General features: G+C 67.4%; 43 protein-coding genes. 24 read left to right on the forward strand and 19 right to left on the reverse strand.

The genetic code is table 11. The features are described 5' to 3' along the window. The first annotated feature begins 84 nt into the window (after positions 1-84). Complete coding sequence (locus tag SP5_RS07920) at positions 85-1521, forward strand: glycosyltransferase family protein (RefSeq protein WP_042486645.1); 1437 nt, start codon at positions 85-87, stop codon at positions 1519-1521. Beyond that, positions 1518-2255 carry a polysaccharide deacetylase family protein gene (locus tag SP5_RS07925; protein WP_042486648.1) on the forward strand — a complete coding sequence of 246 codons (738 nt, stop codon included), beginning with the start codon at positions 1518-1520 and terminating at the stop codon, positions 2253-2255. Before SP5_RS07920 ends, SP5_RS07925 begins: the two co-directional genes overlap by 4 nt. Before the next feature lies 1 nt (position 2256). Here the strand turns inward: SP5_RS07925 and SP5_RS07930 are convergent, their stop codons facing one another. The 5 genes from SP5_RS07930 to SP5_RS07950 form a co-directional block, all read right to left on the reverse strand. Beyond that, on the reverse strand, positions 2257-2715 hold the full coding sequence (locus SP5_RS07930) for a hypothetical protein (RefSeq protein WP_042486651.1): 459 nt from the start codon (positions 2713-2715) through the stop codon (positions 2257-2259). Then, positions 2712-3182 (reverse strand): hypothetical protein, encoded by a 471-nt coding sequence (locus SP5_RS07935; protein WP_076710809.1) that lies wholly within the window; start codon positions 3180-3182, stop codon positions 2712-2714. The genes SP5_RS07930 and SP5_RS07935 overlap by 4 nt, the downstream gene beginning before the upstream one ends. 68 nt (positions 3183-3250) lie before the next feature. After that, on the reverse strand, positions 3251-4435 hold the full coding sequence (locus tag SP5_RS07940) for a glycosyltransferase (RefSeq protein ID WP_042486655.1): 1185 nt from the start codon (positions 4433-4435) through the stop codon (positions 3251-3253). Between the two features lie 11 nt (positions 4436-4446). Further along, complete coding sequence (locus SP5_RS07945) at positions 4447-4974, reverse strand: DUF2141 domain-containing protein (RefSeq protein WP_042486657.1); 528 nt, start codon at positions 4972-4974, stop codon at positions 4447-4449. Next, on the reverse strand, positions 4971-5927 hold the full coding sequence (locus SP5_RS07950; RefSeq protein ID WP_042486660.1) for a hypothetical protein: 957 nt from the start codon (positions 5925-5927) through the stop codon (positions 4971-4973). Before SP5_RS07950 ends, SP5_RS07945 begins: the two co-directional genes overlap by 4 nt. Before the next feature lie 213 nt (positions 5928-6140). On the opposite strand from SP5_RS07950, the gene SP5_RS07955 reads away from it, so the two are divergent. Continuing rightward, the gene (locus SP5_RS07955; RefSeq protein ID WP_042486664.1) at positions 6141-7262 is read left to right on the forward strand and encodes a glycosyltransferase; all 1122 of its coding nucleotides are present in this window, start codon (positions 6141-6143) and stop codon (positions 7260-7262) included. A gap of 181 nt (positions 7263-7443) precedes the next feature. Here the strand turns inward: SP5_RS07955 and SP5_RS07960 are convergent, their stop codons facing one another. The 5 genes from SP5_RS07960 to pyrE all read right to left on the reverse strand — a co-directional run bounded on the left by SP5_RS07960 (position 7444) and on the right by pyrE (position 11362). Next, positions 7444-8526 (reverse strand): AI-2E family transporter, encoded by a 1083-nt coding sequence (locus tag SP5_RS07960; RefSeq protein ID WP_042486667.1) that lies wholly within the window; start codon positions 8524-8526, stop codon positions 7444-7446. After that, entirely contained in the window at positions 8523-9512 is a 990-nt protein-coding gene (lepB, locus tag SP5_RS07965; protein ID WP_084220611.1) for a signal peptidase I, read from the reverse strand. The genes SP5_RS07960 and lepB overlap by 4 nt, the downstream gene beginning before the upstream one ends. Continuing rightward, a complete protein-coding gene (acpS, locus tag SP5_RS07970; RefSeq protein WP_042486670.1) occupies positions 9509-9919 on the reverse strand; it encodes a holo-ACP synthase in 411 nt (136 codons plus the stop codon). The genes lepB and acpS overlap by 4 nt, the downstream gene beginning before the upstream one ends. Before the next feature lie 133 nt (positions 9920-10052). Beyond that, positions 10053-10781, reverse strand: a complete 729-nt coding sequence (locus tag SP5_RS07975; RefSeq protein WP_042486673.1) for a pyridoxine 5'-phosphate synthase — start codon at positions 10779-10781, stop codon at positions 10053-10055. Continuing rightward, entirely contained in the window at positions 10778-11362 is a 585-nt protein-coding gene (pyrE, locus tag SP5_RS07980) for an orotate phosphoribosyltransferase (protein WP_042486676.1), read from the reverse strand. Before pyrE ends, SP5_RS07975 begins: the two co-directional genes overlap by 4 nt. 239 nt (positions 11363-11601) lie before the next feature. Here pyrE and coxB point away from each other — a divergent pair, with 239 nt between their 5' ends. The 13 genes from coxB to SP5_RS08040 all read left to right on the forward strand — a co-directional run bounded on the left by coxB (position 11602) and on the right by SP5_RS08040 (position 25114). Continuing rightward, positions 11602-12786, forward strand: coding sequence for a cytochrome c oxidase subunit II (coxB, locus tag SP5_RS07985; protein ID WP_439645606.1), 1185 nt, complete (start codon positions 11602-11604; stop codon positions 12784-12786). A 3-nt stretch (positions 12787-12789) separates the two neighbouring features. Further along, on the forward strand, positions 12790-14463 hold the full coding sequence (gene ctaD / locus SP5_RS07990) for a cytochrome c oxidase subunit I (protein ID WP_042486682.1): 1674 nt from the start codon (positions 12790-12792) through the stop codon (positions 14461-14463). Positions 14464-14666: 203 nt separating this feature from the next. Then, a complete protein-coding gene (locus SP5_RS07995) occupies positions 14667-16406 on the forward strand; it encodes a DUF1800 domain-containing protein (RefSeq protein ID WP_052811461.1) in 1740 nt (579 codons plus the stop codon). Positions 16407-16411: 5 nt separating this feature from the next. Continuing rightward, positions 16412-17809: a DUF1501 domain-containing protein gene (locus SP5_RS08000; RefSeq protein WP_084220613.1), complete on the forward strand. Its 1398-nt coding sequence runs from the start codon at positions 16412-16414 to the stop codon at positions 17807-17809. A gap of 161 nt (positions 17810-17970) precedes the next feature. Beyond that, positions 17971-19035: an NAD(P)-dependent alcohol dehydrogenase gene (locus SP5_RS08005; protein WP_042486685.1), complete on the forward strand. Its 1065-nt coding sequence runs from the start codon at positions 17971-17973 to the stop codon at positions 19033-19035. 262 nt (positions 19036-19297) lie between these two features. Next, on the forward strand, positions 19298-20197 hold the full coding sequence (locus tag SP5_RS08010) for a heme o synthase (protein ID WP_042486688.1): 900 nt from the start codon (positions 19298-19300) through the stop codon (positions 20195-20197). Continuing rightward, positions 20194-20328, forward strand: coding sequence for a cytochrome c oxidase system small membrane protein (locus tag SP5_RS19875; RefSeq protein WP_257575300.1), 135 nt, complete (start codon positions 20194-20196; stop codon positions 20326-20328). Before SP5_RS08010 ends, SP5_RS19875 begins: the two co-directional genes overlap by 4 nt. Further along, positions 20328-20867 carry a cytochrome c oxidase assembly protein gene (locus SP5_RS08015; protein ID WP_042486690.1) on the forward strand — a complete coding sequence of 180 codons (540 nt, stop codon included), beginning with the start codon at positions 20328-20330 and terminating at the stop codon, positions 20865-20867. Before SP5_RS19875 ends, SP5_RS08015 begins: the two co-directional genes overlap by 1 nt. Positions 20868-20904: 37 nt before the next feature. Then, the gene (locus tag SP5_RS08020; RefSeq protein WP_042486693.1) at positions 20905-21816 is read left to right on the forward strand and encodes a cytochrome c oxidase subunit 3; all 912 of its coding nucleotides are present in this window, start codon (positions 20905-20907) and stop codon (positions 21814-21816) included. Beyond that, positions 21776-22216 (forward strand): DUF983 domain-containing protein, encoded by a 441-nt coding sequence (locus SP5_RS08025; protein WP_157013637.1) that lies wholly within the window; start codon positions 21776-21778, stop codon positions 22214-22216. The genes SP5_RS08020 and SP5_RS08025 overlap by 41 nt, the downstream gene beginning before the upstream one ends. Continuing rightward, a complete protein-coding gene (locus SP5_RS08030) occupies positions 22213-22833 on the forward strand; it encodes an SURF1 family cytochrome oxidase biogenesis protein (protein WP_042486695.1) in 621 nt (206 codons plus the stop codon). The genes SP5_RS08025 and SP5_RS08030 overlap by 4 nt, the downstream gene beginning before the upstream one ends. Before the next feature lie 13 nt (positions 22834-22846). Further along, positions 22847-24235, forward strand: coding sequence for a threonine synthase (thrC, locus tag SP5_RS08035; RefSeq protein ID WP_042486697.1), 1389 nt, complete (start codon positions 22847-22849; stop codon positions 24233-24235). A 9-nt stretch (positions 24236-24244) separates the two neighbouring features. Next, positions 24245-25114, forward strand: coding sequence for a class I SAM-dependent methyltransferase (locus tag SP5_RS08040; protein ID WP_042486700.1), 870 nt, complete (start codon positions 24245-24247; stop codon positions 25112-25114). A 79-nt stretch (positions 25115-25193) separates the two neighbouring features. On the opposite strand, the gene SP5_RS08045 is transcribed toward SP5_RS08040, so the two are convergent. Genes SP5_RS08045 through SP5_RS08060 form a run of 4 tightly spaced genes read right to left on the reverse strand, consistent with a single transcriptional unit; the run spans position 25194 to position 27589 of the window. Then, the gene (locus SP5_RS08045; RefSeq protein ID WP_042486702.1) at positions 25194-25931 is read right to left on the reverse strand and encodes a methyltransferase; all 738 of its coding nucleotides are present in this window, start codon (positions 25929-25931) and stop codon (positions 25194-25196) included. 4 nt (positions 25932-25935) lie between these two features. Next, the gene (locus tag SP5_RS08050) at positions 25936-26586 is read right to left on the reverse strand and encodes a heme exporter protein CcmB (RefSeq protein ID WP_042486705.1); all 651 of its coding nucleotides are present in this window, start codon (positions 26584-26586) and stop codon (positions 25936-25938) included. Then, on the reverse strand, positions 26583-27173 hold the full coding sequence (gene ccmA / locus SP5_RS08055) for a heme ABC exporter ATP-binding protein CcmA (protein ID WP_042486708.1): 591 nt from the start codon (positions 27171-27173) through the stop codon (positions 26583-26585). The genes SP5_RS08050 and ccmA overlap by 4 nt, the downstream gene beginning before the upstream one ends. Continuing rightward, positions 27170-27589, reverse strand: coding sequence for a metallopeptidase family protein (locus SP5_RS08060; protein ID WP_042486711.1), 420 nt, complete (start codon positions 27587-27589; stop codon positions 27170-27172). The genes ccmA and SP5_RS08060 overlap by 4 nt, the downstream gene beginning before the upstream one ends. On the opposite strand from SP5_RS08060, the gene SP5_RS19880 reads away from it, so the two are divergent. Next, positions 27488-27937 (forward strand): 4a-hydroxytetrahydrobiopterin dehydratase, encoded by a 450-nt coding sequence (locus SP5_RS19880; protein ID WP_281177313.1) that lies wholly within the window; start codon positions 27488-27490, stop codon positions 27935-27937. The two genes, SP5_RS08060 and SP5_RS19880, sit on opposite strands and share 102 nt — an antisense overlap. A gap of 142 nt (positions 27938-28079) precedes the next feature. Here SP5_RS19880 and SP5_RS08070 read toward each other — a convergent pair whose 3' ends face one another. Next, the gene (locus tag SP5_RS08070) at positions 28080-29081 is read right to left on the reverse strand and encodes a fumarylacetoacetate hydrolase family protein (RefSeq protein ID WP_042486716.1); all 1002 of its coding nucleotides are present in this window, start codon (positions 29079-29081) and stop codon (positions 28080-28082) included. Positions 29082-29354: 273 nt separating this feature from the next. Between SP5_RS08070 and SP5_RS08075 the strand changes: the two genes are divergently transcribed. Both SP5_RS08075 and SP5_RS08080 read left to right on the forward strand, forming a co-directional pair. Further along, positions 29355-30749: a DEAD/DEAH box helicase gene (locus tag SP5_RS08075; protein ID WP_042486753.1), complete on the forward strand. Its 1395-nt coding sequence runs from the start codon at positions 29355-29357 to the stop codon at positions 30747-30749. 255 nt (positions 30750-31004) lie between these two features. Then, entirely contained in the window at positions 31005-31271 is a 267-nt protein-coding gene (locus SP5_RS08080) for a hypothetical protein (protein ID WP_042486719.1), read from the forward strand. 132 nt (positions 31272-31403) lie between these two features. On the opposite strand, the gene SP5_RS08085 is transcribed toward SP5_RS08080, so the two are convergent. Continuing rightward, positions 31404-33356 carry a potassium transporter Kup gene (locus tag SP5_RS08085; protein ID WP_042486721.1) on the reverse strand — a complete coding sequence of 651 codons (1953 nt, stop codon included), beginning with the start codon at positions 33354-33356 and terminating at the stop codon, positions 31404-31406. A 159-nt stretch (positions 33357-33515) separates the two neighbouring features. Here SP5_RS08085 and pdeM point away from each other — a divergent pair, with 159 nt between their 5' ends. Further along, positions 33516-34178: a ligase-associated DNA damage response endonuclease PdeM gene (gene pdeM / locus SP5_RS08090; RefSeq protein WP_042486724.1), complete on the forward strand. Its 663-nt coding sequence runs from the start codon at positions 33516-33518 to the stop codon at positions 34176-34178. Between the two features lie 166 nt (positions 34179-34344). Here pdeM and SP5_RS08095 read toward each other — a convergent pair whose 3' ends face one another. Next, entirely contained in the window at positions 34345-35094 is a 750-nt protein-coding gene (locus SP5_RS08095; protein WP_042486726.1) for an energy transducer TonB, read from the reverse strand. Between the two features lie 118 nt (positions 35095-35212). Between SP5_RS08095 and nadB the strand changes: the two genes are divergently transcribed. Together nadB and SP5_RS08105 are read left to right on the forward strand one after the other, a co-directional pair. Further along, positions 35213-36790, forward strand: coding sequence for an L-aspartate oxidase (nadB, locus tag SP5_RS08100; protein WP_042486728.1), 1578 nt, complete (start codon positions 35213-35215; stop codon positions 36788-36790). 292 nt (positions 36791-37082) lie between these two features. Beyond that, entirely contained in the window at positions 37083-38072 is a 990-nt protein-coding gene (locus SP5_RS08105; RefSeq protein ID WP_369386077.1) for a serine hydrolase, read from the forward strand. A gap of 82 nt (positions 38073-38154) precedes the next feature. Here SP5_RS08105 and SP5_RS19090 read toward each other — a convergent pair whose 3' ends face one another. Then, a complete protein-coding gene (locus tag SP5_RS19090; RefSeq protein WP_139330357.1) occupies positions 38155-38523 on the reverse strand; it encodes a hypothetical protein in 369 nt (122 codons plus the stop codon). 157 nt (positions 38524-38680) lie between these two features. Here SP5_RS19090 and polA point away from each other — a divergent pair, with 157 nt between their 5' ends. Then, positions 38681-41455, forward strand: a complete 2775-nt coding sequence (gene polA, locus SP5_RS08110; RefSeq protein WP_042486733.1) for a DNA polymerase I — start codon at positions 38681-38683, stop codon at positions 41453-41455. Between the two features lie 208 nt (positions 41456-41663). Beyond that, the gene (locus SP5_RS08115; protein WP_042486735.1) at positions 41664-43178 is read left to right on the forward strand and encodes a lipopolysaccharide biosynthesis protein; all 1515 of its coding nucleotides are present in this window, start codon (positions 41664-41666) and stop codon (positions 43176-43178) included. A 136-nt stretch (positions 43179-43314) separates the two neighbouring features. Here SP5_RS08115 and purH read toward each other — a convergent pair whose 3' ends face one another. After that, a complete protein-coding gene (gene purH, locus SP5_RS08120; protein WP_042486737.1) occupies positions 43315-44934 on the reverse strand; it encodes a bifunctional phosphoribosylaminoimidazolecarboxamide formyltransferase/IMP cyclohydrolase in 1620 nt (539 codons plus the stop codon). Between the last annotated feature and the right edge of the window lie 148 nt (positions 44935-45082).

A 45082-nucleotide genomic window follows, 5' to 3' on the forward strand; every position in this document is an offset into this window, starting at 1 on the left:
GCGCCTTCCGCAAGCGCACGGCCAATGGCGACGCCCCACCCCAACCCCTCCCCTGAAGGGGAGGGGCTTTCGTGGATTAATGCCATGTCGATCACACCGCCCCCCTCGAATCACTCCAGCTTCCGCCGCCTCCTGATCCTGCTCGCCGTCGCGGTCCTTGCCCGTGCGCTGACCTTCGGGAACCCGGTGGTGCATGTGGACGAGGAGTTCTATTTCTTCACCGGCCACGCGATGGGACACGGTGCATGGCCGTTCGTTGATGTGTGGGACCGCAAGCCGATCGGGCTATTCCTGCTCTACGCGGTGCCCGCAGCCCTCGGTTTTCCGGCAGGTATCTGGGCCTATCAGGCGATGGCGCTGGCGAGTGTCGTCGCAACGGCCTGGCTGATCGCGCGGATGGCGGAGCGGCTCGGATGCGGTGCAGGCGCGGCGGCGGCGGGGATCGCCTATGTCCTGTGGCTCGACCTGCTGGGCGGTCAGGGCGGACAGGCGCCGGTCTTCTACAATCTGCTGATGATGGGTGCCGCCTGGGCGATCCTCGAATCGGATCGGCGGGGGGTGCGCAGCCTGGGACTGGTCGCGATGGCGCTGGTCGGCATCGTGCTCCAGATCAAATATTCGGCGGTGTTCGAGGGGGTGGTGTTCGGCCTCTGGCTGCTCGCCAGCGAATGGCGACGGCGCCGGTCACCGGCTGCATTGGTCCTCTACGGCACGTCACTGGTTGCCGTATCGCTCGCGCCGACTGCGCTGGCGGCGGGCGTCTATGCCGCGATCGGGCAGTGGGACGCCTTTCTCTACGCCAATTTCCTCTCGATCTTTCATCGCAATCCCGATCCGATCGGCGAGCTGGCGGGCAATCTGGGGCAGATGGTCCTGATCCTGTCGCCGATCGTCACGCTGGCGGTGCTGGGGCTGAAGCGGACGGAGCGCGACAGCGAGCGGACGTTCCTCGCCGTCTGGCTGGGCGCGGGCGTGGTCGGCGTGCTGCTGTTCCGGCCGTGGTTCGACCATTATGGCCTGCCGATCCTGCTTCCGGCCTGCACAGCCGCCGCCGCGATGCTGGGGCGGGAGGACTGGCGGCGGCGTCATACCCCGGCCCTGCTGCTGACCGTCGCGCTGGCAGGCCAGATCGTGCTACTGTCCCTGCGCCATGAACGCGGCGACGCGGCGGAGTTCGCCGCCTTGTCACAGGCGGTCGGCAAGGGGCCGGGGTGCCTCTACGTCTATTCGGGCAGCACCATGCTCTATGTCGCGACCCAGCGTTGCACCCTGTCGCACTGGATTGTCCCTGCGCATCTCAGCCGCGCGCGCGAGGCCGGGGCCACGGGCGTTGATCAGGATGCCGAGATCACCCGCATCCTCTCGCAACACCCCGCCGTCGTCGTGATGCGCCCGCCCTATAATGGCGAGCGGCCCGAGGCCCATGCGCGGGTGCTGGCGGCGATGGCGAGAGGCTATCGGCTGGCCGCGCAACTGCCGATGGGCAACGAGACGATCAGCGTCTATAAATCCACGCGATGAAACGCCTTCTCGCCTCGATCCATGACGTGTCCCCCCGGTTCGAGGGGGCGATCGACGCGCTGTTCGACCGGCTGTCGGGGCATCTGGGCGGTCCGCGCCTGGCCATGCTGGTCATCCCCGACCATTGGAACAGCGCGCCGATCGCACCCGGCACCCCCTTCGCCACGCGCCTGCGCGACTGGGCGGACATGGGGATCGAGATGTTCGTCCATGGCTGGTCACACAAGGACGACATGGTCCACACCGACTCGAAAACCGCGCTGAAGGCCAGGCACATGACCGCGGGCGAAGGCGAATTCGTCGGCTTGCCCCGCGCCGAAGCCCTGCGCCGGATGCAGCGCGGCACCGCGCTGATCGAGGATATCATCGGCCGCCGCGCGACCGGCTTCATCGCGCCTGCGTGGCTCTATTCGGACGAGGCGCGTCTGGCCTTGGGCGATGCAGGCTTCGGGCTGGCGGAGGATCATTTCCGCGTCTGGACGCCCGCCGACGGCAAGATCATCGCACGCGGCCCCGTCGTCACCTGGGCCAGCCGTTCGCGCGGGCGGCAGCTGAGCTCGCTCGCCGCCGCCGCCGTGCTGCGCCACGGCCTGCGCCCGACCCCGGTCGCGCGCGTGGCGGTGCATCCGGGCGACAATGGCGTACCCGCTTTGCTCGACAGCATCGACAAGACCTATGCGCGCCTCGCCCGTACGCATCGGCCGTCACGCTACGCGGACCTTCTCGCCGCCTGAATCAGCGCGCGGCCAGCGTATGGAGGTAGCGATGCCGCGCCTCCGACCCGCGCGGATATTGGCGGAGGGCCTTTTCCTCGCTCGTGGTCAGCATGAACTTGCGATAGCCCTTGCCCGTCAGGCACTGTTCGACATCGCCGACCTGGATCGCCTGAAGCATTTGCTTTTGCCGATCCGGTTGCGTGCGGCGAACAGAGAACATCCAGTCATCGCCAGCGTCGGCGGGGCTGGGAAAATTCATCAGGCGATCCGCCGTCTCGAACCCCCGGATGAAGCGCTTGGCCGGTTCGTCCTGCGCTACGTCGCGGAAGTAACCGATCTTGGCGCATTCCACCGAATCGGCACGATACTGGTCATAGTGGATGCCTGGCTTGCCCCAGCTTGCCACCCGATCGCGCGAGGCCGCCGACGCCGTGGCGGAACAGGCCAGCAGGGCCAGCGCAACCACCGCCCGCGTCACGACGCAGCCTCCGTACGCGCCGCCAGTTGATGCAGATACCGATGCCGCGCCTCTGACCCGGCCGGATAACGCTTCAACGTCCTCACTTCACCGCGCGAGAGCTGGAAGCGGGAATAGCCCTTGTCCGCCAGGCAACGCTCGACATCACCGACTTGGATCGCATGAAGTCGGCGTTTCTGCCGGTCGGGCTGGGTCCGCAGAATCGAATTGATCCAGTCGCTGGCACCGCCGCCGCCGTTCAGGTTGTTGTCTGCCGCCGTGAAGCCCGTGATGAACCGCTTCGCCGGATCGTCCTGCGAGACGTCACGGAAATAGCCGATCTTCGCGCACTCGACCGAATCGGTGCGATACTGGTCGAAGGTGACGCCGGGCTTACCCCAGCTTTCAATCGGGGGACGGTCGGCCGCCCGTGCCGCGCCCGAGGACGCCAGCATGATGCCCATCACGACTGCGAAGCCACGACTCATCGACCGTCTCCCATGACATTTTTGTCATGATGACAGACTCGCGAGGGCTGCGAAAGCTCCGTTCCGGCTTAGGCGACGGCCTGCAACTGAGTGCCCTGGTCGAGCAATTGCTGATAGCGCGCGATCAGCGCCTCGGCATGGTCGCGGTCGCTGAACACCTTGCCCGCCGCCACGCGCGCGGCGTTGCGCAGCACGCGCTGGTCGCGCGACAGCAGCCGCTCGATCGCCTCGGCACAGGCCGCCCCGTCGCGCGCGCGGAAGGTCTCGGCGAACAGCGGGTTCGCGACTTCGGCACAGCCGCCATAATCCGGAACCACCAAGGGCAGGCCTGAGGCCAGCGCTTCGGACGCCACCAGTCCGAACGTCTCGGTCTCGCACCCATGGACCAGCGCGTCGCAGCTCGCCATGATCCGGGCGAGGCGCGGGCGGTCATAGACCGGGCGGAACAGGCGGATGTGCGGGCTGCCCGCGATCCGCTTCTCCAGCGTCCGGCTGGCGACGCCGCCGCCGATCAGGATCAGGCCGACCGGCCGGGTCGAGGCCACCCGCTCGACCGCGTCGATGACCATCGGCCAGCGCTTTTCGGGATGATGCCGCCCCAGCCCCAGCAGCAGATGCGCGCCCTCCGGCAGCGCGCACTGCGCCAGCAGCGCGGTGCGCAACCGTTCGTCGCGGTGGTCGGGCGAGAAGAAATGCCGCTCGATACCCAGCGGAATCCCCTCGTCCACCCGCACGCCGCGCTTGCCCAGGCGCTTCACCAGCGCCGGGCCGTTGGACAGCACCAGGTCGTAATGGTCGAGGAAACGGTTCATGTAGCGGCTGTACCAGCTGAACCAGTCCTCCACCCGCTCCTGCGCGACCAACCCGTCCAGCCAGCGGACCGGATAGGTGCCGACATTGTCGTTGTGCATGAAGAAGACCTTCTTCGCGCGCCCCTGCCACCCGGCGACGAACCAGGCGGGCTTGGCGGGCGAGGAAACCTCGACGATGTCGGGGTCCAGCTCGTCGAGCAGGCGGCAGACCGGCGCACCGTCCCAGAACATGCCGTAATTGGTGTCCAGGATCAGGCGCGGTGCCTTGATATAGATGATCTTGCCGCCGCCGGGACGTTCCTCGACCCGGTCCTCGGTGCCCGGCGCGAGCACGATCAGCTCATGGCCCATCTCGGCCAGGATCGACATCTTGCGGTCGATATAGGTCCGCACGCCCCCGCCGGTGGGGGAGTAGAATTCGTTGACGTCGACGATGCGCATCGTCCGTTCCCTCAATCCACCGGGCCGAAACCGCCCAGCCCCCGCAGATATTGGGCTCGGATGGTCGTCATTGCCACCCCATTGGGCACATCGATCAGCGCGGAGGCGAGCGGCGGCTTGCGGCGGCCGAGCTTGGTATTGGCCGGGAAGCCCGCGCCGTCGCTCCAGAAATTGAACTTGTTCTTGCCGTCGCGGTCATGGGTGAAGAGCAGCGCATAGCGGCCGGGATGCGGCACGCGGATGCACATCGCGATCGGCCCGCCGCCCGCCGGAGTCGGCACCTGGACACGGCGGAAGGTCTTGCCCGCGCGAACCAGCACGCCGTCGTCCTGCAGGAAATCCTCCTCGTTCGCCGGATACAGTTCCAGCTTGAGGTTGCCCTTGCGATCCTTCAGCCCCTCGATCCGCGCCAGGATGGCGGGACCGCCGCCATTGGTGCAGGCCGCCGCATCGCTGCCCAGCACCTGCGCACCCGCCACCTGCGGCACGGCCGCCACGGTCACCACAGCGACCACCATCATCTTCATCACGCGAATCATGCGCGCACCTTCCGAACCAATGCCGTCAGACCGAACCCTGCGATCAGCACGACATGGACCAGCAGGGTCAGTGCCGCGGTGAACGCGATCAGCTCACTCAATTCCTGATCCTGCCCGATCAACAGGATCGCAAAATTGGCAAAAAGAAGGTCCTTGTTGGGCACCAGCGGCAGGCGCGAGACGAGCAGCCGCGCCGCCGACAGGAACAGCCACATGCCCAGCGACACGCTGGGCATCCCGTAATGCCACGCCAGCGCGACGAGCAGCGAGTTGGCGATCAGGCGGATGCAGTGGACCATGAAGACCCACCAGAGGGTCTTGCGATCGAGCGAGAAGACCCGCCGCGAAAAGATCAGGAAAGGCAGCGAGGTCGCCATGACGATCGCGATCGATCCCCAGACCAGCCGCAGCTGTTCCGGCGTCAGCAACTCGCGACCGACCGGCAGGGCCAGCCCGATCATCAACAGCGTGATGGCATTGCCCGCAATGGCCGACAGGATGCCGACGTCCTTGACCGCGCCGAAGGGGGCGGCGACCATCTTCGCATTGGCGCGCGCCCAGGCGTAGAAATAGGCCTCACCCGAATAGCTGAACGCCACTTCGTTCGCGATCCGCTTGCGGATCAGCGCGGCCATGCCGCTGATCGGGATGCCCCACAGCCGCCGGAAGATGATATAGTCGCCGATCGGCAGCGCCATGTAGAGGCCGACAAAGACGATGTAGAAGAGCGGATTGGTCGGCACCGAATGGCTGAGGCCGACCAGACCGCGCCCGAGCAGCTCATGCCCCAACCCGACGATCATGGCGAGCGTCAGCACGCCGCCGATAATGGCGGGCCAGCGGTTCTTGACCGTCTTCAACGGCTCCAGCGCGGCCATGTCGCGCGCCACCGGGCCGCTCTCGCCGCCCGCTCCGGGGGCCAGGCCGCCAGGCAGGGCCTGTTGCGGGGTCATGGGATCATCTCGTTCATTCTGCACGTTATGGAGATTCCTCGGCGGCGTTCGCCGGTGGCGCCCGCTAACCTCAACACTGCTTTCTCGCACCTGAATAAGAATTCATCCTCTGTCGCGCGATTGTGTCCACCTTAGGGCTGAAACTGACATAATTCAGCGACAACCGGCGATTAGCGCTCCGATTATCGACCCGCCCCATGTCCCCCGGAGCCTATGCCCGCCGATCATATCCTGACCTATGCCCTGGCGATGCGCGGCGGCGTGGAAGCGGCACTGGGCCGGATGCTGCCCGGCTGGCTGAACCGGGGGCGGCGCGTCACGCTGATCCTGGGCGACGAGGCCGGCCAGTTCCAGGGCGGCGTGCCGATGGGCGTCGAGACGGTGACGCTGGGGCACCAACGCTATGGCGGGCTGTGCCGTGCATTGCCTTCGGCGATCGAGCGGGTGCGGCCCGATATCGTCTTCTGTCCGGGCAATCACTATACCGCCATGGCCGCCTGGACACGCGCGCGGCTGGCCGGGGCCTGTCCGCCGATCGTCGCGAAAATGTCCAATGCGGTCGATCGCGGCGACCAGCCATTGCCGATCGCCTGGGGCCAGCGGCAATGGCTGGCGGGACACCGGCTGTTCCTGGACGCGCTGGTCGCGATGACCCCGGCGACCGCGCGGGAAGCGCAGGGCGCCACCGGGCTGTCGGTCGCGGTCATCCCCAATCCGCCGACGCTGCTCGACCCCAAGGCCGCTCCACACGTCACGGCGCCGGGCCGTCGCATCCTGGGCGTCGGGCGGCTGGAGCCGCAGAAGCGCTGGGACCGGCTGATCACCGCGATGACCCATCTGCCCGAGGATGTCGGCCTGACGATATTGGGCGAGGGCAGCCTGCGCCCGGCTCTCACCGCGCAAATCGAGATACTGGGCCTGTCGCACCGGGTATCGCTGCCCGGCCACAGCGCCCATGCGCCCGCCGCGATGGCGGCGGCGCAGGTGGTGGCGCTGCCCTCCGACTATGAAGGCGTGCCCGGCGTGCTGCGCGAGGCGCTGGCGGTCGGGACACCGGTGGTCGCGACCGATTCGAGTCCGGCGGTGCATGAGATCGTCTCCCATCGCTCGCTGGGCACGATCGTCCCGCGCGAGGATTTGGGGGCGCTGGTCGCGGCGCTTCGCCACTGGCTCGACCCGGTGGTGCCGCGCCCCGAACCCGTGCCGCAACCGGGGCAGGATTCGGCCGAGCGTTATCTGGCGCTGTTCGATTCGATCGTCGCGGCACGAGGCCGCCGGGCACCCCGTGAGACAGGGGCCGAGACGGGGCCGCTCGAACCCGCGCTGGTCGGGTAGAGTGGCGCGGGCTTACCAGGCCGATCGTCATTCATTCCATTCCTCCCCTGCAAGGGGAGGTGGCAGGCCGCAGGCCTGACGGAGGGGTGTCCCGCTGCAAGAGGCTGGTCAACGATCGCCACCGGTGACACCCATCCAACATCCCAAGGCGCGGGCGATCCGGTCTGAATGTCGATGGGTCTTAAATATCGGCCCCGGCGCGGGCGGTCTCGCCGTCCTGTTCGGCCTCGCGTTCCGACCGGCGCTGGAGCGCGGACTTGGCCATGGCGGTCATCGGATCGGCCAGCGCCAGCCCGAGGATACCGAACAGCGCGCTCGCTATGATCTGGGTCGACAGGGTCAGCGCGGGCGGCAGGTCGACGGTGCGCTTGGCGACCATCGGCACCACGACATAACCGTCGAAGGTCTGCACGATCAGATAGGTGCCGATCGCCCAGAAACCCGTGTCCTGCCCCGCCGAAAAGCCGACCGCGATCATCAGCGCGCCGGTGATGATCGCCCCGATATTGGGGATGAAGGCCAGGATGCCCGCGATGATCCCCAGCAGCAGCGCCATCGGCACGCCGCCGATCATCAGCGCGATGCCGGTCAGCACCCCCTCCACCGCCATGCCCAGCAGGCGTCCGGCGAGCAGGCGGCGCAGCGTGGACATGACGCGCCCTTGCGTGATCGCGAATTCGGCGCGGACGGCACGCGGCACGAACCATTGCAGGCCGCGTGCATAGCCTTCGGGGTCCATCGCCAGGAACAGGCCGATGATCAGGATCATGAACATCGTCGTGACCGCGCCCACCGCCGTCCCGACCCAGGAGGTCAGCTTGCCGATCGACCCCACCGACTGCTTGAGCAGGCCGTTGATGTCCGACGTCTTGGGCATCATGCCCTGCTCGGCCAACCAGCCGGTCACGCGGCCCGCCTGCGTCTCCAGCGTGGAGCGAAGCTGCGTCACCTGCTGCGTCACCTCGACGCCGGTCAGGAAGAAGGTGCCGAGCAGGAATATGGTCACCGCCAGCACGACGATCAGCAGCCGCCAGCCGCGCCCGATGGGCAGCACCCGGCCGAGCAGCCGCACCCCGCCATCCAGCAGCGTGGCGAAGACCAGCCCGGCAAAGATCACCAGCAGCGGCTGGACCAGCAGCACCGTCACCGCCATCGCGGCGATCAGCCCCAGCCAGATCGCCGCGCGCGTCAGCTCCCGCCGGACAAAGCCCTCCCGGAACTCGATCGGGGCCGGGCGGTCGGTCAGCGGGGCCTGGTCGCTCATTGCGGGGCGCCGTCGCCGGTCTTCACGGTGGTCGGGTGCAGCGACAGGCCCGCCCGGCCCGACCGCAGCGAGGTCCACCAGGTGACCGGGTTGAGCGTCGTATCGCCGTCCAGGCTGAAGGTCACGAACTCGGCGCGACCGCCGATATTCTCATACGGCACCGGCCCGCCCAGCCCCAGCTCGGCCAGCGAGAAGCGGCTGTCGGCCGAACGATCGCGATTGTCGCCCATCAGGAAGACGTGATCGGCCGGGATGGTGATCGCCGGGTAATTGTCGCCCGGGCTCCACCCCATTTCGACGGTGTCGTAACGGCGGCCATTGGGCAGCGTCTCGGTCACGATCGGCAGGTGGCAGACCCATTGGCCGTTCGCGGTACGGACACGCGCCTGGTCGCCATAGTCGGTACACGGGCTGTTCGTGTCGATGGGGATGTCGATATAGTGGAGCGGACCGCGCTGCACCGGCTTGCCGTTCAGGATCACCGTGCCGTCGCGCACCGCCAGCGTATCGCCGGGCAGGCCGATCACCCGCTTGATATAGTCGTTATGCGTGCCCGGCGGCGTCACGATCACGACGTCACCGCGCTTGGGCAGCGAGCCGAAGACCCGGCCATGGATGAAGGGCAGCTGATAGCTCCAGCTCGCCTCGGGCTGGCGCAGCACCACCGACTTGAAGATCGCGACCGGGTTGGGGATGGTCGGCGAGATATAGGACCAGCCATAGGCGAACTTGCTGACGACCAGCCGGTCACCGACGCGCAGGCCCGGCAGCATCGATTCGGACGGGATGTAGAAGGGCTTGGCGATGAAGCTGTGGAAGCCCAGCACGATCAGCAGCAGCCAGAACAGCCCCTTGACCTCGGCCCACCAGTCGGTGCCCTTTTTCTTGGCCGGCACCTGGGGCGGTGGTGGTGCGCCCACCGTCGGGTCGCCCCCCGGCTGATGGGTCGGCGAGCCTGGGTTCGTGTCCAACACCGCGTCCTTCATGCGGAAACTTCCGGTCGTGCCTCGATCACGACAAAGGCCTGCGCCCAGGGGTGATCGTCGGTCATGGTCAAGTGGATATGGGCGACGTGGCCCGCCGGGGTCATCGCGTCAAGCCGTTCGCGCGCGCCGCCGGTCAAAGACAGGGTCGGCGCGCCGCCGGGCAGATTGACGACACCGATGTCGCGCATGAACACGCCCCGCGAGAAACCCGTGCCGACCGCCTTGGAAAAGGCCTCCTTGGCGGCGAAGCGCTTGGCGTACGTGCCCGCACGGGTGAAGGGGCGTTTGGCGGCCTTGGCCTGCTCCACCTCGGTGAAGCAGCGCGCCTCGAACCGGCCGCCATGCCGGTCCAGCGCGGCCTTAATCCGCTCGATATTGCAGAGGTCGGAGCCGAGACCGATGATCACGCCATCCTCCCCGGCACGGGGAGGGGGACCATCGCGGAGCGATGGTGGAGGGGGTTCTCCACCACGCGAGTCGTTTGGGGCACCCCCCCTCCACCAGCCTGCGGCTGGTCCCCCTCCCCGTGCCGGGGAGGATTCACCGAGCGATATCCATCGCGGCGCGCATCTTGCGGACGACTTCGGGCAGGCCGACGAACACCGCATCCGCGATCAGGAAATGGCCGATGTTCAGCTCGCGCACCTGCGGGATGGCCGCAATCGGTGCGACATTGTCGTAGGTCAGGCCGTGGCCCGCATGAACCTCGATCCCGTTCTTGGCCGCCAGCGCCGCCGCGTCCGACAGACGACGCAGTTCCTCGGTGCGTTCGGGGCCGTCCAGCTCGGCATAGCGGCCGGTGTGAAGCTCGACGACAGGGACACCCAGATGCAGCGCCGCCTCGATCTGGCGGGGATCGGGTTCGATGAACAGCGAGACGCGGATGCCCGCCTCGCCCAGCTTCGCGACCATGGGGCCGAGCCATTCGCGCTGGCCGGCGGCGTCCAGCCCGCCCTCGGTCGTCCGCTCCTCGCGCTTTTCCGGCACGATGCACGCGGCGTGCGGGCGATGCTTCAGCGCGATCGCGAGCATCTCCTCGGTCGCGGCCATCTCCAGGTTGAGCGGCACGGTCAGTTCCGCCGACAGCCGCGCGATGTCTTCGTCGGTGATGTGGCGCCGGTCCTCGCGCAGATGCGCGGTGATGCCGTCCGCGCCTGCCTCTGCCGCGACCAGCGCCGCCTTCACCGGATCGGGATAGCCCGCCCCGCGCGCATTCCGCACGGTCGCGACATGGTCGATATTGACGCCCAGGCGCAGGTGATCGGTCATGCCGCCGCGCGGCTCCCCGGCTTGATCGCAGGGATGGCCGCCAGTTCGGACGGCAGAGCGTCGGGGCTGTAGCTCGGCACGTCGAGCCGGATCAGCGGGAAGAAGGGCACGCCCAGATCGGCCGCGCCGTTGGAGCGATCGACCAGCGAGGCCGCCGCGATCGTCTCGCCCCCCTCGCGCGCGATGGCGGCGATCGCCTCGCGGCTGGACAGGCCGGTCGTGACCACGTCTTCCATCATCAGCACCTTCTGCCCCTGCTCCAGCCGGAAGCCGCGACGCAGGTGGAAGGTTCCCTCGGGCCGTTCCAGGAACATGCCCGGCACGCCCAGCGCGCGCGCCATTTCATGGCCGACGATGACGCCGCCCATGGCGGGGGCGACGACGGCGCTGATCTGCGCCCTGATGTCCGCCGGAATCTTCGCGGCCACCGCCTCGCACAGCCGGGCGGCGCGGGCGGGGTCCATCAAGACGCGCGCGCATTGCAGGTAGCGCGGGCTGCGCAGCCCCGAGGAGAGGATGAAATGTCCTTCGAGCAGCGCCTCGGCGGCACGGAACTCGGCAAGGACGTCTTCATCGGTCATGGGGCAACTCCGGCATCGGTCAGATGACCCGGCCTCATAGGATCGCCCCGCCCCCCGCGCAATCTGGCATGTGACGCTGTAGGGTTGAGGGGGCGAAGTCCCGTGCTATAGTCCCCCTAACAAAAACGACATGAGGCCCCGTCAAAGCTCGTCGGACGACCGATGGACAGGCGAGGGAGATGGGAGACGAGAGCGGGATGAGCGAGGTCAAGCGCATGTCCGGACCCCGGAGGATGAGGATGCCCAAACGCATGAAGGCGATCGCGATCGCCGCCGGGATGGGATGCGCCGCGCTGTCGGGCGCAGCCTTCGCGACTCCGGCCGCTCCACCCGCCGCGAAAGCCGCCCCCGCGCCGCAGGCCGCCGCCGAGGGTGCGGGCGTCTCCAACACCGCACCGACCAGCGCCGCCGCCCCCGCCACCGCCGCGCCGACCAGCCCGCTGCTGGCCCAGGACGGCGCGCCCGCGACGACGATCGATCCCAATGTCGGCCTGCCGATCGACGGCCGCTTCGGGCTTCAGCCGCAGGTGACGAAGAACGGCGAGTTCGCGCACTGGATGCACAATGACGTACTGGTGCCGGTCATCACCGTGATCTGCGTGCTCGTCCTGCTGCTGCTCGCCTGGGTCGTGTTCCGCTATCGCCGCGCCGCCAATCCGGTGCCGTCCAAGACCAGCCACAACACGCTGGTCGAGGTGTTGTGGACGCTGGGGCCGGTCGTGATCCTTGTCCTGATCGCCATCCCCTCGATCGGACTGCTCCAGGCGCAGTTCAAGCCCGCCCCCGCAGGCGCCGTCACGCTGAAGGCGATCGGCAACCAGTGGTACTGGACCTATCAGTATCCGGACCATGGCGGGATCGAGATCACCGCCAACATGCTGAAGGAAAAGGACCAGGTGGCCCCCGGTGAGCGCGCGCGCACCGATGCCGACGGTCCCCGCCTGCTGGCGGTGGACAATCGCATCGTCCTGCCCGTCGGCGTGCCGATCCGCCTGATCACCACGTCCAACGACGTCATCCACAGCTGGGCGATCCCGGCCTTCTGGATGAAGCTGGACGCGGTACCGGGCCGGTTGAACGAGACGAGCTTCACCATCGAGAAGCCAGGCCTCTACTTCGGGCAATGTTCGGAGCTGTGCGGTGCGCGCCACGCCTTCATGCCGATCGCGGTGCAGGCGGTGCCCCCGGCGCAGTTCGCCGCCTGGGTCGCGGCGAAGGGCGGCCAGATGCCGGGGTCCAAGGCCCCCTCCTCCTCGGTCATTCCGCAGCCGGGAGCCGAGGGTTCGGCCTCCAAAGCCGCGCAGGTCAATGCGGCCGAGGCGGTCACGGGTCCGGTGGACAATGCCGCAACGCCCGCCCAGTCCCCCACCTCCGCGCAGGGCGCCACCGGGAATCCGGCCGGCCCCGGCAACGCTGGACAATAAGCCATGACCGACACCGCACTTCACCCCGGATCGGCATTTGTCGGTCATGAGGATCACCACCACGCGCATCATGACGCCGATCATAAGCCCGGCTTCTTCGCGCGTTGGTTCCTGTCGACCAACCACAAGGATATCGGCACCCTCTATCTGATCTTCGCGATCGTGGCGGGGATCATCGGCGGCGCGATCTCCGGCCTGATGCGCGCCGAGCTGCGCGAACCGGGCATCCAGTATCTGGGGATCTGGGCCGGGATGCTCCACGGCGGGGCGCAGAGCCTCGACCAGTCGCTGCACCTGTGGAACGTGCTCATCACCGCGCACGGCCTGATCATGGTGTTCTTCATGGTGATGCCCGCGATGATCGGCGGGTTCGGCAACTGGTTCGTGCCGATCATGATCGGCGCGCCCGACATGGCGTTCCCGCGCATGAACAACGTGTCCTTCTGGCTGCTGATCCCGGCCTTCACCCTGCTGCTCGCCTCGCCCTTCTTCGGGGCGGGCGCGGGCGTCGGCTGGACCGCCTATGCCCCGCTATCGACCTTCGGCGAGCCGGGTCCGTCGGTCGACATGGCGATCCTGGCGCTCCATCTGGCGGGTGCCTCGTCGATTCTGGGCGCGATCAACTTCATCACCACCATCTTCAACATGCGTGCGCCGGGCATGACCCTGCACAAGATGCCGCTGTTCGTCTGGTCGGTGCTGGTCACCGCCTTCCTGCTGCTGCTGTCGCTGCCGGTGCTGGCCGCCGCGATCACCATGTTGCTGACCGATCGCAACTTCGGCACGACCTTCTTCGATCCCGCCGGGGGCGGCGACCCGATCCTGTACCAGCATCTGTTCTGGTTCTTCGGCCATCCCGAAGTCTACATCATGATCCTGCCGGGCTTCGGCATCGTCAGCCAGATCATCGCGACGTTCAGCCGCAAGCCGGTCTTCGGCTATCTCGGCATGGCATACGCCATGGTCGCGATCGGCGTGGTCGGCTTCGTCGTCTGGGCGCACCACATGTTCGCCACCGGCCTGTCCGTGAACACCAAGATGTATTTCACCGCCGCGACGATGATCATCGCGGTGCCGACCGGCATCAAGATCTTCTCGTGGATCGCGACCATGTGGGGCGGATCGCTGACCTTCAAGACGCCGATGGTCTGGGCGATCGGCTTCATCTTCATGTTCACCGTCGGTGGCGTGACCGGCGTCGTGCTCGCGAACGGCGGCATCGACGACTATATGCACGACACCTATTATGTCGTCGCGCACTTCCACTACGTCCTGTCGCTGGGCGCGGTGTTCGCGCTGTTCGCGGGCTTCTACTACTGGTTCCCGAAGATGTCGGGGAAGATGTATAACGAGTTCCTCGGCCAGCTGCATTTCTGGGTGTTCTTCATCGGCGTGAACCTGCTGTTCTTCCCGATGCACTTCCTGGGGCTGCAGGGGATGCCGCGTCGCTATCCCGATTATCCGGATGCCTTCGCGCTGTGGAACAAGGTCGCGACGCATGGCTATGAGATCATGGCCGCAGGGATGGCGATCTTCTTCATCAACCTGATCTGGTCGCTGATCGCGGGCAAGCCCGCGGGCGACAATCCCTGGGGCGAAGGTGCGACGACGCTGGAATGGACGCTGTCCAGCCCGCCGCCCTATCACCAGTTCGAGACGCTGCCGCGCATCGACTGATCGCCCCCCATTCGCTCAATCTGAACGAGGCCCCGAAACAGGATTTCGGGGCCTTTTTCATTACACTTGCGTCACGATAGGGCCGGATCGGTCGAATAGCCCCGCCGATGCGACGAGCGGCGGAACCTTTCATATTTTTTTACCCACATTGGCACCAAATTGCCCCGGTCGCCCAGCGGGGGCGGTTAGCGGGTACATATCCAATGATGGGGCGGGATACAGGTGCTGAGCCGGTGACGGCGGCCGCGCGCGAGGGTGCGGATGCGCCCGGCATCGACGCGGACGCGGGCCGTTCGCCAGTGACGACCGGCGGCGCGATGCTGCCCCTGCTGGCACTGGCGGCCTGTGGCGGCGGGGGCGGCTCCAGCAGCAGCGTTTCCGGCGGCTCGGCGAGCCCCGCCGGTTCGACCACGCCCGTCGTCGTGGTCAGCGCCTCGCCCACCACGACCGAGGCCAGCCGCTTCCTCGCCCAGTCGACGATGGGCGCGACCCGGACCATGATCGATACGGTCGTCTCGCGCGGCTATGACGGCTGGCTGACCGACCAGTTCGCCCTGCCCCGCGCGACCAGCCATTGGGACTGGATGATCGCGGGCGGCTATGACGCCGCCGCCAACCGCAATTCGCTGGCCGGGCTGGACCCGACGCTCTGGCGGCAGATGATCGTCGAGCCGGATCAGCTGCGCCAAAGGATCGGCATGGCGCTGCTCGACATAGTGGTGGTGGGCGTCGACGGCGTGACCGATGCCTGGCGCGCGTTCAGCATGGCGGCCTATGTCGACGTGCTGCTCGACAACGCATTCGGCAATTACCGCGACCTGCTGGGCGCAATCACGACCAATTTCGCGATGGCCAGCTTCCTGACCTTCCTCAACAATCGAAAGGGCAATCCGGCGACCGGCGCGCAGCCCGACGAGAATTACGCGCGCGAGTTGATGCAGCTGTTCACGCTGGGCCTCTACCAGCTCAACATGGACGGCTCGGTCAAGACCAATGGCGGCCAGCCGATCGAAACCTATAATCAGGCCGATGTGTCGGGGCTGGCCCGTGTCTTCACCGGCCTGGCTCCGGCGACCAGCGACAGCAGCACGCCCGCGCGCTACCGGATGCCGCTGGTGATGAATGCCGGGATCAACGAGACCGGCCCGGCGAGCTTCCTGGGCACGACGGTCAGCGGCGGCGGCATGGCGGCGGTCAAGAGCGCGCTCGACACGATCTTCGCCCACCCCAATCTGCCGCCCTTCGTCTCGCGCCAGCTGATCCAGCGGCTCGTGACCAGCAACCCTTCGCCCGCCTATATCAACCGCGTCGCCAGCGCCTTCGCCGACAATGGCCAGGGCGTGCGCGGCGACATGAAGGCGGTGATCCGCGCCATCCTGCTCGACAGCGAAGCACGGACCCTGCCCAGCGCCGCCAATGCGGGCAAGCTGCGCGAGCCGGTGCTGCGACTGACCGGCTGGGCGCGCGCTTTCGGGGCGAGTTCCCCCTCCAACGCCTGGGCGATCGGCGACACCTCCAACGCGACCAGCCGGTTGGGGCAGAGCAAGGGCCGCAGCCCGTCGGTCTTCAACTTCTACCGCCCCGGCTACACCCCGCCCGGCACCAGCCTGGCGAGCGGCGGCCTGGTCGCGCCCGAGTTCCAGATCACCAACGAACAGAGCGTCGTCGGCTATGTGAACTTCATGTACGGCTTGATCGCCAACGGCATCGGCGATGTGAAGGCCGATTACACCGCGATCCAGACATTGGCGGCGGACAGCAAGGCGCTGGTCGACGAGGTCAATCTGGTCCTCGCCGCTGGGCAATTGTCGACCTCGACCGTGACGACGATCCGCGGCGCGGTCGACAGCGTGGCGGCAACCGCCGCGAACGGCCCGATCAACCGGATCGGCATCGCCATCCTGCTGGCCATGGCCTCCCCCGAATATCTGAACCCGCGGTGACGAGCATGATGCACGATCAATCGCCCCATGATCAGTCTAGGCGCGCCTTCCTGAAGCGCAGCGCGCTGCTCGGCCTGGCCGGAACCGCCACCCCCTTCGTCTCCAGCCTGGCCGCGATCGGCGAGGCGGCGGCGGCCACCGCGTCGGATTACAAGGCGCTGGTCTGCGTGTTCCTGTACGGCGGCAACGACTATGCCAACACGCTGGTCCCCTATGACGAGACGAGCTTTGCCGCCTATCGCGCGGCGCGCCCCAATATCGGCTATCAGCGCGATGCGCTGGCCGCCAGCGTCCTGAACCCCGCCGTCGCGCTGGCCGGTGGGCGCAGCTATGCGCTGTCACCCGCCATGCCCGGAATGGGCCAGCTGTTCGCGGCGGGCAGGATGGCGGTGGCGCTGAACGTCGGCACGCTGGTCGAGCCGACGACCAAGACGCAGTATAACAACCGCACCGTCCGGCTGCCACCCAAGCTGTTCAGCCACAACGACCAGCAGAGCTTCTTCCAGGCGTCCAGCCCCGAAGGCGCGACCAGCGGCTGGGGCGGACGGATCGGCGACGTGTTCCAGAATGGCAACGGCGCGGCCGCGCTGACCTGCATCAACACCAGCGGCAATGCGGTCTATCTGACCGGGCGGACCGCGATTCAATATGCGGTGGGCACCGGCGGCCCGGTCGCGCTGCTCAACAACAGCCGCACGCTTTACGGCTCGTCCTCGGCGCTCGACACGCTGCGCAGCCTGATGACCACCGAATCAAGCTTTGCGATGGCGAGCGAACATGCCCGAATCTCCAAGCGCGCCTTCGACGTGCAGGCGCAGCTCAGCAGCGCACTGGCGGGCGCTCCGGCGACCAATTTCCCGCTCTTCCCCTCGAACAACAACCTGGCCGACCAGCTGAAGATGGTCGCGCGGATGATTGCAGTCAGCCAGACGCTGGGGCTGAAGCGCCAGGTCTTCTTCGTGTCGATGGGCGGGTTCGACCTGCACGATAATCTGGTCGCGCAGCATCCCGGCCTGTTGTCCAAGGTGTCGGCGGCGATGAAGGCCTTTTACGACACCACCCGTGCGCTGGGCGTCGCCAATCAGGTGACCAGCTTCACCGCATCGGACTTCGGCCGCACGCTCCAGTCGAACGATGACGGGTCGGATCATGGCTGGGGCGGGATGCACTTCATCCTCGGCGGCGCGGTGCGCGGGCAGCGTTTCTATGGCAAGGCCCCGATCGTCGGCACCAACACCAATGACGATGTCGGCCAGGGGCGCCTGATTCCCACCATGTCGGTCGACCAATATGCCGCGACGCTCGCCAGCTGGTTCGGGATCGACTCCGGCGGCCTGCGTACCGTGCTGCCCAATATCGGCAACTATGATCCCTCGACCTGGAACCAGGGGTTCATGGGCTGAATCCAAGTCGCGTGACAATATAACATGTTGATTTCAGGTAATTCGCCGATCATCTCCAATCGGAAAACTTACGCGTCAGTTTGGCTGGAATGGCTGCCGCCGGGACCCATATGGGCGCCGCGACCAGTTGGTCGCGTCATAAATTTCCCGAAGGAGCTTCCATGCCCACTCCCGCCAAGGGCTATGCCGCCCAGTCGGCCGAAACGCCGCTCGCCCCCTTCTCGTTCGAGCGTCGCGATCCGCAGGGTGACGATGTCGCGATCGACATCCTCTATTGCGGCGTCTGCCATTCCGACCTGCACACCGCGCGCGGCGAATGGGCAGGCACCCAATATCCGTGCGTGCCGGGGCATGAGATCGTCGGCCGCGTGACCGCTGTCGGCGGCGACGTCACGAAGTACCGGGTCGGCGACCTGGTCGGCGTCGGCTGCATGGTCGACAGCTGCGGCCACTGCCCGTCCTGCCATGACGGCGAGGAGCAATATTGCGAGACGACCGGTTTCGTCGGCACCTATAACGGTCCCGACCCCGTGCTGGGCGGCCATACCTTCGGCGGCTATTCCGACCATATCGTGGTCAAGGAAGGCTTCGTCCTGAAGATCAATCATGACGAGGGCGATCTGGCCGCCGTCGCGCCGCTGCTCTGCGCGGGCATCACCACCTATTCGCCGTTGCGCCACTGGAAGGTCGGGCCGGGCCAGAAGGTCGGCATCGTCGGCCTGGGCGGGCTTGGCCATATGGGCGTCAAGATCGCCGCCGCGATGGGCGCCGAAGTTTACGTCTTCTCGACCTCGCCCAACAAGGCCGAGGATGCCAAGCGACTGGGCGCCAAGGGCCTGATCGTGTCGAAGGACGAGGCGCAGATGGCGGAACATGCCAACAGCTTCGACTTCATCCTGAACACGGTCGCCGCGCCGCACAATCTCGACGCGTTCCTGATGCTGCTCAAGCGCGACGGCACGATGACGCTGGTGGGCGTCCCTGATTCGCCGCACCCCTCGCCCTCGGTCGGTGCGCTCGTCTTCCGCCGCCGTTCGCTGGCGGGCTCGCTGATCGGCGGCATCGCCGAGACGCAGGAGATGCTGGACTTCTGTCACCAGCACGGCCTGACCGCCGATATCGAGATGATCGCGATGGACGAGGTCAACACCGCCTATGACCGGATGCAGAAGAGCGATGTGAAGTATCGCTTCGTCATCGATATGACGACGTTGAAGCAGGACTGACCTTCATGAGTCTCACGCCCCTCCCGCAGGCGGGAGGGGATGGGGGAGGGAAAGCCACGGGCGTCGGTCTCGGTGAGACATCCCGCCCTCCCCCCGGCCCCCTCCCGCCTGCGGGAGGGGGTGCGCTTTGGGTAGGCGAGTCCCCCCTTCTTCTCCCCTCCCGCTTGCGGGAGGGGCAGCGCCTTGGGCGAGCGGCAGTATCCTTCCAAGACAACCGCTTCGATTGCCCCCCCTTCCCACACCGCCTATATGCAGGACCTTCATGTCCAGCATTCCCTCCTCCGTCTTCGTTCCCGCCGACTGGCGCGACTTTCTGGCGCTCACCAAGCCGCGGGTGATGACGCTGGTGGTGTTCACCGGGCTGTGCGGGATGCTGGCGGCTCCGGTCGGCATCGATCCGGTGATCGGCTTCACCGCGATCCTGTGCATCGCGCTGGGCGCGGGCGCGGCGGGGGCGCTGAACCAATGGTATGAGGCCGACCTCGACGCGCTGATGAAGCGCACCGCCAAGCGGCCGCTGCCCGCCGGGCGCATGACGCGCGAGTCGGCATTGCATTTCGGCGTCGGGCTGGCCTGTTTCTCGGTCCTGCTGATGGGGCTGGCGGTCAATTATGTCGCCGCGGGCATTCTGACGGTCTCGATCCTGTTCTACGTGCTGGTCTACACCGTCTGGCTGAAGCGCCGGACGCCACAGAATATCGTCATCGGCGGCGCGGCGGGCGCGTTTCCGCCGTTGATCGGCTGGGCCGCCGCGACGGGTGAGGTCGCGCTGCTGCCCTTCCTGCTGTTCAGCCTCGTCTTCCTGTGGACGCCGCCGCATTTCTGGGCGCTCGCGCTGTTCGTGAAGACCGATTACGCCAATGCGGGCGTGCCGATGCTGCCTGTGGTCGCAGGCGAGCGGGTGACGCGCGCGCAGATCGGGCTGTACACCATCCCGATGGCCATCGCCGCCGTCGCGCCCTGGCCGCTGGGGCTGACGGGGTCGATCTACGGTGTGATCGCGACCGCAGGCACCGCGCTGTTCGCCGCCTATGCCGCCATCGTCGCGTTTCGACATACCCAGCCCGAAGACATGATGAAGCCCGAAAAGCGATTGTTCAAATATTCGATTCTCTATCTTTTCCTTCTCTTTGGCGCGCTGGTGGTGGATCGTTGGGCATGACGCCTGACGATTCGAATCGGATTCGCGCCAAGCAGCGTGCCCGCGCCACCGCGATGGCGCTGCTGCTCGGCTTTCTGGTGGTGCTGATCTTCTTCATCACCCTGTCGAAGATCCGGTCGGGCATGCACTGATGCGCCTGACGCGGCAGACCCGGACGGCGGTGTTCGCCGTCTTCGGCGTGGTGTTCATGACCGGCCTCGCCTTTGCCAGCGTGCCGCTCTACCGCATGTTCTGCCAGGTGACGGGTTATCAGGGCACGACCCAGCGCGGCAACCAGGCCCCCGGCAGCGTCCATCGCCAGATCACGGTCAATTTCGACGCCAACGTCTCCTCGCGCCTCGCCTGGACCTTCAAGCCCGAAAATCCGCACGAAACCGTCGATATTGGCGCGCGCGACATGGTGTTCTTCACCGCGACCAACAACGCGAAAGTCCCCGTCACCGGCACCGCGACCTTCAACGTCACCCCCGATCAGGCGGGCCGCTACTTCACCAAGATCCAGTGTTTCTGCTTCACCCAGCAGACGCTCAAACCCGGCGAGACGGCGCGGATGCCGGTGATCTTCTTCATCGACCCGAAGATCCTGAACGACCCCGACGCGCGCGACATCGAGACCATCACCCTGTCCTACACATTTTACCCGGTGGATTCGGCGAAGAAAGCGGGTTAGCCTGCCCCCAAAATAGCAAAAACATAGGGACGGGATCATGGCTGGCGCGAAGAACCACGACTATCATATCCTGCCGCCGAGCCCCTGGCCGCTGGCCAGTTCGATGTCGGCGCTGCTGATGGCCTCGGGCGCGATCATGTGGATGCACAGCGTGCAGGGCGGCGGCTGGGCGTTCCTGGCGGGCCTGGCGGCGGTGCTGTTCTGCATGGGCAGCTGGTGGGCGGACGTGGTGCGCGAGGCGCATCATGGCGACCATACCCCGGTCGTGCAGCTGCATTTCCGCTATGGCATGATCCTGTTCATCGCATCCGAAGTGATGTTCTTCGTCGGCTGGTTCTGGGCCTTTTTCGACTTCTCGCTGTTCCCGACCGCGATGAGCATCGTCGACGGGCAGGTCGAGCGCGCGGCCGAGGGTGCCGCCGCCGTCGCCGCGACCTGGCCGCCCAAGGGGCTGGAGGTCATCGACGCCTTCAAGCTGCCTTTGCTCAACACGCTGATCCTGCTGACCAGCGGCACCACCGTCACCTGGGCACACCATGCGCTGATCCACAACCAGCGCGGCGGCGAGAAGAAGGGGCTATGGGGTGCGCTGGGCGTCGGCGACCGCGACGGCGTGCTGAAGGGGCTGTGGCTGACCGTGATCCTGGGCCTGATCTTCAGCGCGATCCAGGCCTATGAATACATGCACGCGCCCTTTCCCTTCAAGGGCATCAACTATGGCGCTGCCTTCTTCATGGCGACCGGCTTTCACGGTTTCCACGTCATCGTCGGCACCATCTTCCTGATCGTCTGCCTGATCCGCGCCTATCGCGGCGACTTCACGCCCCGCCAGCATTTCGGGTTCGAGGCGGCGGCCTGGTACTGGCATTTCGTCGACGTGGTGTGGCTGTTCCTGTTCGTCACCGTCTATGTCTGGGGTGGCTGGGGCGCGCCGGTTCATAGTGGCTGAGTTTACCCCGCCTACCATCGCGCAGGCTGCGTTTCAGGGGCTGTGTCCGCGTTGCGGCCAGCCCCATTTGTTTGCCGGGCCGCTCTTCTCGACGCAGGTCGTGACCTTTGCCGACCGCTGCGCCGCGTGCGGGCTGGACTTTACCCGATTCAATGTCGGGGACGGCCCGGCCGCCTTCCTGACCCTGATCCTGGGCACCATCATCACCATCGCGGCGATCACCGTCGAGCTGACGCTGCATCCGCCGCTCTGGCTGCAAATGGCGATCTGGCTGCCGCTGACCGCGATCGGCGTGGTCTATAGCTTGCGCATCGCCAAGGGCGCGCTGATGGCGGCCGAGTATCGCAACGAGGCGCGTGAGGGCGCCGTCGTCCGCCCCGACGAAGACCCGGACGCATGAAGCGCCTGCCCATCGTCCCCACGCTGATCGTCGGTCTGGCGGTTGCGGCGATGATCGCGCTGGGCCTGTGGCAGCTGCTCGACCGACTGCCCAAAAAGGAAGCCTATCTGGCGCAGCTCGCCGCCAATCCGGCGCGCCCCGTCATCGCCTTTCCACTGTTCCCGGATGACAGCCTGCTCTTTCGCCGCACGGTTGCCGATTGCCACCCGCCCGTCGCCATCCGTCGCGCGGGTGCCGGGGCGGCGGGATTCCGCCTGATCGCCACCTGTTCGGTGCCGCAAGGGTCGATGCAGGTCCAGCTCGGCACGACGCATGATCCCCGCGCGGTGAGCGATTGGCCGGGCGGTCGGGTGACCGGCTATGTATCGCATGCGCCCGACAGCCGCTCGCTGCTCCAGTCGGCCTTCGACCATCGACCGCAGGACATGTTGCTGGTCACCGATTCCCCTATCCCCGGCCTCGACGCGAACCCCCGCCCCGGTATCAGCGGAATACCCAACAACCACCTGGCATACGCAGTGCAATGGTTCCTGTTCGCCGCCATCGCCGCAATTATCTATGCTTTGGCGGTCATCCGGCGCAATCGAATGGTTGTGGTCAGCAACACACCCCGTTAAGCCGCAGCGCATCATGCGCTATCTCAGTACCCGCGGCTCCGCCCCCGTCCTCGATTTCCGGGGCGCGACCCTGGCCGGTCTCGCCAGCGATGGCGGGCTTTACGTGCCCGAGACCTGGCCGACCCTGACCCCGGAGGAGATCGAGGGACTGGCAGGCCTGTCCTATGCGCAGACCGCCGCGAAGATCATGGCGCCGTTCGTCGGCGACAGCCTGACTCGCCAAGAACTCCAAGACCTGTGCGACACCGCCTATGGCCGCTTCTCGCACGCCGCCGTCACGCCGCTGGTCCAGCTCGACCATGACCAGTGGCTGCTCGAGCTGTTCCACGGCCCCACACTGGCCTTCAAGGACGTCGCGCTCCAGATGCTGGGCCTGTTGTTCGAGCGGTTTTTGCGCGGCACCGACACCCGCCTGACCATCGTCGGCGCGACCAGCGGCGATACCGGATCGGCGGCGATCGACGCGGTGGCGGGGCGCGCCAATATCGACATCTTCATGCTCCACCCGGCGGGCCGCGTGACCGAGATCCAGCGCCGCCAGATGACAACGGTGCTCGCCCCCAACGTCCACAACATCGCGATCGAGGGTAATTTCGACGACGCGCAAGCCTTGGTGAAGGCGATGTTCAACGATCGCGCCTTTGCCGATCGCCATACGCTGTCGGCGGTCAACTCGATCAACTGGGCGCGGTTGATGGCGCAGGTCGTCTATTATTTCTACGCCGCCGTGCGGCTGGGCGCACCGGGCAAGCGCATCGCCTTCTCGGTGCCGACGGGCAATTTCGGCGACGTGTTCGCTGGCTATGTCGCGGCGCGCATGGGCCTGCCGGTCGAGCGGCTGATCGTCGCGACCAACGTCAATGACATCCTCCACCGCGCGCTGTCGTCGGGCGATTACTCCAAGGGACAGGTCCAGGCGACCGCCACCCCCTCGATGGACATTCAGGTCAGCTCGAATTTCGAGCGGCTGCTTTTCGACGCCAATGGCCGCGACGGCGCGGCGCTGGCGGCGCAGATGAAGGGGTTCGAGGGCTCGGGCGCGATGCGGCTGACCAATGCACAGAGCCAGGCGATCGCCCCGCTTTTCACCAGCGCGCGCGTGGACGCCGACGACATGAGCCGTGCGATGCGCTGGGCCGCGGACGAGGCCGGGCAGATCCTCGACCCGCATACCGGCATCGCCCTGTCCGCCGCACGCAAGAGCGGGCTGGACGTGCCGGTGGTGACATTGGCCACCGCGCACCCGGCCAAGTTCACCGATGCGGTCGAGCGTGCGACCGGCAGCCGCCCCGCGCTGCCCCGCCGTGTCGGCGACCTGTTCGAGCGCGAGGAACGCTATACCACGCTACCCGCCACCTTCGATGCGGTGACGGCCTTTATCGACGGGCATGGTTTGCGCTAACGCGTTCCCATGAAACTCGAAACGATGATCGGCGAGCCCTGGGCGGATTACGGGCTGGTCGACTCCGGCCATGGCCGCAAGCTTGAACGCTATGGCCGGTTCCGCTTCATCCGCCCCGAACCGCAGGCCATGTGGGCGCCCGCCACCGAGGACTGGCGCGCGGCGGCCGAGTTCGTCCCCGGCTCGGACGAGGATGGCGGCGGCCGCTGGAACTTCAACGAGCCGGTGCCGCGCGACGGCTGGCCGCTGAAGTGGAACGAGGTGCGCTTCACCGCGCAGAACACGCCGTTCCGCCATCTGGGCTTCTTCCCCGACATGGCCCCCGTCTGGAGCTGGATGCGCGAACAGGTCGACGGCCTGGCCGAGCCCGAGTGCATGAACCTGTTCGGCTATACCGGCGTCGGCACGCTGGCGATGGCGTCGGCGGGCGCGAAGATGGTCCATGTCGACGCGTCCAAGAAATCGGTCGAGGCGGCACGCAGCAACGCGATGCTGTCGGGCCTGGGCGATGCGCCGGTGCGCTGGATCATCGACGACGCCGCCAAGTTCGTCGCGCGCGAGGTGCGGCGCGGGCGGCGCTATGACGGCATCCTGCTCGACCCGCCAAAGTACGGACGCGGGCCGGAGGGCGAAGTCTGGCGGCTGGAGGAAGACCTGCCCGGCCTGATCGCCAATTGCCGCCAATTGCTGGACGGTGATTCGCGCTTCCTGTTCCTGACCGTGTACGCCGTGCGCATGTCGGCGATAGCGATCGGCGAGATGATGCGCCAGGTGATGGCCGACCTGCCCGGCAAGGTGGAGTGCGGCGAACTCGGCGTACGCGAGGAAGCGCGCGGGCTGACCCTGCCGACGGCCATCTGGGCGCGGTGGAGCCGGTAAACAAAAAACCTCCGTTCAGCCTGAGCGAAGTCGAAGCACATGCCCCGCCGCAATGATCTGGCGTGGCCTTCGACTTCGCTCAGGCTGAACGGGGGGTGAGGATCTCGATCAACCCGACCTCATAGGTCGCCACCGCCCCGTCCGCCTCGAACCGCCGGGCGATCCGCCGCATCGCCCCCGGCGGGATGGGGCGATGGCCTTCGCGCGGCGTCCCCGCCCCGATCGCCCGCAGCGCGCGCATGAAATCCGCCGCCGAGTCGTGCCGCTGCTCGAACGTCCGCGTCTCGACCGGCCAGCCCAGCGCCTCGACCGGGGGATAGACCGGACTCCCCGCCGCAAACCCTTCCGCCCGATGCGCCTCATGCCACGCCGCAAACGTTCCCGCGACCAGCGTCGTCACCAGCATCCGGCCGCCCGGCGCGAGCAGATCCGCCAGCCGCCACAAACCCGCCTCCAGATCGCCGAACCACTGCACGGCCAGGCTGCTGACGATCAGGTCGAATGGCGCTTCGTCCGGCAGATCGGGATATTCGCCATCCATCACCCGCCCGCGCACGCCCGGATGCTTGGCAAGGCCCCGCGCCAGCATGGCGGGCGCGATGTCGGTCATGAGCCAGTCGGGACTCACCAGTCGCGACAAGGTCGTCGCCGTTAGAAAGCCGGTCCCGCACCCCACTTCCAGCACGCGCGGGGCGGGCGGGGCGACCGCGACGATCCGCTCGGCCAGCCAGTCGGCGACCTGCCGCTGCACCACGGCATGGGCGTCATAGGCCGAGGCCGCGTCAAAGGCCCGCGCGATCCGCATCACCTCGCCCATGGCCTCAATCGCGTACCGACCGGATCGCCGCCGCCGCGAGTCCCGGCGCACCCGCGACCAGCATCAGCGACACCGCCGCCAGCAGCTTCAGCGCGCCCATGTCCCCGCTGCCCGCCCCGAAGATCAGCAGCGGCAGCGCCAGCGGCAGCAGGAGCAACCCGGCCAGTCCGCCCGCTCCGCGCAGTCCCGCCGTCAGCGCGCCCGTCGCCACCGCCAGCGCCGCCAGCCCGGGCGTGCCGAGCAGCAATCCCGCCTCGACCCGCATCAGCGCCGCCGCCTCCAGCCCGAACAGCCCGGCCGCGACCAGCGCCGCCAGCATCAGCGGCGGCGCAAAGGCCAGCCAGTGCGCGACGATGCGCAACGCCATTACCAGCGGCAGCGACAGGCCGTGGACGCGAATCTGGTCGAACCATCCCGATTCGACATCGGGCGCGATCAGTCGCTCGACCGGCAACAATGCAGCCAGCAGCGCCGCCACCCAGATCGCGCCCGCACCGACCCGCATCAGCATCGCCCGGTCAGGCCCTATCGCAAAGGGGAACAGCACCACCGCCAGCAGGAAGAAGCCGCAGACCAGCCCCGCCCCGCCCCCGGCATAGCCGCGCCGCACGTCGCGCGCGATCAGGGTCGCGACAAGGGGCAGGACGGCGATCATGCCGGGACGTGACCGGCCAGCGCGAGTGTCCGCGCGTCGGTCAACGCCAGCGGCTGATGCGTGGTCAGCAGCACCGCGCCGCCCGCCTGCCGGTGAGTCGCAATAGCCCGTTCCAGCATCGCAATGCCCTGGACGTCCAGTCCATTGCCCGGCTCGTCGAGCAGCCAGAGCGGGGCCTGCGCCGCCAGCACCCGTGCCAGTCCCGCCCGCCGTCGCTGCCCGGTCGAGAGCAAGCGCACCGGCACATCGGCGAGTTTCCCCAGCCCGACCATATCGAGCGCCACGGCGACCCGCCGATCCGCCGCCGCCAGCCCGTCGAGCCGTGCCCAGAAGGACAGTGCCTCACCCAGCCGCCGCTCCGTATCGAGCGCGAGGTCCTCGGTCATCAGCGCCATGCGCCCGGTCCGCGCGACGCGCCCCTCGAACGGCGCGATCAGCCCGGCGGCCAGGCGCAAAAGGCTCGACTTGCCGATGCCGTTGGGGCCGGTAACGACCGTCGCCTCGCCCTCCGCCAGGACCAGCGACAAATGCGTGAAGAGCAGCCGCCCGCCGCGTGCGCAGGCGACCTGGGACAGGTGAAGGATCACGCGCGGGCGTCGTCCACGGCATCTTCCAGCGCGTGCATATCCGCGTCGGACAGGCCGAAATGATGGCCGATCTCATGGATCGTCACATGCACGACCAGATCGTCGAGGCGCACGCCCGTCTCGACCCATTCGTCCAGGATCGCGCGGCGATACAGATGGATACGGTCGGGCAGGCTGCCGGAATCCATCGAGCTTTTCTCGCCCACCGGCCGCCCGTGATAAAGACCCGTCAGGTCGAGCGGATGGTCGATCCCCAGCGCCGCCAGCGTTTCGTCATCGGCGAATTCCTCGACGATCAGGACGACATCGCCCAGATGCGTGGCGAATTCGGCGGGCAGGCGCGCGATCGCATCCCGCGCGATCGCCTCGATCACCTCGGGACCGGGTGCTCCACCAATCGCGTCTTGCCCGCTCATGGCCGCCGTCTTACCGCTGTGCCGGTCAAAAGAACAAGAGAAGCCAAGGGGACGATCATGGTGGAACGGCTGAGCGAGCTGGACCGGGACGAGGCGCTGGACGGCCTGACCGAATGGGACTGGGACGAATCGCGCGACGCGATCAGCCGCCGTTTCGTCTTCGCCGACTTCAACGAGGCGTTCGGCTTCATGACCCGCGTTGCCCTGCTGGCGGAAAAGGCGGACCATCATCCCGAATGGTCGAACGTCTGGAACCGGGTCGACATCGTGCTGACCACCCATGACGCGGGCGGCCTGTCGGCGCGCGACATCGACATGGCCGAAGCGATCGACGCGCTGGTGGGGTAAGCCCAATCCTCCCCATCTCTGATGGGGAGGGGGACCGCGCCCATAGGGCGTGGTGGAGGGGCATGGCCCTATCCGTCCCACCCCTCCACCATCGCTTGCGCAATGGTCCCCCTCCCCAAGCGAGCTTGGGGAGGAATGGGGTTTATTCCACCGTCTGTTCGATCGCGCCGAAGATCGGATGGTGGCGGTCGTCCTCCATCCAGATGCGGACGGTATCGCCCTTCTTCAGGAACGGCGTGACCGGCTCGCCGCCACGGATCGTCTCGATCATGCGCAGCTCGGCCAGGCAGCTATAGCCGACGCCGCCCTCGGCGACCGGCTTGCCCGGCCCGCCGTCCGAATCACGGTTGGACACGGTGCCCGACCCGATGATCGTCCCCGCCCCCAGCGCGCGGGTCTTGGCGGCATGGGCGACCAGCGTGCCGAAGTCGAAGGTCATGTCCTGCCCTGCGTCCGCCCGACCGAAGGGCTGGCCGTTCAGATCGACCTTCAACACGCGGTGCAGCTTGCCGTCCTGCCACCAGTCGCCCAGCGACTCCGGCGTCACGAAGACGGGGGAGAAGGCCGAAGCGGGCTTGGACTGGAAAAAGCCGAACCCCTTGGCGAGTTCGCCGGGGATCAGCCCGCGCAGCGACACGTCGTTGGTCAGCCCGACCAGCCGGATCGCCGCCAGCGCCTGCTCGCGACTCGCGCCCATCGGCACATCGCCGGTGACGACGACCACCTCGCCCTCCAGGTCGCAGCCCCAGCTTTCATCGGCCAGCGGAATCGCATCACGCGGCCCCAGGAACCCGTCCGAGCCGCCCTGATACATCAGCGGATCGTGCCAGAAACTCTCGGGCAGCTCCGCCCCGCGCGCCTGCCGGACAAGCGCGACGTGATTCACGTAAGCCGAGCCATCCGCCCATTGATAGGCACGCGGCAAGGGCGAGGCGGCGTCATGCTCGTGGAAACGCGCCCGCGGGATCGCCTCATGGTCCAGATCGGTCGCCAGATTGGCGAGCGCGGGCACGACCGCGTCCCAATCGTCGAGCGCGGCCTGCAGCGTCGGCACGATATGCCCCGCATCCGTATACCAGGCGAGGTCGCTCGACACGACGACCAGCTTGCCGTCGCGACCGTTCTTCAAACTGGCGAGTTTCATGCAGGACTCCTCTTCGCTAACTGGTATCGGATGTAACCATCCGCCCGCGCTTGTCACGCATTCTAGCGGTGATCCTGCCCGAAACTTGACTTTTGGCAAGGCGCGGCGCACATGCCCCCCGTCGAGGCGTCCACTCGCAGCGTGAACGGACCATCTGGTCCCGGCTCCGCCCCGACCCTGTCTTCAGGCTTCCCTTGTCACGCGGGGTGTCATCAACCCCGGCCCGCGCTTGCGGCCTGTCGTGACTCGCGCGCCATGATCGAAAGTAATTCCATGTCCTTTTCCGAACTCGGCCTTGCCGAGCCGCTCGTCCGTGCGCTCGAAGCCAAGGGCTATTCCGAACCCACGCCGATCCAGCGCGATTCGATCCCGACGCTGCTGGAAGGCCGCGACCTGCTCGGCATCGCGCAGACCGGCACCGGCAAGACGGCCGCCTTCGTCCTCCCCTCGATCCAGCGCCTGGTCGAGGCGAACAAGCGCGTCCTGCCGACCCATTGCCGGATGCTCGTCCTGGCCCCCACGCGCGAACTGGCCAGCCAGATCGCCGAGAATGCGAAGGGCTATGCCAAGTTTTCCAAGCTGGCGGTCGCGACCGTCTTCGGCGGGACCAGCCTGAACAAGAACCGGCAGGACCTGTCGCGCGGCGTCGACATCCTGGTCGCCACGCCCGGCCGCCTGATCGACCTGGTCGAGCAGGGCTTCCTGAACCTGTCGATGATCGAGATCCTGGTGCTGGACGAAGCCGACCAGATGCTCGACCTGGGCTTCATCCATGCCCTGCGCCGCATCGTGAAGATGATCCCGCGCAAGCGCCAGACGCTGTTCTTCTCGGCCACCATGCCCGCCGCGATCCGCGACCTGGCCGACAAGTTCCTCGACAACCCCGCGACCGTCACCGTGACCCCGGTGTCGACCACCGCCGAGCGCGTCGACCAGTCGGTGACGTTCGTGACGCAGCAGGAGAAGCAGGCACTGCTGACCATCCTGCTCGCCGATCCCGCGATCGAGCTGGCGCTGGTCTTCACCCGCACCAAGCATGGCGCCGACCGCGTCGTGAAGCTGCTGGCGGGCAACGGCATCGCCGCCAACGCGATCCATGGCAACAAGAGCCAGGGCCAGCGCGAGCGGGCGCTGGGTGAGTTCCGCTCGGGCCAGACCCGCGTGCTGGTGGCGACCGACATCGCCGCGCGCGGTATCGACATTCCGGGCGTCAGCCACGTCTTCAACTTCGAGCTGCCCAATGTCGCCGAGCAGTACGTCCACCGCATCGGCCGCACCGCGCGCGCCGGTCGCTCGGGCATGGCCATCGCCTTCTGCGCCGAGGATGAGCGGCCCTATCTGAAGGATATCGAGAAGCTGACGCGGCAGAAGATCACCGTCGTGCCGCTTCCGGCCGACTTCGTGAAGCGCGCCGAGACGATCAAGTCGCAGCGGGTGAAGGCGATCGGTGCCGATCCCGCGCCGCGTGTCGACCGCCCGCGCGACCCGGCGCGTCCCCGCGCCACCCATCATCCGCGCGCGACCGACTCGCGCGCGCCTCAGGGTCGCCAGCCGCGTCGTCGTAGCGGCGGCGGTGGTGCGCCCGGCGGTGGCGGCGGCGGTCGCGGTCGTGGCGGCCAGGGTCGCCCCGGCGGCGGCGGCGGTGCCGGTCGCGGCGCGCAGGGCTGATTTCTTCTTAAGCCCCTCCCGCAGGCGAGTTTCAGGTCGGTCATGCCCCCGGCATGACCTAAACGATGCGGGGCATCGTTTACCTGAAACTGGGTTTGGGGAGGGCAAGGGGTCTCACCGAGACCATCGCTTGTGGCATACCCTCCCCCATCCCCTCCCGTTTACGGGAGGGGCGTGCCCAGCCGCAGATGCTGGCACCATTCCCCCCTCTCCCGCGTTGAACGTGTAACGACACGCGCATCAGGAGAGGTTGCCATGGATATTGCCCACACCCCCGCCGCCGAACGCATCGCGCGCGTGCTGTGCGGTCAGCGGCTGAGCGCCAATGCCAAGGGCGACTCCGAATCCGCCTCCAAGCTGGTCGACGCGCAGTGGCGCGACCATATGGCCGATGCGCTGGCCGTGCTGCGGACGCTGCGCGAACCCGACCAGGCGATGGCCGATGCGGGCGATCCGGCGATCTGGGAAAAGATGGTGCTGGTCGCGGTCGAGGCCGCCAAGCCGCCCAAGGTCACGCTGTAAGATCCTCCCCGCGCCGGGGAGGTGGCAGGCGAAGCCTGACGGAGGGGGGCTTCCACACAGGTCAGCCCGTGCCGCAATCCCCCTCCACCACCGCTTCGCGGCGGTCCCCCTCCCCGTACCGGGGCGGATGAATTACACCGTCACCTGCTCGCCCAGCTCCAGAACCTTGCCCGGCGGAATGCGCAGGAACTCGGTCGGGTCGCTGGCATTGCGCTGCAGGAACATGAACAGCCGGTCCTGCCACAGCGGCATGCCCTTTTCCGCCTCGGGCTTCAGCGTGTTGCGGCCGATGAAGAAGCTGGTCTTCATCGGGTCCAGCCCTGTCGTCCTGTTCTCGACGCCCAGATCGCGCGGCAGGTCGCGCGGCACGTCCGGGCTCTCCATGAAGCCATAGGTCAGCGTGACGGTCGCGAAATTGTCGTCCAGCCGCTCGACATGCGCACGGCGCTCGGCGGACACATAGGGACGGTCCGCGGTGCGGATCGTCATCACCAGGTTCTGCGCATGCAGCACCTTGTTGTGCTTCAGATTGTGGAGCAGCGCGCCCGGTGCCGAGGCGGGGTTGGCGGTCAGGAACACCGCCGTGCCCGGCACCCGCTCGGGGGGACGCTTGGCCAGCGCGGCAGCCAGATCGGCGAGCGGGATCGCCTGCCGCTTCTCAAAGGCCGACACGATCCCGCGCCCGCGCACCCAGGTATAGATGACGAGACCGACACCCGCCCCGACCAGCAGCGGCACCCAGCCGCCTTCGATCACGCGCAGGACATTGGCCCCGAAGAAGACGAGGTCGAGCGACAGGAACGGCAGGATCGCCGCCGCCGCCAATGCCCGCGACCAGCCCCAGCGATGGCGCACGACCAGATAGGCCAGGCACGTCGTCACCACCATCGTGCCCGTCACCGCGATGCCATAGGCCGCCGCCATCGCCGAGGACGTCTTGAACTGGATGACCAACACCAGCACGCCGAACAGCAGCAGCCAGTTGATCGCGGGCAGATAAATCTGCCCCTGGAAATCGGCCGAGGTCTGCCGCACGCGCAGCCGCGGCAGGAAGCCGAGCTGGATCGCCTGTTGCGTCAACGAAAACGCGCCAGTGATGACCGCCTGCGCCGCGATGACCGTCGCCAGCCCCGCCAGCACGATCAGTGCCGGGCGAAGCGGCTCGGGCGCCATCAGGAAGAACCAGTCCTGGTTGGTGAAGGGCTTGCCGCTCGCCGCCGCCTGTTCGAGCGCGGAAAGGGCAAAGGCTCCCTGCCCCAGATAGTTGAGCGCGAGCGCGGGCAGGACCAGCGAGAACCAGCCGATGCGGATCGGCAGCCGCCCGAAATGCCCCATATCGGCGGTCAGCGCTTCTGCGCCGGTGACGGTCAGGAACACTGCGCCCAGCACGAACAGCCCGACCACGCCATGGCTGGCGAGAAAGCCGACGCCATAACCCGGCCACACGACCCGCGCGATCGAGGGTTCGTCGGCGATATGCCAGATGCCCAGGCCCCCGATGACGAGGAACCACAGGATACAGATCGGCCCGAACAGCTTCGACACCTGCGCCGTGCCGCGCGACTGGATGAAGAACAGCCCGACCAGGATCACGATCGTACACATGCGGATGACGCTTTCGTCGAAGAACGACGCCGCCGACGGGATGGTCCGCAGCCCCTCCATCGCCGACAGCACCGACAAGGCGGGGGTGATGATCGCATCGCCATAGAAGAGCGACGCCCCCGCCGCGCCCAGCACCAGCGCGATGCGCGAACGCGCGCCCGCCGCCCGCCGGGCCAGCGCGGCGAGCGCCAGCACGCCCCCTTCACCCTGATTGTCGGCACGCATCAGGAAGACGACATATTTGATCGTGACGACGAGGATCAGCGACCAGAGCGCGAGGCTGAGCACGCCCAGGATTTCGCCGGGGTCGATACCGTCCCCCGCCGATTGCGACAGCGCCTCGCGAAAGGCGTAGAGCGGGCTGGTGCCGATATCGCCGAACACGACGCCGATCGCGCCGATGGTCAGTGCCACCAGCGCGGGATGGCGTTGCACGCCTGCGTCAGCCGTTTCGGTCGATGGAGCCGAATGCCCCGTCATCTCGCCCCTCATGTCGGTTGCCGTCCCCGTCATGCCCGCCGGAACCCCCTGTACCAAAAAGGACGGCGCGCTTTACGCTTATGCGCGTCTGACGCAAGGGCTTTCGGCGACCGTTTGCAAACGCTTGATATTACGAGGCGTCAAGCGCATGGGCGTGAAATGGTTCCCTTTTCGTTCGGCGGTCATGCATTCCAGGCGCTGGCCGATGGCGCGCTCTACTGGCCCGCGCGGGGGGCGTTGCTGGTCGCGGACCTGCATCTGGAAAAGGCGAGCTGGTATGCGGGCGGCGGACAGATGCTGCCGCCCTATGATTCACTGGCCACGCTGACCGAACTGACCGCGATCGTCACGCGGACGGGGGCGCGCGAGGTCTGGTGCCTGGGCGACAGCTTCCATGACGCGGAGGGCTGTGACCGGCTGTTGCCGGACGCGCGGGCGATGCTGCTGGCGCTGACCGGCGCGACCGCCTGGACCTGGATCACCGGCAATCACGATCCGGTGCTGCGCGACCGCTGCGGCGGTGCGGTGACGGAAGAGGCGCTGGTCGACGGCCTGATCCTGCGCCACGAAGCCGATCCGGCCGAGACGCGGCCCGAACTGTCGGGGCATTTCCACCCCAAGCTGCGGCTGCGGGTGCGTGGCAAGCTGGTCGCCCGGCGCTGTTTCGTGGGCACGGCGAACAAGCTGATCCTGCCCGCCTTCGGCGCGCTGACCGGCGGGCTGGACGTCGACCACCCCGCCCTGCGCCAGGCCGTCGGCCGCCCCGCCGAAGCACTGGTGCCGGTGCGCGACCGGATGCTGCGCTTTCCCGTCGCGGCGTGATCGACCGACGAAGAAGAATTGTTCGCGCGGAGACGCGAAGACGCGGAGGTGGATGTCTGCTTGGCGAAGCCAGAATCTCATCAACCGCTTGAGGTCGTAGGGCCGCTGGCGCGGCAGGTTGCTCCTCTTCGCGCCTCCGCGTCTTCGCGTGAACAAAAAATCGGCCCTAACGCCCCTCCGGCGGCTCGCGCTCCAGGACCCAGTCCTGGCTGACGATGATGATCGAGCGTACCGGACGCCCGTCCGCATCGCGTGACGGGTCGTAGCGATAGCGTTTCTCGATCAGGCTGCATGTCGTTTCGTCCAGTGCCCGATTGCCGCTGCTGCGCGTCACGACGCAGCCGCTGACCCGGCCGTCGACATTGACGAAATAGCGCACCGTCACGCTGCCGCTCACCCCCGCCTCGGCGGCTTCGCGGGGATAGTCGGAGTCCTTGATGCGGCCCTTGATCCGGCGCGGCGGGGTGTCGTCGCCATAACCGTCGCCGTCGCCCGACCCGCCGCTGCCCGTGCCGTTGCCGATTCCACCCGCGCCCGTGCCGGGGCCGGGCTTGTCCGACGCGCCTTGGCTGGCCTGCGCGCCCGTACCCGCGACCGGCGCGGCGATCACCGGCGAGACGGGCGGCAGCACGACCACCGGCGGCGGTGCGACGACCTCGGTCGCCTGCGAACGCAGATTGGGCGGGGCGGCGGCCCCGCGGGGGCGGTGGTTCCGGACCCGCTTGGGCTGGATGCGGGGCGGCGGGGGCGGTGCGGGCGGGCGCACGTCGAAACTGTCCAGCGCCTCGGCCGGGATCGGCAGGGTCGGGGCAAAGCCCAGCCCGACGACCAGTGCATAGCCCATGCCCCCCACGATCAGCGCCGTGGGAATGGCTGCGCGCAGACGGTCGCGCCAATCGGGCCGGGCCAGCGTCATGGATAAAAGGTGGGAAGGCCCTCCGCTGCCCGCAAGCCGCTTATCCTCTGTCCCCCGCCCGCCGTCCGTGCCACAGGACTGCCATGCAACCCCGATCCGCGCCAGAAGGAGCCCGCGCATGACCGAATCCGATATCCTGATCGTCGGATCGGGCGCGGCCGGGCTGACCGCCGCGCTGAACCTGGCCGACCGTTTCAAGGTCACGGTGCTGGCCAAGGGCAAGCTGAACGAAGGCTCGACCGCCTGGGCGCAGGGGGGCATCGCCGCCGTGCTGGAACCCGGCGACACGTTCGACAGCCATATCGAGGATACGATGGTCGCGGGCGCCGGGCTGAACGACCGCGCCACCGTCGAGTTCGTCGTCGAGAATGCCCCCGCCGCGATCGAGCGGTTGCAGAAGCTGGGCGTCCCCTTCGCGACCGAGGGCAATATGCTGCACCTGACGCGCGAGGGCGGGCATTCGCATCGCCGCATCGTGCATGTGGCGGACGCCACCGGCTGGGCGGTGCTCGATGCGTTGCTGAAGGCGGCGGACGCGCATCCCAACATCACCATGGTCCCCGATCAGGTTGCGATCGACCTGGCGACCAGCCGCCACGAGATGCGCTATTCGGGGGCGGGCCATGTCTGGGGCATCTATGCCGTCGACCGGCGGACCGGCCGAGTCGTCGTGCATAAGGCGCGCGCGACGATCCTGGCCACGGGCGGGGCGGGCCGCACCTATCAATTCTCGACCGCGCCCAAGGGGGCGACCGGCGACGGCATCGCCATGGCGTGGCGCGCGGGCGCACGTGTCTCCAACATGGAGTTCATGCAGTTCCACCCGACCTGCCTCTACAACACCCAGGTCAAGAATTTCCTGATCACCGAGGCGGTTCGCGGCGAAGGCGGGCATTTGAAGATCCCCGAGACCGGCCACCGCTTCATGCCCGACCTCGACCCCCGCGCCGAACTCGCCCCGCGCGACATCGTGGCACGCGCGATCGACCATGAGATCAAGCGGCTGGGCCTGGACTATGTCCATCTCGACATCAGCCACCAGCCGCCCGCCTTCGTTCGCGAGCATTTCCCCAATATCCACGAAAAGCTGCTGTCGCTGGGCATCGACATGACGGTGCAGCCGATCCCGGTGGTGCCCGCGCAGCATTACACCTGTGGCGGCGTCATCGTGGACCGTGACGGGCGCACCGACCTGCCCGGCCTGTACGCAGCGGGCGAGGTCACCCAGTCGGGCCTGCACGGCGCGAACCGGCTGGCGTCCAACTCGCTGCTCGAATGTTTCGTCTATGGCGAGGCGTGCGCGAACCATATCGCGGCGCACTGGGACGACCTCCCCCCGCCGCCCGCCATCCGCCCCTGGGACGAAAGCCGCGTCACCGATTCGGACGAAGAGGTGGTCATCAAGCAGAACTGGACCGAAATCCGCCGCTTCATGTGGAATTATGTCGGCATCGTGCGCACCACCAAGCGGCTGGAACGCGCGCAGCACCGCATCCGTATGCTGACCGACGAGGTGAACGACTATTACGGCCATTTCCGCGTCACGCCCGACCTGATCGAGCTGCGCAACCTGCTCCAGACCGCCGAGTTGATCGTCCGCTGCGCGCTCCACCGCAAGGAAAGCCGGGGGCTGCACTACACGCTCGATTATCCCGAGACGCTGGATGAGGCGGTCGACACGATCCTGATTCCCTGACCTTCTCTAATTCCTCCCCTGCAAGGGGAGGAACTAAAGGTTTCGCATCTTGTCGCGCGCTTGCCGCCTTTCGTCGCAAGCCCCGTGCGCGGGGATTTCCCCCAACGGGTCAACCCGTAAGGATACCCATGTGTAGCGGGGTACAGCGGTGACGAAGCGAGTATCGAACGGCGGGCTGCGTTTATGGCCTGCCGGGTTTCTCCTCCTGGGGTTGGCAGGCTGTGGAGCCGATTCACGCCCCGGTGCGACCGCCCATGCGCCCAGTTCACCCGATCCCCAGGTGTCGGTTTCGATGCCGCTCCCCCCGCCCCGCCCCAGCCGTGCCCCCGCCGCCCCCGCCGGGCTGGTGTCGACGATCAACCGCCTTTCCGCCGGGTTTGCGGGCAAGAAGGGGATTGCGGTGCGCGCGGTCGATGACGGCTGGACGGTCGAAGTCGGCGGGCGCCAGCGCCTGCCGCAGCAATCCGTCTCCAAGCTGTGGGTCGCGATCACCCTGCTCGACCTTCGCGACCGGGGCCGGGCGCGGCTGGACGAGCCGATCGTCGTGCGGCGCGAGGACCTGACCCTCTTCCACCAGCCCATCGCGATGCTGGTCAAGGGTGACGGCTATCACACCACCGTCGGCGAGTTGCTGAACCGCGCGCTGACGATGAGCGACAATACCGCGAACGACCGGCTGCTGACCTATGTCGGCGGGCCGCAGGCGGTGCGTGCGATGATCGCCGCCAAGCGACTGGGCGATATCCGCTTCGGTCCCGGCGAGCGGCTGCTCCAGGCGAAGACCGCCGGCCTCACCTGGCAACCGGCCTTCGCCATGGCAGGTGCGTTCCAGGCGGCGCGCAACCGGCTCGACCCGGCGGCGCGGACGGCCGCGCTCAATGCCTATGTCAATGATCCCCCGGACGGCGCCGCGCCCATCGCCATCGCCGATGCGCTGGCCCGGCTGGCGCGTGGCGAGCTTTTGTCGGAAACCTCGACCCGCATCCTGATCGACACGATGGAAGCCTCGCGCACCGGCCATGCCCGCCTGCGCGCCGCCGTGCCGTCGGGGTGGACCATCGCGCACAAGACCGGGACGGGGCAGGACCTGGGCCGCCGCAATGCGGGCTTCAACGATGTCGGCCTGCTGACCGCCCCCGACGGCCGCCGCTTCGCCATCGCGGTGATGATCGGCGACACGACCGAGGATATCCGCAAGCGGCAATTGCTGATCCAGAATGTCGCGGCGGCGGTGGCCGATGCGGCGGGACCGCCGAGGGGGCCGGTGGCGGTAGCGAATTGATCCATTTTCCTCCCCTGTAAGGGGAGGTGGCAGGCCGAAGGCCTGACGGAGGGGTGTCACGGCCTGAAAAGTTAGACCGCAATCACCAACGGCTACACCCCTCCACCATGCTTCGCATGGTCCCCCTCCCCTTGCAGGGGAGGAAAGAAGACTTACCGATTTGAATGCAGATCGTCCTTTGGAAGCAAAAACCTTGGCTGACGTGAAAGTGCGCGTGGATAGCGCGCAATCGATCGTTGCCTTTGACCGAATGCGAGATCAGGCATGGATCATCCCATTCGTCTTGAAACGTGAAACTTTCGCCGCCGAATGTCACGACCGTTGCCATCCCGGCTGCCTTGCTGCTCACCTTTCCATAAAATGCACGAATACACGCCCGCACCGTGTCGAGGTCGGTCGTGGCAAACTCCAGCGAGTCATGATCGCCAGCTTTGAGAAGAGCGACAGTCATGGCCGACAGGTAGCTCTGACGAGGCCAGTCTCCCGCCCATTTCCCCCCGCGAAGCCAGCCCCCGACACTCCGCCGTGGCCCATCCGCCACAAACCCGAAAAACCGCTACCATCAGGGGCTATTTCCCCTCCGCCGCATCCGCTAAACCGCGCGGATCATGCCCCATCTCTATCTCGTCGACGGCTCCGGCTATATCTTTCGCGCCTATCATCGCCTGCCGCCGCTGACGAACAAGCATGGCGAGCCGGTCGGGGCGGTCTATGGCTATACCACCATGCTGTGGAAGCTGGTGGATGAGGTCAACGCCGCCGATGGGCCGACCCATATGGCGGTGGTCCTCGACAAGTCGTCCAAGACCTTCCGCAACGAGATGTACGACCAGTATAAGGCGCACCGGCCCCCGCCCCCGCCCGATCTGGTGCCGCAATTCCCGATGATCCGCGACGCCACCCGTGCCTTCTCGCTGCCCTGCATTGAGGAGATGGGGCTGGAAGCCGACGACCTTATCGCCTGCTATGCCCGCGCCGCGCTGGCGCAAGGGTGGCAGGTCACGATCGTGTCGGGCGACAAGGACCTGATGCAGCTGGTCGAGGATGGCAGCCTCGACATGCTCGACACGATGAACAACCGCCGTCTGGGCGAGGCCTATGTCCAGGAAAAGTTCGGCGTCGGGCCGAAGCAGCTGGGCGATGTACTCGCGCTGATGGGCGACAGCGTCGACAACGTGCCGGGCGTGCCGGGCGTCGGCCCCAAGACCGCCTCCAAGCTGATCGTCGAGCATGGCGACCTCGAATCGGTCCTCGCCGCCGCGCCCGAGATGAAGAAGGGCAAGCTGCGCGACAATCTGATCGAACATGCCGAGAATGCGCGGCTGTCGAAGCGGCTGGTCACGCTGGAGTGCAATGCGCCGCTGCCGCAGCCGCTGGAGGAACTGGCGCTGCATCCGACCATCCCGGATGCGCCGCTGCGGGCATTCCTGGAGCATCATGGTTTCCGCTCGCTGATCGCCAAGATGGGCCAGATCACTGACGACGCCGCGCCCGCCCCCGCTGCCGGAGAGGCCGCGCCGTCCGCGCCGATGGACGATGACGAGCCGTGCAATCTCGACGGCTATATCACCGTGCAGGATCTGGCGACGCTCGACCAGTGGGTCGCGGACGCCCGTCACCAGGGCTTCGTCGCGATCGATACCGAGACCAGCTCGACCGACGCGACCCAGGCCGAACTGGTCGGGGTCAGCCTGGCCCTCGCGCCCAACAAGGCCTGCTATATCCCGCTCGGCCATGGCGGCACCGATCTCCTGTCGGAAGTGCCGGTGCAGATTCCGGTCGGCCAGGCGCTCGAGCGGATCAAGGCGCTGTGCGAGGACCCGTCGGTCCTCAAGATCGGCCAGAATCTGAAATTCGACATGATCGTGCTGGGCGAGCGCGGCATCGCCATCGCGCCGCATGACGACACGATCGTGATGAGCTTCGACCTCGACGCTGGCTTGCACGGGCACGGCATGGACGAGCTGGCCGAGCTGCACCTGTCGCACAGCTGCATCGCCTTCAAGGAGGTGGTCGGCACCGGCAAGAAGCAGCTCGGCTTTCACGAGGTCGATCTGAAGACCGCCACCCGCTACGCCGCCGAGGATGCCGACGTCACGCTGCGGCTTTGGAAGCGGTTCAAGGCGCGACTGCCCATGGAGCAGGCGACCCGCGTGTACGAAATGGTCGACCGGCCGCTGGTGCCGGTGATCGCAGGCATGGAGCGGCGCGGGATCAAGGTCGATCGCGAGCGGCTGGCCGCGCTGTCGACCGAGTTTGCCGGGCAGATCCTTGCGCTGGAGGGCGAGATCCATGCGCTGGCGGGCACCCCCTTCACCATCGGCAGCCCCAAGCAGCTGGGTGAGATCCTGTTCGACCGGCTCGGCCTGAAGGGCGGGCGCAAGGGCAAGTCGGGCGTCTATTCCACCGACGTCACCGAACTCGAACGCCTGGCCCGCGATGGTGGCGAGGCGGCGGAGATCGTGCGCAAGATCCTGGAATGGCGCCAGCTCTCCAAGCTGAAGAGCACCTATACCGATGCGCTCCAGGCGCAGATCAACCCGAAGACCGGCCGTGTCCACACCAGCTACAGCCTGACCGGCGCGCAGACCGGGCGCCTGTCCTCGACCGAGCCGAACCTCCAGAACATCCCGATCCGCACCGAGGTCGGGCGGCAGTTGCGCGAGGCGTTCATCGCCGAGGACGGCCATGTCCTGATCGCCGCCGACTATTCGCAGATCGAGCTGCGGCTGGCCGCGCATATGGCGGACGTGCCCGCGCTGCGCGATGCCTTCGCGAATGGCGACGACATCCACAGCCTGACCGCGATGGAGCTGTTCGGCGAGGTCAATCGCGATACGCGCGGCCGCGCCAAGACGATCAACTTCGCCATCCTCTACGGCATTTCGCGCTGGGGGCTGGCCGGTCGCCTCGACGTGTCGGCGGACGAGGCACAAGCGATGATCGACCGCTATTTCGAGCGTTTCCCCGGCATCAACCGCTATATCGCCGAAACCCTGTCGAGCGTGCGCGAGAAGGGCTTCACCGAAACCCTGTTCGGTCGCAAGACGCATTTCCCGCGCATCGCCTCGCGCAACCAGGGCGAGCGTCAGGGGGCCGAGCGCGCCGCGATCAACGCGCCGATCCAGGGGACCAGCGCCGACATCATCAAGCGCGCCATGGTCCGCATGGAACCCGCGCTCGCCGCCGCTGGCCTGGGCCATGTGCGGATGCTGTTGCAGGTCCATGACGAACTGGTGTTCGAGGCCCCCGAAGCCGATGCCGAAGCCGCAGGCAAGGTCATTCGCGAGGTCATGGCGGGCGCGGCCGAACCGGCGGTGTCGCTGTCGGTGCCGCTGGGCGTCGAGATCGGCTTCGGCAAGAGCTGGGGCGCGGCGCATTGATCCACGCTTCCCTCGCCCCCATTCCTCCCCAGGCCGTGCTTGGGGAGGGGGACCATGGCGACAGCCATGGTGGAGGGGCATGCCGGGTCGAGACCGGAACGACCCTCGCCGCCGCTGACACCCCTCCGTCAGGCCTTCGGCCTGCCACCGCCCCTTACAGGGGAGGACATTACGATTATCGGCCACCCCTGGGACTCCGCGCCCGCTGATGGCCGAAACCCAGGACATCGAAACGCTCGCCAAGGGCGGGCGGACCAATATCGCGGGCTTCGTCCTGCGACTGGCGGCGCGCATCCCCTTCCTGTTCATCGCGGGGCGCATCTATGGCCCCGATCTGGTCGGGCGCTTCGCCATTGCCGTGGTCGTCGTCGAGCTGGCGGCGCTGGTCGCGACGCTGGGCATGAAGCGCGGGCTGGCGCAGGCGCTGGCCTCGACCGACCGGCCGCATGTCCATGTCGTCTGGGACGCGATGGCGCTCGCCTGCCTCGCCTCGGTGGCGGCGAGTGCGGTGCTGTGGCATTTCCCCGAACTTCTCTATCCCAACAGCGCGATCACCGGGCTGGACCGGTGGCTGCCCTGCATCATCGTGGCCATCGCCTGGTCGGACGTCAGTCTGGCCGCGCTCGCCTATCGCCACAACGTCAAGGCAACCGTCACCGCGCGCGCGGTGATCGAGCCGTGGACGATCTCCATCGCGGCCTGGGTCTTTTCCTTCTTCACCATCCGCGACGGCCTGGTCCTGTCCTATGTCGCATCGATGACGGCGGCGCTGATCGCCAGCCTGGTGCCCTTCCTGCGCAGCTATGGCCTGCCGCAGGGCTGGACCCCGCATCTCGGCCGCGTCTTTGCGCTGGCCCGCGCCAATGCGCCGCTCGCCGGGGCGGACGCGCTGGAATGGGGCACGCGCAATGTCGACCGCTTCATCCTGGGGGTGATGTTCGAGCCACGCATCGTCGGCATCTATTACATGGCACAGCAGGTCGCCTCGCTGCCGCAGAAGCTGAAGACCAGCTTCGACCCGATCCTTGGCCCGGTCATCACCCAGAGCCTGGCGAACGGCGACATGGGCGCGATCGCGCGACAGGTGCGGCAGGTCGCCTTCTGGATCATGGCGGCGCAGGGGTGCCTGGCGCTGATGGGCTCGATCCCGGGCGAAGGCGTGATGGGCGTGGTCGGCCCGCAATTCGTCTCGGGGACCGCCGCCCTCGCCTTCCTGCTGTTCGCCGAGGTGCTGGCCTCGACCGGCGCGGTCTGCGAATCGGCGCTGGTCTATACCGCGCGGCACCGCAACCTGATGATCTCGATCGCGATGCTGGGGGTGCAGATCGGCTTGAGCTTCGCGCTGATCCTGGGAATGCGCGCGCTCGGATGGCCGCCGACCTGGGCGGCGGCCGGTCCGGCCGTGGCGCTGGCGATGAGCGTGACGATGACTTCGGTCATCAAGGCGCGGGTGCTGTCAGCCATATTGAAGGCGCCGGTATCGCCGTTCCGCTGGCCTCTGGTCTGGGCGGCGACGGCGGCGGTCGTGGTCGGGGGCGCATTCACCCTGTTGCCCAAGCGGCTGGAATGGGCCGAGCTGCTGTTCGGTGAGCCCGCCATCGCGGCGACCTATCTGCTGGTGCTGTGGCGCTGGGCCTTCGGTCCGGCGGACCGGGCGCTGTTCGGGAAAGCCCCGACGGTGGAAGAGGCGACCCTGCCCAACGCAGGCGGGATCACGCGGTAAAGATCCTCCCCGGCACGGGGAGGTGTCAGGCCGTCAGGCCTGACGGAGGGGGGTTTCCACACAGGTCATCCCTTGTGGCGCTCCCCCCTCCACCATGCTTCGCATGGTCCCCCTCCCCGCGCCGGAGAGGATCAAATCAATGCCGGAAATGGCGCATGCCGGTGAAGACCATCGCGAGGCCCGCTTCGTCCGCCGCCGCAATGACCTCGTCGTCGCGGATCGAGCCGCCCGGCTGGATCACCGCCGTCGCGCCTGCCTCGACCGCCGCGAGCAGGCCGTCGGCGAAGGGGAAGAAGGCGTCCGACGCCACCGCCGAACCGATGGTGCGGGGTTCCGCCCAGCCCGCCTTCTCGGCGGCATCCTTGGCCTTCCACGCGGCGATGCGCGCCGATTCCAGACGGTTCATCTGCCCAGCGCCGACACCGGCGGTCGCGCCGCCCTTGGCATAGACGATCGCGTTCGACTTCACATGCTTGGCGACCGTCCAGGCGAAGCGGCAATCGGCCAGTTCCTGCTCGGTCGGGGCGCGCTTGGTCACGACCTTCAGCATGTCGTCGGTCAGGCGGCCATTGTCACGGCTCTGGACCAGCAGTCCGCCCGCGATCGACTTCATCATGAGGCCGGGTCGCGACGGGTTGGGCAGTTCGCCCGACAGCAGCAGGCGGAGATTCTTCTTGCGCGCGAAGATCTCACGCGCTTCCGGGCTGGCGTCGGGGGCGACCACCACCTCGGTGAAGATGCCCGAAATCGCTTCCGCCGTCTCGGCGTCGAGCGGACGGTTGCAGGCGATGATGCCGCCGAACGCCGACACCGTGTCGCAGGCAAAGGCCGCCTGATAGGCCTCGAGCAGCGTCTCGCCGCTCGCCACGCCGCACGGGTTGGCGTGCTTGACGATCACCACGGTCGGCGGGCCGTCGATGAACTCGCTGACCAGCTCCAGCGCGGCATCGGCGTCGTTGAGGTTGTTGTAGCTGAGCGCCTTGCCCTGCAGTTGCTCGGCCTGGGCGATGCCCTGACCACCCTTTTGCGGCAGATAGAGTGCGGCGACCTGATGCGGGTTCTCGCCATAGCGCAACGTCTCGGGATGCTTGGTGAAGGCGAGCGGCAGGGTCGCCGGGAACGCCTCGCCCTGGTCGACGAAGCCAAACCACTGGGCGATCGCCGAGTCATAGGCGGCGGTGGCGGCGAAGGCCTTGGCCGCCAGGCGCTGGCGGGTCTTCAGCGTCGAGGCGCCGTCATTGGCCTCGAGATCGGCGAGGAAATCGGCATAGTCGGCCGGGTCGGTCAGGATCGACACATAGCCATGGTTCTTGGCCGCCGAGCGGACCATGGACGGGCCGCCGATATCGATATTCTCGATGATCTCGGGCCGCTCGGCACCCTTCGCGACGGTCTGCTGGAAGGGGTAGAGGTTGACGACCACCAGATCGATCGCGCCGATGCCATGCTCGGTCATCGCGGCGGCATGGGCGGGGTCGTCGCGCACCGCGAGCAGGCCGCCATGGACCATCGGGTGCAGCGTCTTGACCCGGCCGTCCATCATCTCGGGGAAGTTGGTGACCTCCGAAATGTCGCGCACCGGCAGGCCCGCATCGCGGATCGCCTTGGCCGTGCCACCGGTCGAGACGAGATCGACGCCCCGCTCGGCCAGTGCGCGGGCCAGGTCGATGACGCCGGTCTTGTCGGACACCGACAGCAGCGCGCGGCGGACCGGCACCAGATCGACGGAAGGAGCGGAGGGGAGCGAAACGGCCATCGGGCAGCGTATCCTACAAGCTGGGGAAGTTTGCGGACCCGATAGACTCCGATTCGCCGAAGCGCAAAATGTTCCTCCCCGGCACGGGGAGGTGGCAGGCCGAAGGCCTGACGGAGGGGGGCCTGCCGCACAGATCGTCCCTATTGGC

It is taken from the genome of Sphingomonas parapaucimobilis NBRC 15100 (genome assembly GCF_000787715.1).
GTDB classification, from domain to species: domain Bacteria; phylum Pseudomonadota; class Alphaproteobacteria; order Sphingomonadales; family Sphingomonadaceae; genus Sphingomonas; species Sphingomonas parapaucimobilis.

Coding starts and splice junctions, on each gene's coding strand:
- SP5_RS08015 (WP_042486690.1), top strand. CDS start 20,328: ATGCGCCTGACGCGGCAGACCCGGACGGCGGTGTTCGCCGTCTTCGGC.
- SP5_RS08005 (WP_042486685.1), top strand. CDS start 17,971: ATGCCCACTCCCGCCAAGGGCTATGCCGCCCAGTCGGCCGAAACGCCG.
- SP5_RS08040 (WP_042486700.1), top strand. CDS start 24,245: ATGAAACTCGAAACGATGATCGGCGAGCCCTGGGCGGATTACGGGCTG.
- SP5_RS08105 (WP_369386077.1), top strand. CDS start 37,083: ATGCCGCTCCCCCCGCCCCGCCCCAGCCGTGCCCCCGCCGCCCCCGCC.
- SP5_RS07920 (WP_042486645.1), top strand. CDS start 85: ATGTCGATCACACCGCCCCCCTCGAATCACTCCAGCTTCCGCCGCCTC.
- pyrE (WP_042486676.1), bottom strand. CDS start 11,362: ATGACCGATGAAGACGTCCTTGCCGAGTTCCGTGCCGCCGAGGCGCTG.
- SP5_RS19090 (WP_139330357.1), bottom strand. CDS start 38,523: ATGACTGTCGCTCTTCTCAAAGCTGGCGATCATGACTCGCTGGAGTTT.
- SP5_RS07995 (WP_052811461.1), top strand. CDS start 14,667: ATGATGGGGCGGGATACAGGTGCTGAGCCGGTGACGGCGGCCGCGCGC.
- pdeM (WP_042486724.1), top strand. CDS start 33,516: ATGGTTCCCTTTTCGTTCGGCGGTCATGCATTCCAGGCGCTGGCCGAT.
- lepB (WP_084220611.1), bottom strand. CDS start 9,512: ATGAAGGACGCGGTGTTGGACACGAACCCAGGCTCGCCGACCCATCAG.
- SP5_RS08000 (WP_084220613.1), top strand. CDS start 16,412: ATGATGCACGATCAATCGCCCCATGATCAGTCTAGGCGCGCCTTCCTG.
- SP5_RS08095 (WP_042486726.1), bottom strand. CDS start 35,094: ATGACGCTGGCCCGGCCCGATTGGCGCGACCGTCTGCGCGCAGCCATT.
- SP5_RS08070 (WP_042486716.1), bottom strand. CDS start 29,081: ATGAAACTCGCCAGTTTGAAGAACGGTCGCGACGGCAAGCTGGTCGTC.
- SP5_RS07925 (WP_042486648.1), top strand. CDS start 1,518: ATGAAACGCCTTCTCGCCTCGATCCATGACGTGTCCCCCCGGTTCGAG.
- SP5_RS08030 (WP_042486695.1), top strand. CDS start 22,213: ATGAAGCGCCTGCCCATCGTCCCCACGCTGATCGTCGGTCTGGCGGTT.
- SP5_RS08115 (WP_042486735.1), top strand. CDS start 41,664: ATGGCCGAAACCCAGGACATCGAAACGCTCGCCAAGGGCGGGCGGACC.
- SP5_RS19880 (WP_281177313.1), top strand. CDS start 27,488: ATGCGTGGCGAATTCGGCGGGCAGGCGCGCGATCGCATCCCGCGCGAT.
- SP5_RS08060 (WP_042486711.1), bottom strand. CDS start 27,589: ATGAGCGGGCAAGACGCGATTGGTGGAGCACCCGGTCCCGAGGTGATC.
- SP5_RS19875 (WP_257575300.1), top strand. CDS start 20,194: ATGACGCCTGACGATTCGAATCGGATTCGCGCCAAGCAGCGTGCCCGC.
- SP5_RS07960 (WP_042486667.1), bottom strand. CDS start 8,526: ATGAGCGACCAGGCCCCGCTGACCGACCGCCCGGCCCCGATCGAGTTC.
- nadB (WP_042486728.1), top strand. CDS start 35,213: ATGACCGAATCCGATATCCTGATCGTCGGATCGGGCGCGGCCGGGCTG.
- SP5_RS08050 (WP_042486705.1), bottom strand. CDS start 26,586: ATGATCGCCGTCCTGCCCCTTGTCGCGACCCTGATCGCGCGCGACGTG.
- SP5_RS08080 (WP_042486719.1), top strand. CDS start 31,005: ATGGATATTGCCCACACCCCCGCCGCCGAACGCATCGCGCGCGTGCTG.
- SP5_RS08025 (WP_157013637.1), top strand. CDS start 21,776: ATGTCTGGGGTGGCTGGGGCGCGCCGGTTCATAGTGGCTGAGTTTACC.
- SP5_RS07955 (WP_042486664.1), top strand. CDS start 6,141: ATGCCCGCCGATCATATCCTGACCTATGCCCTGGCGATGCGCGGCGGC.
- thrC (WP_042486697.1), top strand. CDS start 22,847: ATGCGCTATCTCAGTACCCGCGGCTCCGCCCCCGTCCTCGATTTCCGG.
- SP5_RS07935 (WP_076710809.1), bottom strand. CDS start 3,182: ATGAGTCGTGGCTTCGCAGTCGTGATGGGCATCATGCTGGCGTCCTCG.
- polA (WP_042486733.1), top strand. CDS start 38,681: ATGCCCCATCTCTATCTCGTCGACGGCTCCGGCTATATCTTTCGCGCC.
- ctaD (WP_042486682.1), top strand. CDS start 12,790: ATGACCGACACCGCACTTCACCCCGGATCGGCATTTGTCGGTCATGAG.
- coxB (WP_439645606.1), top strand. CDS start 11,602: ATGCCCAAACGCATGAAGGCGATCGCGATCGCCGCCGGGATGGGATGC.
- SP5_RS08085 (WP_042486721.1), bottom strand. CDS start 33,356: ATGACGGGGCATTCGGCTCCATCGACCGAAACGGCTGACGCAGGCGTG.
- SP5_RS07975 (WP_042486673.1), bottom strand. CDS start 10,781: ATGACCGATCACCTGCGCCTGGGCGTCAATATCGACCATGTCGCGACC.
- SP5_RS08020 (WP_042486693.1), top strand. CDS start 20,905: ATGGCTGGCGCGAAGAACCACGACTATCATATCCTGCCGCCGAGCCCC.
- purH (WP_042486737.1), bottom strand. CDS start 44,934: ATGGCCGTTTCGCTCCCCTCCGCTCCTTCCGTCGATCTGGTGCCGGTC.
- SP5_RS08045 (WP_042486702.1), bottom strand. CDS start 25,931: ATGGGCGAGGTGATGCGGATCGCGCGGGCCTTTGACGCGGCCTCGGCC.
- SP5_RS07945 (WP_042486657.1), bottom strand. CDS start 4,974: ATGATTCGCGTGATGAAGATGATGGTGGTCGCTGTGGTGACCGTGGCG.
- SP5_RS07940 (WP_042486655.1), bottom strand. CDS start 4,435: ATGCGCATCGTCGACGTCAACGAATTCTACTCCCCCACCGGCGGGGGC.
- SP5_RS08010 (WP_042486688.1), top strand. CDS start 19,298: ATGTCCAGCATTCCCTCCTCCGTCTTCGTTCCCGCCGACTGGCGCGAC.
- SP5_RS07950 (WP_042486660.1), bottom strand. CDS start 5,927: ATGACCCCGCAACAGGCCCTGCCTGGCGGCCTGGCCCCCGGAGCGGGC.
- SP5_RS08075 (WP_042486753.1), top strand. CDS start 29,355: ATGTCCTTTTCCGAACTCGGCCTTGCCGAGCCGCTCGTCCGTGCGCTC.